Below are 57671 nucleotides of genomic sequence, written 5' to 3'. Positions count from 1 at the left end.
CCCGAGCAGGTCATCGCCGGGGGTGGTGCGGATGTCATCACCACATGGATGGCCGCCGGTCTGGCGGCGCGGGAGCGCGGGGTGCCGCTGGTCAACATCGCGCAGCCCTTCAAAACCGGCGGGTTGCAGGTGAACTGCCTGAAATCGACCGGCGTTGAATCGCCCGAGGATTTTCCGGGGCGCACAATGGGGGTCTGGTTCTTTGGCAACGAATACCCGTTCTATGCCTGGATGGCGTCTTTGGGGATCGAAACCGATGGCGCGGATGAAAACGGGGTCACGGTTCTGAAACAGGCGTTTTCGGCCGATCCGCTGATTCAGGGGCAGGCGGATTGCATTTCGACCATGACCTACAACGAATACCGGCAGATTTTGCAGGCGGGAATTGCGCCGGAAGAACTGGTGACGTTCAACTACCTGCAGATGGGTTTCGGCATGTTGGAAGACGGCCTGTATGTGCTGGAAGAAAACCTGCAGGATCCGGAGTTCGCTGACAAAATGGTCCGATTCGTTCGCGCCTCGATGAAAGGTTGGCAATACGCCGCCGAGCATCAGGAAGAGGCGGCTGAAATCGTGCTGGAATTTGACGAGACGGGCGCGCAGGAACTGGATCATCAGGTCTATATGATGGGTGAAGTTGCCAAGCTGATCGCGGGGTCCAACGGCACTCTGGACCCGGCCGACTATGATCAGACAGTTCAGACGCTTCTGTCTGCCGTTTCGACTGAAAACCCGGCAATCACCACACAGCCAGAGGGCGCGTGGACGCATCAAATCACCGATGCTGCGTTGAACTGATCCAGGCGATCATATGCACTGGCATTGGCGCGGTCCCGTTTGGGGCCGCGTTTCTTGTTTCTGATGTCGGATTTGTGTCTGTACTTGGCAGCCAAATGGCCTAGTATTTTCCTGTAAAACAACGCTTTTTGATACCATTCGGCGTGAAACAGGAAGATTATGCAGGGATTTGCATCAGAATTCAGTGGCGCCCTCTCTCTGATCCTTGACGGGGATGCAGAGTTGTGGGGGATTGTGCTGTTGTCCCTGCGGGTTTCGGTGTTCGCGGTGCTAATTTCGGCGCTGATCGGCATGCCGGTTGGTGCCGCTTTGGCGGTCGCGCGGTTTCCCGGGCGTCGGATGCTGATCGTGCTGATGAACGCGCTGATGGGGTTCCCTCCGGTCGTTGTCGGCCTGCTGGTTTATCTGATGCTGTCGCGATCCGGGCCTTTGGGGGTTCTGGAACTGCTCTATACGCCCACCGCGATGATCATCGCGCAGGTGGTGCTGGTCACGCCCATCGTCGCGGCGCTGACCCGGCAGGTGGTCGAAATGCTGGCCGAGGAGTATTCGGAACAGCTGCGTTCGCTGGGCGTGTCCCGGTTGGCGTCGGTTCCGGTGCTTTTGTGGGACGCGCGGCTGGCGCTGGTCACGGCGTTGCTGGCGGGGTTTGGGCGCGCCATTGCCGAGGTCGGCGCGGTGATCATCGTCGGCGGCAATATCAACCACGTAACGCGGGTGATGACCACGACCATCGCGCTTGAGACCTCGAAGGGCAATCTGGCGCTGGCGCTGGCATTGGGCGCGATCCTGATCGGTATCGCCATCGCCGTGAACGCGATGGTCAGCGCGCTGAGCCTGCGGGCCGAGCAGGAGGGGTTGCGCCATGCGTGATCTGGTCTGCGAAGAAGCCAATTGTCTGCAGGTCAGGCGTCTGCGGATTCGGCGCAAGGGCAAGGCGCTGCTGGATGTGCCCAGTCTGACACTGGACGGGCCGGGGCCAACCCTGATCCTTGGGCCGAACGGCGCGGGCAAAAGCCTGTTGCTGCGGTGCCTGCACGGGCTCATTACGCCGGATGAAGGGCAGGTTGTGCAGGGGGACGTTCCCCTGAACGCCGATCACAAGGCCCGGCAGGCCATGGTGTTCCAGCAACCGGTATTGCTGCGCCGGTCGGTGGCAAGCAATCTGGACTTTGTGCTGAAACGGCAGCGGCTGAACCGCGCCACGCGCAAAGCGCGGATTGCCGAGTTGCTGGCTGAGGGTGGGCTGGAGGACAAGTCTCGCCAAGCCGCGCGATCCTTGTCGGGTGGTGAGGCGCAAAGGCTGGCAATCCTGCGTGCGCTTGCCCTGAACCCCGAGACGCTGTTCCTTGACGAGCCCACCAGCGCGCTGGACCCCAGTGCCACGCAGATGATCGAACGGATGATCCTGCGCGCCTCGGCCCGCGGGGTGCGGATCGTGATGGTGACCCATGACATCGGACAGGCGCGGCGGCTGGCAGCGGATGTGGTCATGATGCATGGCGGGCATGTCGTGGAACACGGTCCGGCCAAACAGGTGCTGGACGTCCCCACAGCCGAGGCATCGCGCCGCTATCTGGCAGGCGGGCTGGTGACCTGACAAACCAAACGGAGAGTTGGATGTTGCGAAATCTCATTCGGGCGGCGTTGATAACGCTTGGGTTAACAGCTGCCCCGGCGGTGGCGGAAGAGCCCTTTATCGTGGTGCAATCCACGACCTCGACCCAGAATTCAGGCCTGTTTGATTTCATCCTGCCGGGGTTCGAGGCGGAGACGGGAATTGACGTCCGTGTCGTCGCGGTCGGCACAGGTCAGGCGATCCGAAATGCGATCAACGGGGACGGGGACGTTCTGCTTGTGCATGCCAAGCCTGCGGAAGAGCAGTTCGTGGCAGATGGCTGGGGCGTCGAGCGCAAAGACCTGATGTACAACGATTTCATTCTTGTCGGTCCGAAATCCGACCCCGCCGGAATTAAGGGCGGTGACGATATTCTGGCGGCCTTTGCGGCGATCGAGGCATCCGAGGCCCCATTTGTTTCGCGCGGAGACGACAGCGGAACCCACAAGGCCGAGATGGGCCATTGGGCTGCGACCGGCCTTGATCCGACCGGGGTCTCGGGCACTTGGTATCGGGAAACCGGCTCGGGCATGGGGGCGACGCTGAATGTTGCCAGTGGCATGGGGGCCTATACGCTGACCGACCGGGCGACCTGGCTGTCCTTTGGGAACAGGGGCAATCTTGGGGTTCTGGTCGAGGGTGATCCGCGTTTGTTCAACCAATATGGCGTAATTCTGGTGAACCCGGAAAAGCATCCCCGCGTGCGGACCAATGCCGGGCGGCGGTTTATCGACTGGCTGACGGGGCCGGACGGGCAGGCAGCCATTGAGGCCTATAAGCTGGACGGGCAACAGGTGTTCTTTCCGAATGCGCGGTGAATTGGCCTGCGGCCAATGCCTTCGGCGAGAGTATTTGGGAAAAGATGAAGCGCGTCAGCCGCTGGCACCGTTGTGATGAACCTGCCCGAGGTTTGACAGGTTGTACCCGCCGAATTCGGCTGCCCGCCTAGCGAAGGGTTCCGACCGCATGAAGGTTAGAAGCTTCTGCATCGGTGTGTCGAAATAGGCGCGCCGCCAGATGGCGAGGTCCAGCCGTTCGGAATGGGTTGGTGTGAAGCCGAGGTTGTACAGCCCGGCCAGCGCGCCTAGCCCAAAGCCCACTTCGGCTTTGGAATCGTGCAGGGCGATTGCAAGCTCTTCTTCGGTGCGCGCGCAGGTGGGCAGGGTGTCGAGGTCGTCTCGTGCCAGGCCATGCGCCATGAGCTGTGCATCGAACAGGCGCTGGCTGGCGGCGCTGTTTTGGCGAAGGATCACGTGGCGGCCTTTGAGGTCGCCGAACCCCGCGATGTCCGAAACGCCGGGGGCCAGAAGCAAACCACGCTCTCGTTGCGCGATTTCATACAGGACAACCGGGGCCTCACCCAGCGCGTCGCGCAGAGCGCCTGTATTGAACCCGTCCTCTTCGTGGATATGCAGCGCCGCGGCCTGTGCGCTGCGGTCGGCGAGGCGGCTTAGACCGTCGAAGGAGCCGTCATAATATGTGGCAAGGCCCGAGCCGCTTTCCCGCAGTGCCCAGTCGAGCAGGGGATCGTGGCTGCCGGCAACAATCGGGGGCAGGGGCGGTTCTGCCACCTGCGGGCCCGAGCGTGAGGCGTTGAGCCAGGCAATGACCTCGGCCCGCGGGAACAGCAGTTTACCCATGGCGCGGACGCAGGGAACCTCGCCTGACGAGGCGAGATCATAGGCCTTGCGCTCACCAATGCGCAGCAGGTCGGCCAGTTCGCGGGTGGTCAGGTATTCGGACATTCAATCCAGACGCACGGCTGAACCCGCCCCCGCATCCGCCGCGCTGAACCCGATCTGATCCAGCGCATAGGGCGCGGCAACTGTGATGACGACCATCGCGGCGACGGCGGCGAGAAAGGCTTTCATAATCTCCTCCGGTTCAGTTCTGGTCGGCCGTTGCGCGGCGCAGAAAGGCGATCAGATCGGTTCTGTCCTGCGCTTGCGCTATGCGTTGCATCGGCATCTTCGATCCCGGAATGTAGTGGTCGGGCCCTTCGTCGAAAAGGGCATTTATCGTCTCTTCATTCCAAATGATATCAGAGTCTTGCAGCGTATCCGAGTATAAATACCCCGGCAGCGTTCCGGCGGGGCGACCAAAGATGCCGTGCAGGGTCGGCCCGGCGCGTCGTTCACCGTCGGGTGTCAGGCTGTGGCAGATCGAACATTTCCGGGCGAACTGACGTTCGCCGTTCTCCATCTCATCGGGGTCTTTAAGGAATGCCGGTTCCGACGCTGCCATCTTTTCCGCATCGGACAGGGCGCTGACAGGCCAGCTGTACATTGCTTCGTCAATGCCGCCCGCATGGATGTTGCTGCCGTCGGTCGAGAATGCCAGCGCCCAGACAGGCCCGCGCAGCGTGGCGCGGAAATCCTGAGAGATGCGCCATTCAGCCGTGTCGATCACCATGATATACCCTTCGCCGTCCCCGACAGCCAGCAGGCTGCGATCCGGGCTGAGGGCCAGCGCAAGGATCGGGCGGCGGCCCAGGGTGAAATCGCGCTCTTCCCCGGTTGTCAGGTCCAGAATTCGCGTCACGCCATCAACGGCGCCGTAGCCGATCCAGTTGTCCTGCGGGTTCAACACCAGTTCGTTGATGCCGAACCCATGTTCGACCAGTCGGGTTTTTTCCTCGCCGCTCGCAACATGCCAGATGCGCAGTGACCCATCCATGCCCGCCGAGTAGAGCTGCGTTCCATCCGGTGAAAACACCACGGAATTCACGCCGCTGCCGGTGGGGCCAATTATCATGGGTTGGGAACCGTCCACAGGCCAGAGGCCAATAGTCCCGTCCCAGCTTGCTGTTGCGACGTGGGTTTTTGATGCGGCCAGACCGACGATCTTGCCCTGATGCCGCCCAACGATCTCGCCACCCGGCCAGCGGCGCAACGTGAAATCGTCACCCGCCGAATAAACGGCGGTTCCGTTGAACGCGACCGAGTTGACTGCGGCCTCGTGCCCCTCCAGCCATTCCGGCACCTGTTCGGTCCACAGGCCCACCGAATTGTCGAAGCTTGCGGTGGCGATACGCCCGTCCGGCGCGGTCGCGATCCCCATGATCGGCCCGCCATGACCCTTGAGCGTAAAGAACTCGGCCCCTGCAGGCAGGGGCAAAAGGGCCAGCGCCAGCGCCAGTCCCCGCATCTATTCGGCGGGCGAGGCCGCCCCTTTGCTGGCCTCTTTGTCCTGAACCTCTTCCAGCCACAGCGAGTGATGCTCGCGCGCCCATTGCTCTTCGACTTCACCGGTGCCCATGGCGTCAAACGCGCCCTCCATCCCGACCGAGCCGAGGTAGATATGCGCGATGATGATGGCGATGAAGACATAGGCGACCATCACGTGCCAGACCTGTGCATATTGCATTTCTTCCTGCGGCGACATCTGCACGGGCAGGTTCAGGCCCAGCATCTGCGGCAGGCCGGTTGCATTGGCGATCTGGAAGGTCTTGGCAAACATCGGCAGCTCGAACGGGAACAGCAGCGACAGGCCCGACAGGCTGATTGATATGCCCAGAAGGATGCAGGCCCAAAAGATGACCTTCTGTCCCGCGTTGAATTTTCTGGCGGGCGGGTGGCTGCCTTTGGTGAAGAGACCGCCGCCAGCGGCCAGCCATCTGAGGTCGGTCCGGTTCGGGATGTTATGGGCGATCCAGTTCACCGTGACGATGATCAGCCCCAGCATGAAGGCCCAGGCCAGATTGTTGTGCAGCCATTTGCAGGCCTGCGCGATGGTCGCGAACCCTTCTTTGCCGAACACAGGGATCAGAAAATCGCGGCCATAAAGCGTGAGCAGCCCGGTGATACCAAGAACCAGAAAGGACCCGGCGAAAAGCCAGTGGCCGAACCGCTCGAAGCTGTTGAACCGCGTCACCGTCCGGCCGGTTTTCTCGCCATCAATCCTGATCTTTCCTCGGATCAGGAAGAACAGCACGATGATGGCAATCATGCCGCCCAGAATATACGTTCCGTATTCGCGCAGCGGGCCGGTGCGGAAGTTCAGCCACCACATGCCGCCATCCTGTATCAGCACACTGTCAGCCGGTCCGCGCGACGAAACAGTGACATCTGCCGAGCCATATCGAAGCGCGCGATACACATCGCTGTCCGAGGCGACACCGCGCGTGCCGAACTGGCCAAGCAGGCCTTCCACATTACCCTGACCGGTGTTTTCGGAACGGAACGTGTTATCGACCTGCTCGCCGCGTTGCCGGGCGAGGATATCCTCTAGCGTCGTTGCCCCGCCGGTCTCGGCACGGTCCGGTGCGGAGGATGTGTCATCCGCCGTTTGGGCCAAGGTGGCTTGAGCAACCCCCAAGGCAAGCAGAAATGCGATGAGTAAGCGGAACATCTGAACCTCGGTCAAAATTCCCTGTCAGGCGACCCACGGATGCGGGTCGCCTGTTTGGTTCACACAGACGGTTTCTTAGCCGTCTTTCTGGTCGTAGGCCGTGCCCCAACCCCAGGCGCCCGAACCGAAACCGCGCGCCACGACGCGTTCGCGGTAAACGGCGGACACAACGTCGCCGTCTCCAGCAAGCAGGGCCTTGGTGGAACACATCTCGGCGCAGATGGGCAGTTTGCCCTCGGCGATCCGGTTGCGACCGTATTTGGCGAACTCTGCGGTCGAGTGCGTCTCCTCGGGGCCGCCGGCGCAGAAGGTACATTTGTCCATCTTGCCACGCGATCCGAAATTGCCCGCCTGCGGGTATTGCGGCGCGCCGAACGGGCACGCGTAGAAGCAATAGCCGCAACCGATGCACAGGTCCTTGGAATGCAGGACGACCCCTTCTTCGTTCTGATAGAAGCAGTCGACCGGGCACACCGCCATGCAGGGCGCATCCGAGCAATGCATACAGGCCACCGAGATCGAGCGTTCGCCCGGGTTGCCGTCATTGATCGTCACCACCCTGCGGCGGTTGATGCCCCAGGGCACCTCGTGCTCGTTCTTGCACGCGGTCACGCAGGCGTTGCATTCGATGCAGCGTTCAGCGTCGCAGAGAAACTTTGCTCTAGCCATTATCGTCCTCCTTACGCTGCCCAGATTTTGCAGAGAGTCGCTTTGGTCTCTTGCATCTGGGTCACTGAATCATAGCCATAGGTCTGGGCGGTGTTGGTACTTTCACCCAGCACATAGGGGTCGGCCCCGGCGGGGTATTTGTGCCGCTGGTCCTCGCCCTGGAAATGGCCGCCAAAGTGGAACGGCATGAAGGCAACGCCGGCACCGACCCTGTTGGTCAGCATCGCCATCACCTTGACCTTGCCGCCCTCGGGACCTTCGACCCAGACCTGCGATCCGTCGCGAATACCAAGGTTGTTGGCGTCGCGCGGATTGATCTCGACGAACATGTCCTGCTGCAGCTCGGCCAGCCACGGGTTCGACCGTGTCTCATCCCCGCCGCCTTCATATTCGACCAGACGACCTGACGTTAGGATTATCGGGTAATCCTTTGAAAAGTCGTTCTTCTGGATCGAAGCATAAAGGGTGGGCAGGCGATAGGCCTGACGGTCTTCATAGGTCGGATAGTCCTCGACCAGATCGCGCCGGTTTGTGTAAAGCGGCTCGCGATGCAGTGGGATCGGATCCGGGAAGGTCCAGACAACCGCGCGGGCTTTGGCGTTCCCGAAGGGCGCACAGCCATGCTCGATCGCGACCCGCTGGATGCCGCCGGACAGGTCGGTTTTCCAGTTGGTCTCTGGTCCCGCAACGGCGTCGATGGCTGCGCGTTCCTCAGCCGTCAGATCACCGTCCCAGCCAAGATCCATCAGCATTTGCATCGTGAATTCAGGGTATCCATCCTGAATTTCCGATCCAACGCTATAGACGCCTTCGGCCAGCAGATTGTCGCCATCGCGTTCCACGCCAAAGCGCGCGCGGAAGGTCAGGCCACCTTCGGCCACCGGTTTGGACATGTCATAGAGGTTCGGTGTCCCCGTATGACCCATCTCCGGTGTTCCCCAGCAGGGCCACGGCAGACCGTAATATTCGCCGTCGTTGGGTCCACCAATGGCTTGCAGCGTGGTCCTGTCGAACGTGTGCTGGTTGGCCATATGGCTTTTCAAACGCTCTGGCGACTGACCGGTATATCCGATGGTCCAGAGACCCGCGTTGAACTCACGTGTGATGCTTTCAACATTGGGGGTTTCCGGATCGTCCATCTCGATATTGCGGAACAACCGATCCGCCCAGCCAAACTTGTTGGCGAACTTGGCCATGATGACCTCGTCCGGCAGGCTTTCGAACAGTGGTTCTACCACTTTGTCGCGCCATTGTAGCGACCGGTTCGACGCCGTGACCGAGCCACGGGTTTCGAACTGCGTACAGGCGGGCAGCAGGTAGACGCCATCAGTACGGTCATGCAGAACGGCGGAAACGGTGGGATACGGGTCGATCACGACCAGCATGTCCAGCTTTTCCATCGCCGTCTTCATTTCCGTCATCCGGGTCTGAGAGTTGGGCGCGTGGCCCCACAGAACCATGGCGCGGACGTTGTTGTCCTGATCCATGTTGGCCGGGTCTTCCAGAACACCGTCGATCCAGCGGGACACCGGGATGCCGCGTTCGTTCTGAAGCGGTTTGTCCTTGCCGTCCTTGTCCTTGATCGTTGCGAACTGACCGGCGAGCCATTCGGGTTCCTCACCCCAGACACGCGCCCAGTGACCCCACGCACCCTTCGACAGGCCATAGTAGCCGGGCAGGGTGTGGGACAGAACGCCAAGGTCCGTCGCGCCCTGCACGTTGTCATGGCCGCGGAAGATGTTGGTGCCACCCCCCGAAGTGCCCATGTTGCCAAGCGCCAGCTGCAACACGCAATAGGCACGGGTGTTGTTGTTACCATTGGTGTGCTGCGTCCCACCCATGCACCATATCACGGTGCCCGGGCGGTTGTTGGCCATGGTCCGCGCAACGCGCTTAAGCTGCGAGCCGGGAGTGCCGGTGACGCGCTCGACCTCATCCGGGTTCCACTTGGCAACTTCTTCACGGATCTGGTCCATGCCCCAGACACGGGTGCGGATGAACTCTTTGTCCTCCCAGCCGTTGTCGAAGATGTGCCACAGGATACCCCAGATCAAAGCGACGTCCGTGCCGGGGCGGAACCGCACATATTCATCCGCATGCGCCGCCGTGCGCGTAAAGCGCGGGTCGCAGACGATAAGCGGGGCGTTGTTCTGCTCTTTCGCGCGCAGAACGTGCAGCAGCGAGACGGGGTGCGCCTCGGCCGGGTTGCCGCCGATGATGAAGATGGCCCGCGAGTTGTGGATGTCGTTATACGAATTGGTCATGGCGCCGTAGCCCCATGTATTCGCAACGCCCGCAACGGTGGTCGAGTGGCAGATACGCGCCTGATGGTCCACGTTGTTCGTGCCCCAATATGCGGCGAACTTGCGGAACAGATAGGCCTGTTCGTTGTTGTGTTTCGCAGAACCCAGCCAGTACACGCTGTCCGGCCCGGATTCTTCGCGGATGTTCATCATGCCGTCGCCGATCTCGTTGATCGCCTCTTCCCAGCTGATGCGCTTCCACTCGCCGCCTTCCTTTTTCATCGGATATTTCAGGCGGCGTTCGCCATGGGCATGCTCGCGGACCGAGGCCCCCTTGGCGCAGTGTGCCCCCAGATTGAACGGGCTGTCCCAACCGGGTTCCTGCCCGATCCAGACGCCGTTCTGCACTTCGGCGACGACGGTACAGCCGACCGAGCAATGGGTGCATACGGATTTGATGTTTTCGACGGCCTGATTGGCCGCTGTCTGGGCGCTGGCAGGCGTCACGGTTCCACCCGTGGCGCTGATTGCGGCAAGGCCGCCGATCGTCAGGCCCGAGCCACGCAGAAATGCGCGGCGATCGACGGTTTTTTCGCCGACCTGGGACAGGATACTTGTCCGCTGGGGGCGTTTCGCAACCCCGTTGGTCTTTTTCCTAAGCATTGGTTTCCTCCCTTGCGCGCCGTGTAAGCCACGGCTGGCTTGGTACTCTTGGTGCCGACGTCAGGGCCAATCGCAACCGTCAGTCGGGGGGAAAGCGTCCGGTTAGAGCCGGGTGCTTTCATCGTGGCTCAAAAGCGCGTGCTTTCGATGTAGGCGCGGGTATGCGCGGTGTCCTGCATCCGGGTTTCATCCGTTGGCAGCTCGGCTGCTTCGGCTTTTCCGGTCAGGCTGGCGGCGGCAACGGCAGCGGGCGCTGCGGTTCCGGCCAGTTTCAGGAAGTCGCGGCGGGTTGCGCCTTCTTCCTTGGTCTTGCTCATGGGAGTCCTCCTTTCCCATTTGCGACATAGCGCCGATTTCGGCGCTGGCGAGTGGCAGCCTAGGCTGCCGTCATTCGGAAGGCCTCACGCTCGATCTCCATGAAGGTCCGGCCAGCGGTGCCGACCGAGGCATAGAGAACCGAGTTTTCAGCGGCTTCCAAATCCGAATAGAAATGCACGGCCCACGGGCCGATATGCTTGTTCCAGAACGCTTTTTGATCGTCCAGCGAGGCTGGCGTGCCAAACCGGCCGACGATCATGCCCGCCATCATCTCCATCAGCGAGGCGATGTTGTCTTCGGGTTCGAACACGTTCTGCGCGCGGGTAATGCCCCGTGACGCCATATCGTTGCGCAACTGCGCCAAGGGCTTTTCGTTCAGGAATCCGGTCAGGTAGAAACTGGCATATGGCAGCAACTCGCCCCGCCCCAGACCGATGAACAGCGCGTTGAACTCGCGCTCGGCGGCGGCGGGTTTGGTGACTTTGGCCACCCGCGCCATGGCTTGTATGGCTTGCCCAAGATCGGTGTCGTCACCGCTCAGGCCCGAGACCTGATCCAACAGCATCTGATCCGGCGGGGCTGACAGTATCAGACCCAGAAAGTTGTAGAAATCCGCGCGCAGGCGATCCTCGGCCGAGACATCCATCTGTTGCGCTTCGCTTGCGGTCATTGCGTTATCCTTCGAACTCGAATGTCATGCGACGCGGGGCGGGCGGCAGGTCCGCATCTTCGGTGTCATCGACCTGCGCCACATCGACCGGAACGGGGGTGTCCTGCGGTTCTTCGTCGGCGATCATAGGCTCGGGGGCTGCGTCTTCTTCCTCTTCGCCAATGTCCTCATCCGCGGCCAGAGCTTCGACATGCGCCAGCATGCCTTTGCCGACCTGATAGGCGGTCTGAAGGTTTTCGATCACGCAGGCCGCGTCGGTATAGTCCTCGCCGTAATCCACCAGCCCATCGACATTGGCCAGCACCGGGTTCAGCCGCCACAACCGCCGCAGCGCGCGGCGGCGCAGCCGGTCGGGTACCGCTTTGGCCATGAAACCTGATACGTCATCGCCGGGTTGCAGGTCGTCCGGGTCGGGAAGGTTGAACTCGGCCAGTATCTCGGCGTCAGACTTTTCTTCCAGTTCGGCGCGCTGATCTGCGAGGGCCTGTTCCTCCACGGCGGTCCGTTCGGCCTGGACTTCAGCCTGCACCGCCGCCTTGCGACGGGACCAGAAATCGCGCGCTTCGGTCAATGCACGGCCCTCCGAGGTGCGCGATACACGTCCGAGGTCTGCCGGATACGCGCATCCCCCTTACCGTCCTCGACCAGATCGGTGCGTTTCTTGTCGCGGCGGCGTTTGACGAAAACCTCGTCCTGGTGATGCTGCAGGGTGAAATCGCGAACCCAGGCGATCAGCCCTTCGGTCATCGGTATCTTTTCGACGATCTCTTCGCCCGTATCGGCATAATCCTGACCCTCGTAAGGTGAGGCCGTGATCAGAACCGCCGTCAGGGGATGGTCGCCGCTGGGCTCGTTGCGCATCACAAGGTAGACCGAGGGCTGCCCGTCCGACAGGTTGGCCATATACGCCTCGGTCTCATCCGACCAGAGTTTCAGGGGCAGGGTGGCGGCGTGGTATTCAACCGCGTCGCCTTCGCGGCGCAGTTCAACCCAGTCCGCCGGACCTGCGCCGGGAAGGGCTGCAACGGCGCGCCAGTTCCACTTCGCCCACCGGGTCACCCCGGGGGTTTTGCGCACGATGACGCCAACCGGCATCTCTGTCTGGTTTGCGGCCTTGGCCACGTACTCCTCCCCGGAAGGCTCTCCCCTGCCTTCCCCAAGGTCTACTATGGTACACAAAACTGTCACCTGCCAAGCCTGTATTGATCGGAAACGGGGCTCATCACCGTTTGTTTATGCTGTTAACGACGCGGACGAACCGTGAGACAGCAACTCTGTCCTTTTTTTGCGGGTTTACATTGCCTCCGCCCCGCTGCGGCCTAAAGTGGTGGGGATGTTGGGGAGGAATTTGCATGAAACTACTGCTCTGTGATTGCGCAGGGTCGCAAGCCGTGGGCGCCGACGGGATCGCTGCAGCTTGCGATGTTGAATGTTCCAAGGTGCATACCGCGCTCTGCACCAAAGAACTGGGCGCTGCGGCAGAGCATTTGAAGGATGGCGGCGCGGCGCTGATAGCCTGCGGGCAGGAACAGGCGGTGTTTCGGGATTTGGCCGAGGATATGGGCGTTGAGACGCCGGGCTTTGTCGATCTGCGCGACCGGGCGGGCTGGTCCGATCAGGGCCGGAACGCCACCGCCAAGATGGCGGCGCTGACCGCCGAGGCGATGGTGCCGCAGCCCGTCACCTCAAGCGTGGATGTCATAAGCGAGGGCACGTGTTTCATCGTCGGAGCGGGCGAGGTCGCTTTCCCATTGGCCGAACGCTTGTCGGAAACGCTGGCCGTGACGGTGCTGGTGACGGACAAGGCGCAGCCGGTCTCGCGCGCGTTCGATGCCATTCGCGGGCGGGTGAAATCCCTGAACGGTGCGCTGGGTGGCTTTTCCCTGAAACTGGATGCGCTGCAACAGCTCGAACCCGGCGGGCGCGGAGAATTCAGGTGGTCGGAACCGCGCGACGGCGCGCGCTCGGCCTGCGATATCGTCATCGATCTGGCCGGAAGATCGCCGTTCGTTCAGGCCCCCGCCAAGCGCGAGGGGTATTTGCGCGCCGATCCGAAAGACACCGTTGCGATTGAACGGCTGGCCTTTGACGCGGCGCAGCTTGTGGGCACTTTCGAAAAGCCGCTTTACGTGAGGTTGGAGGAAACCCTGTGCGCGCATTCCCGCGCCGAACAGGTGGCCTGCACGAACTGTCTGGATATCTGTCCGACAGGGGCGATAACGCCCGCGGGTGAGCATGTCACCATCGATCCGATGATCTGCGCTGGTTGCGGTGAATGTTCTGCCCTGTGCCCCTCGACCGCGATCACATACGAAGACCCGCCGGTTTCGGCCCTTCTGTCCCGGCTCCATATTCTGGCGCGCACTTATCGTCGCGCCGGGGGCACTGCGCCCCGACTGTTGGTGCATGATGCCTTCGGGGCCGAGATGATCCGGCTTTCCGCCCGCTTTGGGCGGGGCGTGCCTGCGGATGTCATTCCATTGGAGCTATCCGTGATTTCCGGGTTCGGCCATGCCGAGATGCTGGCCGCGCTGGCGCATGGCTTTGCGCGAGTCGATATCCTGCTGGCCCCGACAACCGAGCGGGATGCGCTGAAATCGGAACTTGCTTTGGCGCAGGCAATCGCGCCCAAGGCCGGGTTGGGGCTGATTGATCAGAGCGATCCCGACGCCTTGTCCGATCTTCTGTATTCACAGGAAGTTTCCGCGCCTTTGGCCGATCCGGTTCTGCCACTGGGCAACCGCAGGCAGATCGCCCGCCTTGCGGCGCAGTCGCTGAACCCGGGCCTCGATACGCCTTTGCCCCTGCCGGAAAACGCGCCGTATGGGGCGGTTGCCGTGGACACCGACGCCTGCACCCTTTGTCTCAGCTGTGTGTCGCTCTGCCCCTCTGGCGCGCTGATCGACAACCCGGACAAACCGCAACTGAACTTCCAGCAAGATGCCTGCCTGCAATGCGGCCTGTGTCGCGGCATCTGCCCCGAAAACGCGATCACGCTGGTTCCGCAGCTTGACCTGAGCGACGCGGCTTTGTCCCAACAAGTTCTGAACGAGGAAGAACCCTTTGCCTGCGTCGAATGCGGCGCGTTGTTCGGGGTGAAATCCACGGTCGAGCGCATTATGGACAAGCTGTCGGGCACGCATCCGATGTTTGCCACCTCGGACAAGGCGCGGATGATCCAGATGTGCGACAATTGCCGGGTGAACGCGCAGTTCCAGCAGAAGGACAACCCGTTCCAGTCAAACCCGAAGCCGCGTGTTGTGACCACGGATGACTATTTCTCAAAACGGAAGGATCACTGATGCTTCAGCGGCGCGCCAAGGTCGGCTGCGTTGATGACCGAGACGAAGGCGAGGATCGCCTCGAGATCGTCCAGCGTCATTTCGACCGGAACTATGGGCGAGGGGCGCGTGGGGTCGAAAGGCGGCGTCACCCCGTCGATTTGCGTGAAGGCGGGGTGGGGGTTGAGGGCAAAGAAAGCCTCGAACCGTTCGGACCAGTCGGGCAGGGATCGCAGCACGGCGAAAGACGGGGTCGAGCCAAGACCGTTCATCCGGTTCTTCGGCCCAATGACATGGCAGCGCCCGCAATGGGTCATCGACAGTTCTTCGCCCAGCACCGTGTCGCCGTCCACGGCGGAGTCATCAACCGCTGCCGCGATTTCGAACGTGGCGCTGAACGGGGCACCGTCAGGTGGGGCGAAGCTTTCGACCGTGCGTTTGCCGATGTCAGACAACAGCCAGTCGCGGAACCGGGTCTGGCGGGCGTTCTCTTCGGTTTGCAGGAAGAAAACCGTATCGCCTCGGGCAAAAACCGGCTCACCCGGCGGGGTGGTTGTCAAGGTCATGACACCGGTTTCGTCCGCAATCACGCGTATCCCGGTCTTGAGTGAGAAGCGCGGAAGAATATGTTGCAACAGGCCCGTGTCTGATACCTCGGCCGGGGCGGCAAGGCCAATGGCCTCCTGCGACCAAGAGGGGGTGGCGGTGAGCGTCAGGCTCAGGCACAAGAGGACAACGCGCATGCCGCAGCCTAACGGCGCAGTGCGGGATGCGTCAAATGAACAGAATGAGACGGAGACACATGCAATGAATGGCAGCCACGCGGTTGGGCAAATCAATGAGGCAAAGGCATGACTGTCCGTGACGCGGTTCTTGCGAACCTGAAAAAGATCACCGACCCGGTTTCCGGTCAGGACATTGTCAGCGCCGGTGTCGTACGCGCGCTGAACGTCGAAGGCGACACCGTGCGGTTCGTGCTGGAGATCGATCCGAAACACGCCGAGAAGATGGAACCGGTGCGCGAGACCGCTGAAAAGGCGGCACAGATGGTGGATGGGGTCGCCAAGGTTTCGGCCATGTTGACCGCGCATTCAGACAAGGCCCCGCCGGATCTGAAGCCCAAGCCGAAGCCCTCGCAAACCGGGCCGCAGGCGGTGCCGGGGGTGGACCGGATCATTGCGGTTGCCTCGGGCAAGGGGGGCGTGGGTAAGTCTACGGTTTCGGCCAACCTCGCCTGTGCGCTGGCGGCTGAGGGTCGCCGCGTGGGTCTGCTGGACGCGGATGTTTATGGCCCGTCGCAACCCCGCATGCTGGGCGTCTCGGGCCGACCGGCCAGCCCCGATGGAAAGACTATTCTGCCGCTGCGCAATCACGGTGTCACCATGATGTCGATGGGGCTGATGACCAATGAAGGGCAGGCCGTTGTCTGGCGCGGGCCGATGCTGATGGGCGCGCTGCAACAGATGATGAGCCAGGTGCAATGGGGGGCGCTGGACGTGCTGATCGTCGACCTGCCGCCGGGCACCGGCGATGTGCAATTGACGCTGAGCCAGAAGTTTCAGGTGGACGGCGCAATCGTTGTCTCCACCCCGCAGGATGTGGCGCTGATCGATGCCCGCAAGGGGATCGACATGTTCAACCAGCTCAAGACCCCCATCGTCGGGATGATCGAGAACATGTCCACCCATATCTGTTCGAATTGCGGGCACGAGGAGCATGTGTTCGGCCACGGCGGCGTCGCGTCCGAGGCCGAGGCCATGGGCGTGCCATTGCTGGGTGAAATCCCGCTGCATCTGGACATCCGCGTTGCGGCGGACGGGGGCGCACCCATTGTGGTCAGCAAGCCGGACAGCCCGCAGGCCGAGGCCTTCCGAAAAATCGCGCGGGACATGATCGCCAAAGGCAAAGCATGACCGAGCCGGTCTTTCCCCCGCTGCTGTCAGGGCAACCCGTAAAGGGTGGGGAAGACCCGTTTGAACGCGCGCAGGCCGTGGCAACGCTTGGTTGCGATGCAGGAACGGTGATCTACAACATTCAGGCCGACCGCCTGCGCGTCGCCATCGTGTTCGCGCCCGAGGTTGCGTTGCAAGACGCAATGGCGATGCTGCCGCTCTGCGCCGTGGGCTTTCAGAACGCGCTGGGGGCGCTGGCCCCGCCCGAAGTCGCCGTGCATCTGGGCTGGGACGGGCTGATTTGCGTGAACGGTGCCAAATGCGGTTCGTTTCACGTGGCCGCTTCGACCCATGCGCCCGGGGATCAGCCCGATTGGCTGGTTGTCGGATGGGAACTGGCCTTGCTGCAAACCAGCGACGCGCCGGGGGAAACGCCTGACGTGACCGCGCTCTATGATGAGGGATGCGCCGACGTTTCGCCAACCCAGTTGGTCGAAAGCTGGTCGCGCCACATGCTGACATGGCTCAACCGGTGGCAAGAGGACGGCAACGCGCCGCTGCACGCCGAATGGATGGGTCTGCTGCGCGGGGTCGGAGAACCGGTGGACGGCGGAGTATTCCTTGGCACAGACGAACGCTTTGGCATGCTGATCCGCGACGGCGCGGACACCCATCTGCGCCCGTTGACGCAATTGTTGGAGACCGCCTGATGAAACTGGCCCGTGCAATCCATTTCGACGAAAGCGACATGAACGTCTTTCATTCTCCGGCGCGTACCGGCGAATGGTGCATCTCGGGCGGATTCGAGTTTTCGAACTGGGGTGAGGGCGATCTTGAAGGCAAAGCACGTCAGGCTTTTGCCAATGGATGGCTGGGGTTAGAAACCTTTGGCCGCGTGACATTTGTTGCCGTGACGCAGATCGAACCTGCGGAACGGGATCAGGTCGCGCGCAATCTGGCGGAACATTTCGTGCAACTCTACGGCGCGCCTTCCCTTGAGGCCGCGCTGGACGTGGCCCAAGCCGAAATCGATCATATGTCAGAGCTATGCGAAGAGCATGGGCCCAACACACTGCTGACCGTCGCCCGCGAGTTGTCTGATGCAGGGGTGCACGAAGCATTTCGTGTCATCACCCCGCAAGAGGCCGAGCTTGAGGCTCTGGCCGTGCATGGGTCGCTGGACGAATGAGCCCGGCTTAGTCACCGGAAAAGCAGGGAATTACTAGTACGCCAGCAGTTTCGGATGCGGCTCCAACTGCATCGGGGTCACTTCGGTGCAGTTCGGATCAAGGCTGTAACCCAACTGCTCAAAATCAATTCGGAACACGCGGGCGACAAGATCGATCGTCTCGTCGTCGTAATGCTGCAGGTAACTACCACGCTTCGATTTGTTCAGATGCGGCAGTTCAGCGTTGATCCCAAGATGCCGCGTGATCTCTGAAAAGCTGTCCGAGACCGTTTCGACACGCCCGATTTTCTGAACGAGATTGCGCCCTTCATCATCCACAAGATAACGCACCTGCCAGCTTTCCGGGTGATCGGGGTCGTAGGTCTTTAGAATGTAATCCCGAAAACTCAGCCCCTGCACCTTTTCATGGTCATGATGTTGCGGCGCCTGTTGCATGTAATAGAAAAACGAAACCATCAAATCGTATGGGTTTCGCACAAAGCTGAAGCTTTTCATCGACCAGTAACGATCTCCGAAATAGGCAAGATATTCAGCCGCCGTGGCGTGGTTTGGCAGAGGTTGGAACTGCGTGATCTCATAGATTTTCCGGCCCGAGACACGTTTCGAAATGCTGTTTACAAAGCGCTGCACCCTGTTCTCGCGGTCGAAATCGTGCCGCAGGCAATAGGTGACCGAGCTTCCGGCGGTCTTCGGGATGTGCACGAAGACAAAGTTCTTTTTGCTGCTGATCATCTTCTCTCCGAGCGCACTGCCTGTGGTGATTGCGGGCCGGATAGCAATTTAGCAGGCCACTCACCATAGATGAAGAGAAACGAGTATTCAGATGTTGTCGAGAAACTTCCCGAACTGACCGCGCTTGAAAATAAGGCCCTGACCGGGGCGGTGCATGACCGTTTCCACGTGACCGATCAGGATCAGATGATCCCCGGCCTCGTACCGGGCATGCAGGCGGCAATCGAACCGGGCCAGGCAATTGGCCAGACGCGGGCCGCCTGACGTGTCTGCGGCCCAGTCGGCATGCGAGAAATCGGCCCCGTCGCGGGCGAATTTCAGCGCCTGATCCTGCTGTTCCTGCGCCATGACATGGATGGAGTAGTGCTGGCAGTCGCTGAACGCGTCGAAGCGGTTCGACTCTTTGGCCAGACACCACAGCACCAGCGGCGGGTCCAGCGACACGGACGCGAAAGAGTTCACGGTGATTGCCCGTGGCCCCAGTGCAGTCTCCGTGGTGATGACGGTTACACCCGTGCCATAACAGCCCAATGCCTCGCGAAAGGCATTTCTTTGATCGGGGCTGGGGGTAAAGGTCTTCTCGGTCATCGCGCTTGTTCCTTGGCCGCGCATCAGGTGCCACGGCCCGCCGGATTTGTCCATCGAAAGCTGACTTTGACCCGCATATTACGGCAGGTCAGTTCAGGTCCTCGAGCAGACGGCCGTGTTTGCGCGTCTCGACGATGACGGCCCCGAACGTGTTCATACCCCGGGCCTGCAGCATCGGCAGCATCTTGACCAGCGCCTCGGCGGTTGCAACGGCGTCCCCCAAGGCGGTGTGGCGCAGCGCTTCGGGGATGTCGATGTCCAGCCGTTCGCATAGCGCGTCCAGCGTGTGGGTGTCGCTGGCCCCGAACAGGACCGCCGACAGCAGGACGGTGTCCAGGATCGGGTGATCCCATTCGACATTCATTCGTTTTGCATGGCGGCGCAGAAAGGCCATGTCGAACGGCGCATTATGGGCCACGATCACCGCATCACGGGCAAACTGGTGAAAGAGCCGTCCGGCTTCGGAAATATCCGGCGCGCCCTGAACCATGTGGTCGCTGACCTTGTGAACCCGGGTCGAGGCGGGCGGAATCGGAATGCCGGGATTGACCAGCGTGTCGATGCGCTCACCCTCGACGATCCGCCCTTTCAGAACCCGAACCGCGCCGATCTGAACGATTTCGTCCTTGTGGGGCAGCAGGCCGGTCGTTTCGGTGTCAAAGACCACAAAGCACAGATCGGACAGGGACAGGCTTTCAAATTCGCCTTCCGTGTTCGAGGTGAGCAGGTCGAAATCATAGACCAGCGGGCGCTCGGCATCGGGTGAGATCTGGACGGCGCTGTCGTCGAAGATCAGCATATAGCCGGGCGCGTCGCCCAGCGGCTTCATCCGGGCCGAATAGGTCTGATTTCCATCGATGCTGCGCAACGTGCAGGTCACGTCCAGACCTGTTTTCGTCAGCTTCGCATAGGCGCCTTCCAGATGCGTCGGGTCGAGGTATTCAAAAAGCGAGGCGTTTAGCCGGGGATGGGCGATCTGGGCCAGAACCTCGGCCGCCTGCGCGTCATATAGAACGATCTTATGCGTCGGTCCCGCCAGCAGCATGGCGACGGGAATTTCGGTCAACAGCGCCGTAAGCCGCTGTTTTTCCGCAGCGAGATTTGCGGTTTCGGCGGCAATGACCTCGGCGATGTTCATCGTTTTGTCGGACAATTGATCGGCAAGCCCGGCGGCGGCTGGCGCAAGATCGCCAAGGTACTTTGCCGCGTCCAGATCCATGTCGGTACTGACGCCCGCGTGCGCCCGCGCGCGCAACTCGGCGGACAGGCGCTCGATCGGTTTGGCGACATTGTCGTCGAACAGCAGCCAAATCCCGGCGATCATGGCGAGAAACCCAAACGCGATCAGGATTTCGGCGAAGATGAATGAGTCCAACAGGTCCGGATCGTTGGACCGTGCATAGCTGATCCAAAGCGCAACCGAACTGACGGCCAGCCCGCCCACGGCCAGAAGGCAGAAGAACAGAAAGACACGAAGGCGCAGGCTCAGCTTGGTCAGCATGATCAGACTCCGCAGGTTGCCTCGATAATCGGGTCACCTGAACCGGGGGCGATCCAGTCTGCATTCAGCACGCGCCCGTCGTCGCCGAACTCGACCCCGTCAGCCAGACTGGCGCGGCGGTTTTCGGCGCAGTTGACGGCGACCGGCAGTTTGGACACCGGAGCCCAGCGTCCGAAGAAATACAGATCGACAAGGCGCTGGTCCGGGACCTCGTCATTCTTGCGCACCGATACCGTATCGATGGCCGCGAACCGGTCGACAAAGGGCACTGCGTAAGTCCACGGGCGATAGAACGCGCGGCTTTCAACCTCTTCGACAATCTCAAGACTGCCGGGCAGGGTGCCGCGCGTGCGGTCATACCAGGAATATTCGCTGGCGATGGTCATGCCGATCATCCCCAACCCGGCGGCGACAGGGGCCGCCCAACGGGGCAAGCGCCCACCCGACAACTTGTTCAGCACCATCACGACGCCCGCAAAGGCAAAGCCCGCAAAAATCGTGCCGATCAATTCCAGAAACATGTGTCTCTCCGTTCTTCCGGCTTGTCAGCCTTTTATTCTTGGGCCGGGATCAGCCCAGCATTCCTTTGCCATGACCCACTGCGGACTGCATGGTTTTGACCACCACAAACGCATCCCGAAGATGGCTTCGCTCAAAATCCGAAAGGTTCGAGGGCGGCAGGTAATTGTCTGGTGTGTCGCCGGATTTTACCAGCCCGACCTGATGCTCCAGCCGCGTTTCGGCGATCAGGTCGTAGGCGTCCAGCAAATCCCGTGCGCCCGAGGGGCTAAGCACGCCAGCGCCTTCACCGGCTTTCAGGCGGGCGCGGGTGTTGGCCTCGGGCAGTTGGCCCTGCAAGCTGTAGATGCGCGCCAGATCGACCACCGGGACAACGCCGTTGTGTTTCAGGTCCAGCGTGTTGCGATGCTCGCCCGAGCGGATGGTCGCAAACCCCCGCAACAGGCCCAAAGGCGGTGTGTGTTTCAGCGAGTTCGAGATCATATGCGCGACAAAGATCGAATTCGCGCTGGCGGCCCTCAGCGTTTCCGATTGCAGGTCGGCGAACAAGTCAAACGCTCCGCCGATCGGGCGCAGGTCGAACATGACCGAGGCTAGCATCTGCGCCTCGGGGTTGGGTTTGGCGATCCAGCCGCTGAAATACTCGCGCCAGACCCGCACCGGCTGGCACCAGCGCGGATTGGTCGCCATCATATCGCCGGGACAGTAGAAATATCCGCAAACGTCCAGCCCGTCCGACACGAATTTCGCAAGCGCTGCGAAATAGGGCATGTCGGCCTCGGTCACGCTGTCATCCAGCATCAGGCAATTGTCCTGATCGGACACACCCGTCTGTTCCTGCCGGCCTTGCGAGCCGCAGGCCAGCCACAGGTAAGGGACGGGCGGGGGGCCAAGCTTTTCTTCGGCCAGAGCCAGCAATCGCCGCGTGACCGTATCCGCAACATCGGTGATCAGCCGGGTGACGATTTCATGCCGGTTGCCGCTGGCCACAAGCTGAACCAGAAGCTGAGGGATCTCGGCCGTGACCTGTGCCATATCCTGGGCCGCATTTGCCTGCGCAATCTGGCGCACCAGTTCGGCCGAGTTCACGGCCTGATAATGGGTCAGGTCCGTTTGGGTCACGATACCGACCAGTTGCCCGCCTTCGCAGATCGGGATGTGGCCGATCCCGCGCTCCATCATCACGTGCAGCACGTCCGACCCGATATCAGAGGGGGACAGCGTGACCGGATCGGGCGTCATGATCGCCGAGACAGGCGTATCCGGTGCCATCGCATCCGCCACGTATTTGCCCGAGATATCCCGCAAGGTCGCAATGCCCAGCAGCTTGGCTTCATCGCTGACACACAGCGAAGATATCCGCTTGTCGCGCATGATCTGTGCAGCATCCCGAACCGGCGTGCCGGGGGGACAGGTGGCCGGGTTCCGGGCCATCAGCACGTCGATGGCGCTGGTGGCAAGGCTTTGGGGGCCGGTGCGCCCGCCGCGTGTCCGGTTGAAAAACTTTGAGACGACATCATGCCCGTCGATCAGCTCTCGCACCAGATCAGGGGGCAGGACGATCAGGACCGAAGGCGAGTTCGCCCGCGCCTTGGTCGAGGCTTTGCCGCCCTTCAAAAGCCCGCGTTCGCCAAATGAATTGCGCAGACCCAGATGAGATACAACCTCGCCATTCTCATCGGTGATTTCGACCTGTCCTTCGTAGATCACGAAAACGCCGGGCAGAGTGTGGCCCAGATCGTAGACGCTGCTGTCTTCGTCCACCTCCCACACCTCGATCTGCTTGGCGATGTCGTCAAGAACCGTGTCCGGCAGGGCGTCATAGGGGTGTACGGATTTCAGAAACCGGGTGATCTGATCATGGGACAGGGGCATTATTTGTCTCCGGTTGTCTGATTGAAAAATCCCGCCCGGTGATATGCCGGGCGGGACAAGTAAGTCGAAAGACGCGGCATATGGAAGTTAACCATATGCCGCATCATGCTCATTTATTCTGAGCTGCGCCAGCACCACGGGGAATGCGAACGCTTTCGACCAGATCCTTGATCTCCTGCGGAGTTTCTTTGGTCATGCCTGCAACAACGTAGGCAGTCGCAAAGTTGATCATCGCACCGATTGCACCGAACGAGGTCGACTTGATCGGACCCAGCAGCGGATCAGCATCGGTGAACGAGTTGGTGCCCGGAATGAACAGCCAGCCCTTGTGCAGGAAGATGTAGACCAGGGTCACGACCAGACCTGCCAGCATACCTGCAACCGCGCCGGTGTTGTTGATGCGGGTCGAGAAGATCCCCATCATCAGCGCCGGGAAGATCGAGGCAGCCGCCAGACCGAACGCCAAGGCCACCGTCTGCGCCGCGAAGCCCGGAGGATTCAGACCCAGATAGGTTGCCACGACGATGGCCACGGCCATTGCAATCCGCGCCGCCAGCAGTTCACCCTTTTCAGAGATCGACGGGTTGATCGCACCTTTGACAAGGTCGTGGGACACCGCCGACGAGATCGCCAGCAACAGACCCGCAGCGGTCGACAGAGCAGCCGCAAGACCACCGGCAGCGACCAGACCGATCACCCAACCCGGCAGGTTGGCGATTTCGGGGTTGGCCAGAACCAGAATGTCACGGTTGAACTTGGTCAGCTCGTTTCCGACCCAGCCTTTTTCTTCCGCGATGACAGTCATGGCTTCGGACTTGTCGTTGTAGTACTGGATTTTGCCGTCGCCGTTCTTGTCTTCCCAATCCAGAAGACCGGTTTTCTGCCAGGTTTTCATCCAGTCATAACGCGGATCGGTGTCGATTTCCTCGACCGAGACAGCGCCACCTTCGATGCCACCATTGGGCCACATCATGTCGGTGATGTTCAGACGGGCCATTGCGCCAACCGCGGGTGCGGTCAGGTACAGCAGCGCGATGAAGACCAGCGTCCAGCCGGCGGACCAGCGGGCGTCAGACACTTTCGGCACGGTGAAGAAGCGCATGATCACGTGCGGCAAACCGGCGGTACCGATCATCAGCGACAGCGTGAACAGCACCATGTTCAGCGTGTTCGAGTGGTGCGCCGTGTAGTCGGCAAAGCCCAGCTCGGTCACGATCGCATCCAGCTTGGTCAGCAGGGGCTCACCGCTGGCGGTGTCACCAAACAGACCCAGCGCCGGAATCGGCGTGCCGGTCAGCTGCAGCGAGATGAAGATCGCCGGGATGGTGTAGGCGGTGATCAGCACGCAGTACTGAGCGACCTGCGTATAGGTCACGCCTTTCATCCCGCCGAACACCGCGTAAGCAAACACGACGCAGGCACCGATCAGCAGACCGGAGGTGTTCGACACCTCGAGGAAGCGGCCAAAGGCCACGCCCACGCCGGTCATCTGACCGATCACGTAGGTCACCGACGCAACGATCAGACAGACCACGGCCACAACACGTGCGGTCTGGCTGTAGAAACGGTCGCCGATGAACTCGGATACGGTGTATTTTCCGAACTTACGCAGGTAGGGCGCAAGCAGCAGAGCCAGCAGCACGTAGCCACCGGTCCAACCCATCAGGAAGGTCGAGTTGTCATAGCCGGTAAAGGCAATCAGGCCCGCCATCGAGATGAACGAGGCCGCGGACATCCAGTCCGCCGCTGTCGCCATACCGTTGGTGACCGGGTGAACGCCGCGACCGGCGGCGTAGAATTCCGATGTGGACCCCGCCCGGGCCCAGATCGCGATGCCGATGTATAGCGCGAAGGATGCGCCAACAAACAGCAGGTTGATGGTAAACTGATCCATTGTCCCCGCTCTCCCTTACTCTTCGTCCACGCCGAACTCGGCGTCCAGCTTGTTCATGCGCCAGGCGTAGTTGAAGATCAGCACCAGAAAGACCAGGATCGATCCCTGCTGAGCGAACCAAAAGCCCAGATCGGTTCCGCCGACGGAGATGCCCGACAGCAGCGGACGCAGCAGAATGCCGAATCCAAATGACACCAGCGCCCAGATCGCGAGGCTGATGTAGATGAGACGCAGGTTGGCCTGCCAATAGCCCTTGTCGGCCTCGGCAGTCTGCGCGGAGTTTGTTGATTGATCCGCCATTGCGGGGTCCTCCTTCGCTTCCTCGTTGGGCGGCCCGTTGCCCAACTCCTCCAGTGCGTTGGGCCGCTTCTCACTTGTGCCGGATACCAGATGGCATCAGGCAAGACTTCCCGGTTCCGCCAAGGCGGGTCCTTGAAGTATTCTGATTTAGGATCAAAGCCTTACGGCCTCTCTCCTCCCCTTAACTCATCGCGTCGCCGACGATTGCCTCAAGATCGCTGGCGATGTCTTCGATTTTGCCCATGGCGTCCGTGCGCTGCAGGACACCATGCGTTTCGTAATACGTGATCAGCGGCGCGGTTTGCGCGTGATAGGCCTGCAGGCGCGAAGCCACGGTTTCCGCGTTGTCATCAGCCCGGCGCTTGAACTCGGTATGGCCGCACTTGTCGCATTCGCCTTCGACGGCGGGCTGCTTGAACGTGTCGTGATAGCCTTCACCGCAACCGGCGCAGGTGTAGCGGCCCGAGATTCGGATCACCATCTCGGCATCCTCAACCTCGAGGCTGATGGCGGCGCTGATCTTCTGGTCGTTTTCCGACAGCAGGCCGTCCAGCGCCTCGGCCTGAACTGTGGTGCGCGGGAAGCCGTCCAGAATGACGCCCTTGGCGCAATCCGGTTCCGCCATGCGGTCGCGCAGGATGGCAATGACGATCTCGTCGCTGACCAGATCGCCGGCTTCCATGACAGCCTTGGCGGCTTTCCCCGCCTCGGTCCCGGCGGCGACTGCCGCGCGCAACAGATCACCGGTGCTGAGTTGCACAAGCCCGAATTTGTCCTCAAGCATACGGGCCTGCGTTCCCTTCCCGGCACCCGGAGGGCCGAGAAGGATAAGAACGGCGGGTGTGGTGATCGTGTCAGCGTCCATCACATCCTCACTTGTTCGCGCGGTTTTCGATCAGGTCTTCGACCACCGACGGATCGGCCAGCGTTGACGTGTCACCCAAGCTGCCAAAGTCGTTCTCGGCAATCTTGCGCAGGATACGGCGCATGATCTTGCCGGACCGCGTTTTCGGCAGGCCGGGGGCCCACTGGATCACATCCGGGCTGGCAATCGGGCCGATTTCTGTCCGGACCCAGGTGCGCAACTCTTTCAGCAACTCATCCGACGGCTCGCGGTCATTCATCAAAGTGACATAGCAGTAGATGCCTTGTCCTTTGATTTCATGCGGATAGCCGACCACGGCGGCCTCGGCCACGGCGGCATGCGCAACCAGCGCGCTTTCGACCTCGGCCGTGCCCATACGGTGACCCGAAACGTTGATCACGTCATCGACACGTCCGGTGATCCAGTAATCGCCATCCTCATCGCGGCGGCATCCGTCACCGGTGAAGTAGTAGCCTTTGTAGTCCGAGAAATAGGTCTTCTCGAACCGCTCGTGATCGCCCCAGACGGTGCGCATCTGGCCGGGCCAGCTGTCCTTGATGCACAGCACGCCCTCGACCCCGTTGCCCTCGATCTCGACCCCGGATTGCGGGTCCAGAACCACCGGTTCGATGCCAAAGAACGGTTTCATGGCCGAGCCGGGCTTCAGCGCGTGGGCCCCGGCCAGTGGAGTCATCAGATGCCCGCCGGTCTCGGTCTGCCACCAGGTATCAACAATCGGGCAGCGCCCGCCGCCGATGACGTTGTAATACCAGTTCCAGGCTTCGGGGTTGATCGGTTCGCCCACGGTGCCCAGAATCTTCAGATCGCTCAGATCGTGCTTTTCGACCCATTCGTCGCCCTGACCCATCAGCGCGCGGATCGCGGTGGGGGCGGTGTAGAACTGGTTGACCTTGTGCTTGGCGCAGACCTCCCAGAAGCGGCCGGCATCCGGATAGGTCGGCACGCCTTCGAACATCAGCGAAGTCGCGCCATTGGCCAGCGGGCCATAGACGATATAGCTGTGCCCGGTGACCCAGCCCACATCCGCCGTACACCAATAGATATCGCCGTCATGGTAATCGAAGCTGATCTGATGCGTCATCGACGCATAGACCAGATAGCCGCCGGTGGTGTGGACCACGCCCTTGGGCTGGCCGGTCGAGCCGGAGGTATAGAGGATGAACAGAGGGTCTTCAGCACCCATCTCGGCAGGGGCGCAGTAATCGTCCGCCTCAAGGGCCATCTCGTTATAGTCATAGTCGCGCCCGTCGATCCACGTGGTCTGACCACCGGTGCGCTTGACGACCAGACATTTGACGGTGTCCTTGCAGTGCAGCAGGGCGGCATCGGCGTTGGATTTCAACGGCGTTTTGCGGCCACCGCGCGGGGCCTCATCGGCGGTGATCACGACCTTGGCGTCGCACCCGTTGATCCGGGCGGAGAGCGCGTCCGGAGAGAACCCAGCAAAAACGATCGAATGAATCGCGCCGATCCGCGCGCAGGCCAGCATGGCATAGGCGGCCTCGGGGATCATCGGCAGATAGATCACAACCCGGTCGCCCTTGCGCACGCCCATCGATTCCAGAATGTTGGCCATCCGGCAGGTGCGGCGGTGCAACTCGGCATAGGTGATGTGCTGTGCCGGGTCGTTCGGATCGTCCGGCTCCCAGATGATCGCCGTCTGATCACCGCGTTTCTCTAGATGGCGGTCCAGGCAGTTGGCCGACACGTTCAGCGTACCATCGGCATACCAGTTGATTTTGACGGAACCGAAATCGTAATTCGTGTCCTTGACCGTCGAGAAGGGCTTGATCCAGTCGATACGCTTGCCTTGCTCACCCCAGAATGCGTCCGGATCATCGATCGAGGCGGCATACATCTCGGTGTATTTCGCGGCATCTATATGTGCACGCGCAACAGTTTCTGCGGATGGCGGATATGTCTTGGCATCTGCCTGGGCAGCGGTGGTCATATGAGGCTCCTCCCTCTAGGACTGGATTGCTTTGGATCGTTTTTCGCCGGGTGTTCCGGCGAAGTCGATCCTTTTCCTCCCCATGCTGAATATTACCGTGCTTTGAAAATAAATAAATAAATTGCGGTAATATCAGGATTAGTTTGTAAATAAGTTTCTGAAATCGGCGTATTTCTGTAAACGTTCTGCGTAAAATCAGAAAAGTAACTTATTAAACAACAGGGTAAGTGTAACATCTGCCAAGACGAAATCTCGCCCCTGTCTGGCTTCGCCTCCCTGCACATCCGGGCGCTGATGGGCGTGCGGTCTTTGGTTCGGCCCAAACGCCTGCTTTGGCTGTCTGCTGCTTGGGGTTGGCACAAAGCTATGTTGGCGCTAGCTTCGTTCCAAGCGCTCCGAAACAGGGGCGCACCAACGGGAGAGATCACTATGAAAAGAATGTTGAGCGGCGCTGCCGTCGCCGCCTTGGGCGTTGCCTTCGTCACCGAAGCCGCAGCCACCGAATGGAATGCGTCCGTGTGGGGCAAACGCCGCGCCTTTACCGAGCATGTGGAAAAACTGGCCGAGCTTGTCAGCGAAAAAACCGGCGGAGACTTCACCATCAACGTCAGCTACGGCGGTCTGTCGAAACCGCGTGAGAATCTGGACGGGATCGAGATTGGCGCGTTCGAGATGGCCCAGTTCTGCGCCGGGTATCACCGGGACAAGAATCGCGCGATCACCGTTCTTGAACTGCCGTTTCTGGGCGTGAACAACCTGGACGAAGAGGTGGCCGTCAGCCACGCCGTCTATGACCATCCCGCGGTCAAGGATGAGATGGCGCAGTGGAATGCGCGCATCATCATGACCTCGCCCATGCCGCAGTACAACATTGTAGGCACCGGTGAGCCGCGCGACGAGCTTTCGGAATTTGACGGTATGCGTGTCCGCGCCACCGGCGGTCTTGGAAAGGCCTTTGAAGCGGTCGGCGGAGTGCCGACATCCGTTCCCGCGACCGAGGCGTTTAATGCAATGGAATCCGGTGTGGTCGACACGGTCGCCTTTGCCCAGCACGCGCATCTGTCCTTTGGCACCATCAACGAGGCTGACTGGTGGACGGCAAACCTGAACCCCGGCACCGTGAACTGCCCGGTTGTGGTAAACATCGACGCCTACGAGGCGCTGTCGCCCGAACATCGCGAGGCACTGGACAGTTCCATCGACGAAGCCATCGATCACTACCTTGCCAACTATGGCGGGCTGCTCGAACAGTGGGACAGCGTGCTTGAAGAAAAGGGCGTTCAGAAGGTCGAGATTGACGATGTGGTGATCGAGGAATTCCGCAAGACCGCAGCCGATCCGATCCGTGAGCAGTGGATTGCGGATATGTCCGCTCAGGGTCTGCCGGCGCAGGATCTCTACGATCTGGTCCAGGCGACGCTGCAACAACAGCGCGGTGGCAACTGATTGCTGTGACCGGGTGCCTGCAAGGGCACCCGCTTTTTTCTGAACATAAGGGAAATGCGGCATGGCAGGACAAGCCACCGTGCTGGAGGATGGCAGCCGCCTCAGCCAGTTGGACCAGCGTTTGCTGGGGTTGGAACGGTTTCTGGCACTGATCAGCGGCCTGGCGGTGTTCAGCCTTATGGTGCTGGCGGTGGTGTCCGTCAGCGGGCGCAACGCCTTCAACGCGCCGTTACCGGGCTATGTCGACTGGATCGAACAGGCGATGCCGCTGATCGCGTTTCTGGGCATCGCTTACGTTCAGCGGGACGGCGGGCATATCCGCATGGACATCGTAATCTCCCGCCTGCACGGGCGGGCGCTGTGGCTGTTCGAGCTGATCTCAGTCATTCTGATCCTTGTGCTGATGCTGGCGCTGGTCTGGGGCAGCTGGTCGCATTTCGACCGATCCTTCGATTTCGGCGCACCGCTGTGGAGCAGGGATAGCTCTATCGACATCGGCATTCCCTTGTGGCCCGCCAAACTGTTGGCCCCGGTCGCATTTTCCGTTCTGTGCCTGCGGTTGGTTCTGCAGGTGTGGGGCTATGGGCGGGCGCTGGTTCTTGGGCTTGAGGCCCCGGTTGCGGTTCCCCTGATACAGGACGCCGCAGCGCAGGCAGCGGCCGAGGCCGAGCAGTTCGAAGGGCAGGACTAGGCCATGGACACGATTGAAATCGGCCTGTGGGTGACGGGCGGTCTGCTGGTTCTGGTCGTTACCGGCATGAGGGTGGCCTTTGCGGCGGGTCTGGCGGGCCTGTTCGGGCTGGTTTGGATTTTCTGGGCCAAGTTTGGCTACGACCCCGACCGGTTCGGCAAGGCCCTGACTGTTGCGGTGAAAACGGCGGGGCAGGTGCCCCATTCCAAGGTCGCCGCACACACGCTCAGCCTGATCCCCACCTTCATCCTGATCGGCTATCTGGCCTATTACGCCGGCCTGACCCGTGCCTTGTTCGAGGCCGCCAAGCGCTGGATCGCCTGGGTTCCCGGAGGATTGGCGGTGTCCACCGTCTTTGCAACCGCCGGGTTTGCAGCGGTATCGGGCGCCTCGGTGGCGACCTCGGCCGTTTTTGCACGCATCGCCATCCCCGAAATGTTAAGCGTCGGTTACAACAAGCGCTTTGCGGCGGGCGTTGTGGCGGCCGGGGGCACGTTGGCCTCGCTGATCCCACCATCGGCGATCCTTGTGATCTACGCCATCATCGTCGAACAGGATGTGGGCAAACTGCTGCTGGCCGGGTTCATTCCCGGCGCATTCTCGGCGCTGGTCTACGGCCTATTGATTGTCGGCATCGCGGTAGTGTTCAAATCCGTCGGCCCGCCGGTGACCGGGTTCAACTGGAAGCAACGCTTCGCCGCGCTGCCCGGTGCGATCCCGATTGTCGCGGTGATCCTGATCATCATCTGCTTCGTCTACAACCCGTTCGGCGACAAAGCCTGGGGCACACCAACCGAAGGCGGCGCTATCGGCGCGTTCATCGTCTTCTGTTTCGCCCTGTTCCACGGCATGCGCTGGCCCGAGTTCAAATCCGCGCTGCTGGAAACCGCGAAGCTGACCGCCATGATCTTCTCGATCATCTGGGGCGTCCTGATCTACGTGCGCTTTCTGGGCTTCGCGGACCTGCCCGGCGCGTTTTCGGACTGGATCACATCGCTAGAAATGTCGCCGATGCTGATCCTGATCTGCATCCTTCTGGCCTATGCGGTGCTGGGTATGTTCATGGACGCCATCGGCATGCTGCTGCTGACTTTGCCCGTGGTCTACCCGGCGGTGATGGCCTTGAACGGAGGCGAAACCGTCAGCGCCGCAGACAGCGCGTTCGGCATGTCCGGCCCCATGTGCGCGATCTGGTTTGGGATACTGGTGGTGAAAATGGCCGAGTTCTGCCTGATCACGCCGCCCATCGGCCTGAACTGCTTTGTCGTCGCCGGGGTGCGCCCGGACCTGAGTGTTCAGGACGTGTTCAAAGGCGTCACCCCGTTCTTCATCGCAGATGCAGTCACGATTGCGCTGCTTGTCGCGTTTCCGGGGATTGTGCTCTATCTGCCGTCCTTGGCAGGTTAGTGCGAAGGTTTTTGCGAGGCTCTGCCTCGCGCCCCGGGATATTTGGGGCCAGATGAATAAAGGATCCCATGCTTCATCTGGCTAAAAATATCCCGGGGGAGGCGCCCGCAGGGCGACGGGGGCAGCGCCCCCATTCGTGCGCCTTATCCGGCCCGCATCAACATACCATATAGATCGCGCGGATCATCAGGGTCGGCCAGCATGTCGAGGGGTTCGAAGAAATCCGTACCCTCAATGGCGCGCTTTATGAAGCGCAGGGCCGAGAAATCCTCGATGGCAAAGCCAACACTGTCGAACAGGGTAATCTGCCGGTCATCCGTTCTGCCCTTGGCTTGTCCGGTCATGACCTGCCACATCTCGGTGACCGGGTGATCAGCCTCAAGCGCCTGAATCTCGCCTTCGACACGGGTCTGTTCGGGATATTCGACAAAAATCTCGGAACGCAGCAGGATGTCGCGGTGCAGTTCGGTCTTGCCCGGGCAGTCGCCGCCGATTGCGTTGATGTGGACACCGGGGCCGACCATGTTGTCGGTCAGGATGGTGGCGTATTTCTTGTCGGCGGTGCAGGTTGTGATGATCTGCGCGCCTTCGATAGCGTCCTCGGGCGTTTTGCACGCGATAACCGTCAACCCTTTACCCTGTAGGTTCGCCGCGCATTTGGCGGTGGCATTCGGGTCGGTGTCATAAAGGCGCACCGTGTCGATCCCGCACATCGCTTTGAAGGCAAGGCACTGGAACTCGGACTGCGCGCCGTTGCCGATCATCGCCATTGTGGTGGCCGATTTCGGAGCCAGGTAGCTGCCGACCAGGGCCGAGGTCGCCGCTGTGCGCAGCGCCGTCAGCATTGTCATCTCGGTCAGCAACGTGGGGTAGCCGGTGTAAACGTCTGCCAGCAGGCCAAAGGCGGTCACGGTTTGCAGCCCTTCGGACGTGTTCTTGGGGTGGCCGTTCACGTATTTGAACCCATAGGCCTCACCATCCGATGTTGGCATCAGTTCGATGACGCCGTGGGGCGAGTGGGCCGGGATACGTGGGGTTTTGTCGAAACTCTCCCACCGTTTAAAATCGGCTTCGATCTGCGCGGCGATCCGGGTGATCATCTGCTCGAGACCGATATGGTGAACCAGCCGCATCATGTTGTCGACGGACACAAAGGGCACGAGGGCTTTGTCAGAAGGTAGGGTCATCAGAAACTCCGGGTCGGGCGATCGAAGATGCGGCGGCCAAGCAGGGACGCGGCCAGATCGACCATCAGTTTTGCGGTGCGGCCGCGCTCGTCTAGGAACGGGTTCAGTTCGACCAGATCGAGCGAGCAAACCAGCCCGCTTTCGTGCAAAAGCTCCATCACCAGATGCGCTTCGCGTTCGGTTGCTCCGCCGGGAACGGTGGTGCCGACGGCAGGTGCGATGGCGGGGTCGAGGAAATCGACATCCAGCGAGACATGCAGGATACCGTTTTCTGTCCTGACACGCTCCAGAAACGCCATCAAAGGGGCTTTGATGCCGTGTTCATCAATGCTGCGCATGTCTGCCAGCATCGCGTGATCATGCTCAAGCCGGGCGCGTTCGGCGGGGTCGACAGACCGCAGCCCGATCATGCCCACCTGATTGGTCGGGACTGTCGCGGGCAGGGGCGGGAAGGCGCCAAACCCGGGTTGCCCGGTGAAATAGGCAACCGGCGTTCCGTGCAGGTTGCCGCTGCCGGTGCTGTCCGGCGTGTGGAAATCGCTGTGGGCATCGAGCCAGAGAACGAAGAGAGGGCGATTCAGCCGACCCGCATGCGCGGCCATGCCAGCGACTGTGCCCATCGACAGGGCGTGATCCCCGCCCATGAAGATCGGCAGGCTTTGTCCCGCGACCTCCTGCGCCGTCTGGCTCAGTGCCTGCGTCCAGCCCACGCAAGCGGGCAGGGCAAACAGGTGCGGGTGATCCGGGGTGTCTGTCAGTTGGGGGCGCACATCGCCATAGTCGGTGACTGTGTGGCCCAGATCGGTCAGTGCTTGCTGAAGCCCGGCCACGCGATAGGCGTCAGGGCCCATGCGGCACCCCTGACGCCGTTTGCCAGCGTCCATCGGCGCGCCGACGAGTGTTATGTTCTTGGTGTCCATATGCTGATTTAGCCTGACGTTATGCCTTGCCGGAAGGCCACAAATTGTTCAAAAGGAAACCCAACGATCCAAAATGGAAATTGGTTGTGGACGATTTGGATAACAGGCTGCTCAGCGCGCTGCATCGGGATGCCCGTGCCTCTCTGTCCGAGCTTGCCGAGACGCTCGGCGTCACCCGCACGACGGTTCGCAGCCGGTTGCAGCGGCTAAAGGACTCGGGGGAGATTGTAGGCTTTACCGTTCTGACCCGCCGCGACGTGGCGCAAAGCCCGGTGCGCGGGCTTATGATGCTTGAGATTGAGGGGCGCGGGACCGAACGGACCATGGCGCGGATCGCCGCAATGCCGCAGGTGCGGGCAGTACATTCAACCAACGGCACCTGGGATCTGATCGCCGAGATCGGGACGGAAACGCTGGCCGAACTCGATGAGGTTCTGTTTCAGATCCGCCGCATGGACGGGATCACCCGGTCCGAGACGAACCTGCTGCTGTCCACGCGCAAGGGACGGCTTTAGCTCACAGCGGTCAGGCCACCGCGTAGTGCTTTGAGTTGCAACAAGATTGTGTCAATGTCAGCGGGCAGGCATCGCCGGTGTATCCGGTTCAGACAACAGGGACCTTCACAATGACCAGTCACGAGCAAGGCAGAGAACCCCGCGCCGTGCAATGGGCCGAGAAGGTCACGGCCACGCTTGAAAAACCCTGGGTCCGGATCGCGATTCCCGTGCTGATCACGCTGATCGCGTTGATCGTTCTGCATGAACTCTCGGGTCACGTTAAATGGTCGGATGTGCAGATGGACATCCGGAACACGTCCTGGACGCTGATGTTTTTCGCCCTGTGCTGGACGGCGTTCAGCTTTTTGTCGCTTTCAATGTACGATGTCTTCTCGGTCAAAAGCGTGGCCGATGGCCAGGTTCCCTTGCCGGTGGCGGGAATGGCGGGGGCCTGCGGATACGCAGTATCAAACTGTCTGGGCTTTTCCTACATCACGGGGACGGCGATCCGGTATCGAATCTATGCCTCGCTGGGCCTTGACCTTGGGCGCGTGGCCGGGGTGATCGCAACCTCGTGGATCGCGTTCTGGACCGGATTGGTTCTGACGCTGGGAATGCTGCTGACTTTTCACCCTGATGGCGTGTCCAAGGTTGTCCCGATCAGCGAAACGACGGAAACGATTATCGGGCTTTGCCTTCTGGCCCTGCTTATCGCCGTGTTTGTCTGGCTGTCCAAGGGCGGGCGCAAGCTGTCCTTTGCGGGCGTCGGGTTCAACCTGCCAAGCAGCAAACTGGCGGGGCTGCTGACGCTGGCCGCCTTGGGCGACCTGTTTGGCGCGTCCATGACGCTGTACATCCTGCTGCCTGACGATCTGGGTGTCGGCTTTCCGTTCTTCTTCACCGTCTACGTAGCGGCCATCGCGGTCGGTATCCTGAGCCACGCCCCGGGCGGGATTGGCGCGTTCGAGGCCACTCTGATCGCCGGTCTCGGCGCGTCCGGCCGGTCGGATGTCATTGCCGCTTTGGTGCTGTACAGGGTTGTCTACACCTTCCTGCCGTTTGGAATTGCCACCTTGTCCATCGCCGTTGCCTCGGCCCTGACGCAACGCCATCGGATCGGGGGGGCGGCAACGTGGGTGTATCGGGTTGTCCGCCCGATCGTGCCAATGGTCGCTGCCGGTGTGGCTGCTGTGGCGGGCGTAATCCTTCTGGTCTCGGGTGCGTTGCCGTCGAACAGCCAAAGCCTGGGCGTATTGCGAGAGTTTCTGCCCCTGTCCTTTGTCGAGGCATCGCATTTGCTGGGCAGCGCGGTGGGAGTGCTGTTGCTGCTGGTCTCACGCGGGTTGTTCCGCAAGCTTTACCGGGCGTGGGTTGTTGCGATGTTGTTGATGGTGGCAGGGTTTGTGGCCTCGCTCACCAAGGGGCTGGATACGCATGAGGCGGTCGGTATTCTGGCAACGATTGGTTTGCTGGCGACGTTCCGGGGGGCGTTCTATCGCGTCAGCGGCGCGTCGATCTTCCGGCTGAACATTCCATGGCTGGTCAGCGTTGTGGCGCTGCTGGCGGTGATCTTCTGGATCGGCCTGTTTGCCTATTCCCATGTGGAATACCAGAACGCGCTTTGGTGGGAATTCGCATGGAACGGTGACGCTTCGCGGTTCCTGCGCTCCAGCCTCGTGGTGGCGGTGATCCTTGGAGTGGTCGCAGTGAACTCGCTGTTCGGGCGCGAGATCCCCACGCCGGTCCGCACCGAGATTCCCGAAGTTGTCGAGCGCCTTGTGATGGAATCCGAGGATACTGAATCGCAAATCTCACTGACCGGAGACAAGCAGTTCCTGATCTCGCCGGACGAAACCGCGTTCATCGCTTATGCGGACACGGGCAACGCCATCATATCGAAAGGCGAACCGGTCGGGGATGAGACCGCAGGGAAACAACTGATCTGGCAAATGCGCGAGATGGCGGATCGTGAAGGCAAGCTTTGTGCCTTCTACAGCGTCTCGACCAAGTACCTGCCGACCTTTCTGGACCTTGGCCTGTCGATCCTGAAAATTGGTGAGGTCGCGCGTGTCCCGCTCGAAGGCTTCTCGCTGGACGGAAAGTCGCGCAAACGGTTCCGTCAGGCCAAGAACCGGGCCGAGCGCGAGGGTTATGTTTTCGAGATCATCCCGAAGGAAAACCTGGCCCCGGTGCTGCCGGAATTGCGCCAGATTTCAGACGATTGGCTGGCGCGCAAGGCGGGCGAAGAGAAAGGCTTTGCGCTGGGTGGCTTCGATGACGACTACCTGTCTTATTTCGATCATGCCGTCCTGCGGAATGAGGAAGGCAAGATCATGGCCTTTGCCAACCTGTTTCAGGGCGGCAACAAGTCCGAACTATCGCTGGATTTGATGCGCTACGAACCCGACAGCCCCAGCTTTGTGATGGACGCGCTGTTTGCCGAGATGATGGTGTGGGGGTCCGAGCAGGGGTTCCACTGGTTCTCGCTTGGGGCCGCGCCGTTTTCAGGGATCGAAAACCGGCAATTGGCCTCGCTCTGGAACCGGATCGGCGGGTTTGTCTATGAACATGGCGAGCAGTTCTATCATTTCGAGGGTCTGCGCTCGTTCAAGCAAAAATTCGAACCGGAATGGAGCCCGAACTATCTGGCCAGCCCCGGTGGGTTTGCGGCCCCGCGCATTTTGTACGAGGTGAATATCCTGATCTCGGGCGGGCTGCGCGGGCTGACGAAGTAACCTTCAGTTCAGGCTGGCACGTGCTGGGGTTTCCTGCAGCAGGTCGCCCCAATCGGTGCGATACGCCATCTCGGCCAGTACGGTTTCGGGCAGGAACTCCTGATTTTGCCGAATCTGCCAGCCGCCGCCGAGACCCTTGTAGACCGCGACCAGATTGCTGGACACCTGCTGCCGTGCTTCGATCAGGTTGGCTTGGGACTGCAGCAACGCCGTCTGCGTGTTCAGAATCCGCGAATAGCTGGCGATGCCGTCGGTGTACTGGCTGATGGCGATATCAGCGGCCTTGCGCGAGGCCTCGACGCTTTGCTGATAGAACCCGACCTGCTTGCGCGCCTGCGCATAGGCGACCATGGCGCTTTCAACCTCGGAATAGGCGGTCAGAACGGTGTTCTGGTAATTCGCGATCAACTCCTGATAGGCCGCGTCCTGCGCGCGGACGTTGTTCTTGATCCGGCCATAGTTCAGCACGTTCCAGACGACGCCCGCGCTGGCCAGCCCGGTGTTGCTGTTGGAACTGAACAGATCGCGCCCGCCCGAGGCCTGCAATCCGATCGAGCCCGACAGAATGAACTGCGGGTAGAGATCGGCCATCGCAATGCCAACCTGCGCCGATTGCGTGGCTGCCGCGAGTTCCGCGGCACGCACATCCGGGCGGCGCCGCAGCAGTTCGGCCGGAACGCCAACCGCGACATTGGACCGCGCAGACGGAATACGGCCCGAGTTACCAAGCTGGCTGGTCATGCGCGACGGCGTCGTGCCCAGCAGAACGGCCAAAGCGTTCTTTGTCTGCTGCAGATCGCTTTCCAGTTCCGGCACCAGCGCCTTGGTGTTGTTGAGCAGCGCCTTGGATTCCTGCACGTCCAACTCGGTCGTGACGCCGTTGTCGAAACGCAACTGGGTCAGGTCTGCCGATTGCTGTTGCAGGGCGATGTTTTCACGCGCCACGGCCAGCGATTCCTGCAGGGCGCGGATATTCACATAAAGCGCCGCCACATCCCCGGTCAGCGTCACCAGCGCGTCGTCGTAATTGGCCACCTGCAGCGCCAGATTTGACCGCGCCGCCTGAACCCCGCGCCGCTGCGCACCCCACACATCCAACTCCCACTGCGCGTCGAACCCGACCTGTGAGGTCGAGAACTCGGTATCCAGCGGGATGATGCGGTTGATGTCCGAGATCGGTCCAAGGTTTTCGCTGATCTGACGACGCTCAAGCGATCCGCCGATGGCCTGCGATTGCGGGTACAACTCGCCGAACGCGATGCCAAGCTGCGCGCGGGCCTGCAGCACGCGAGCTCCGGCAACCTGCAGCGTCAGGTTCTGGGCATAAGCCTCGGCGATCAGCCTGTTCAGGGTCGGGTCGTTAAACGTCTCCCACCATTTCACCACCGGCGCGCTGCGCGAGGTCAGCCCGCTGCTCTGGCTGGCTTGGGGCGAGTTGGTTTCGATCCACTGTTTCACGACCGGAGAGTTCGGGCGCACGAAATCCGGCCCGACAGGGGTGCAGGCCGCCAGCACGGCGGCGCACAGGGCTGTTCCCATCAATCTGCGAAAGGATGTGGCCCGTGTCATGATGTGCGTCCTCAAATATCCAGCGGTCGGATGAAGTTGGCGAAAGAGTAGAGACGGATGTTGATCCGCCGCAGAAACTCGAAACTTTTGCCCTGACCGGTATAAATCGCCACGGCGGCGTGACCACCGGCGGGAAAGGTATGGCCTTCGGGCAGGTCGACGGTGATCTGAACCGCGATCCGGCCCGGCAGTTTCGGCAGTTCGAAACCGGGCAGACGGCCCGAGGGCAGGTACTGGCCCTGACGCGTGGCCCACCAGATCGCCTCGACCTTGCCAGGCAGAATCTCTCCGGGATAGAGGTCCAGCGCGACTTCGACATCCTGACCCGGTTTGACGAATTTCAGGTTCTGCTGGCGGAAGGTGGCCAGAATGTAGGGGTTATCCTCGGTGACAAAGCTGGCGATGGCACCAAGGCGGATATCCCCGACAACAAGCCCGGGGCGGGCCTGTTGCGAGACGATCATGCCGTTTTCGGGGGCATAGATCGTTGTGTTGTCCAGAAAATACTGCGCTTCGGCCAGTTGCGCCTGCGCTTGCAGAACGCCGGTGTTAACCCCGTCGATCTGCGATTCCAGCGCCAGTTCCGATTTGTGCAGGTTGGCTTCGGCCTGCTTGACCGATGCCTGGTCTTCGGCGACCTGCTCGTTCCAGCGATCCAACTCGTCCTGCCGTGCGCCGCCGGCAGGTACAAGGTTTTCGTACCGCGCCTGCTCGGTCAGCGCATAGGCCAATTGCGCGTTGGCCCGTTCGACGGCCTCGGTCTTGGCGATCACGTCCTGCTCCAGAATTTTGGCATTCTGTTCCGCCGCAACCAGCTGAGCCTCGGCGTTATCGACCGCCAGCGAAAACACCGTATCGTCAAAGCGGTACAGCGGATCGCCCTTGGTGACCTTTGTGTTGGGTTCGACCAGAACCTCGGCCAGGATGGTCGGCTGCGTCAGCTTCGGCACGATCTGAATGGTCGAGCGCACCACGTGGCTGTCGACCGAGAAGGGCTGGAAGAACCGCAGGGCGACCAGAAAAATCAACAGCAGATGCGCGCCCACCCAGAAGGACACGATCCCCCACATGATGTTGAATTTCAGCCATTGAGCCTTGAAGAAAATGAACCAGACAAAGATGAGATAGAAAAGGGTAATGCCAAGGGCGACGAACATAGTGAGTTGATTCCTTTGGCCTTAGCTCTTCTGCGTCTCGTCTGACGCCTGGTATTCTTCTTTGACCGTGCCGCCCAAACGCTCGATATCCTTGCGGATAGCGTCTTTTTCCTCGTCCGGGCCGCGGCGGATGTCGACGGTCACGCCGTCATGGAAGGCCCACATAAAGGCGTGGACCCATGGAACAACGGCCAGAAAGCCCATCCAGCCCATGATTTTGACCGCTTCGGCATGTGGGTGATTACGCTTGATCGCGATCCGTCCGGGCAAGCCCATGAGGAACAGGAACAGCGCCATCACCGCCGCCAGAAGCAGGATCAATGCAACGAATGTCAGATAGTCGTAGTAGCCGAGTGGCTGCCCCAGTAGTCCCATGCTCGCGCCTCCTTGCGGGAAGGTTGCCCCATCCTCAGATGTTGGTCCCACCTCGTCAATCTATTTGTAGACGGTTGCGGGATTTGCGCAAATTGTGATCCGGATCGGTGGGGATTGTGCGGCCAAAGTAAAGGGGTCAGGGGCTGATTTGAACGGCGGTGTTCCAGTCTGCACAGGCCCGGTTCAGACGGTCTGGCAGCGCCTGGTCCGTAAAAAACACGTCCACGTCGCTGAGCGAGGCGATCCGGGCGGGGGCCGAGCGCTGGAACTTCGAATGATCGGCGACAAGGAAAGTCTGCCGCGCCTGGGCGATGATCGTCTGGCTGACCAGAACCTCCTGAAAATCGAAATCCAGCAGGTCGCCGTCGGTGTCCAGCGCAGAACAGCCGATAACTGCATAGTCGAATTTGAATTGGTTGATGGTTGAAACGGTCAGATTACCGATCAGCCCGCCGTCCGAGCGGCGCAGGATCCCTCCGGCGACAACAATCTCGCAGTCGGGGTTTTCGACCAGAATATTGGCGACGTTCATATTGTTGGTCACCACCATCAGGTTCTTATGGGCCAGCATCTGCCGCGCGACGGCTTCGGTCGAGGTGCCGATATTCATGAAAACCGACGCGCCATCGGGAATCGCGGCGGCGCAGGCGCTGGCAATCCCGGCTTTGGCGTCTTCGTTCAGGGCGCGGCGGTCCTCGTAGCCGATATTCGACACGCCGGACCGCAACACCGCGCCGCCGTGAACCCGGTCCAGCTTGCCCATATCCGACAGCTCGGACAGGTCGCGGCGGATGGTCTGAACCGTGACATCGAACCGAGCGGCCAGATCATCGACCGCAACGCGGCCGTTCTGTTTTGCGATCTCCAGAATGTCGGACTGGCGAAAGGAGAGGGACATTGTGGCTCCGATTCTCTGCTGTGTATTCGTTTTTGTTCCTTTTTGAGGGTATTGCAAGGAATTGATCCAATAGGGGTGCACCAGTTACTTGATCTGTTGCACATCTTATGGGTGCATACGCACAAGAACGAAAAAAAACGAATAAAAGAATTGACGAACCGAGCGTCCAGCAGGTTAATGCGCGCGAGTTTCGAAGCTTGGGGAATCATCCGGAAATGGATCAACAGGACAATCAGATCACCGATCTGTTCATCATCGGCGGCGGGATCAACGGATGTGGCATCGCGCGCGATGCCGCCGGGCGCGGCTTGTCGGTGACGCTGGCCGAGATGAACGATCTGGCGTCGGCCACGTCCTCGGCCTCGACCAAGCTGTTTCATGGCGGGCTGCGGTATCTTGAGTTCTTCGAGGTCCGTCTGGTCCGCGAGGCGCTGATCGAGCGGGAAACCCTGCTGCGCGCCATGCCGCATATCAGTTGGCCGATGCGGTTCGTTCTGCCCTATCACCCAGACATGCGGTTTGATGCGGAAACGCCGACCTCGAAACTGTTAAGCACGGTCATGCCCTGGATGCGCGGGCGGCGTCCGGCGTGGCTGATCCGGCTAGGGTTGTTCCTGTACGATAACCTTGGTGGTCGGAAGATTTTGCCGGGAACCTCGTCCTTGAACCTGCGTACCGCCCCCGAAGGCGCACCGCTGCAGGACAAGTTCGAAACGGCCTATGAATACTCCGACTGCTGGGTTGAGGATTCGCGGCTGGTCGTGCTGAACGCCCGAGATGCCGAGGCGCGTGGGGCGGAAATTCTGGTGCGGACCGAGGTGATCCGGGCTGAACGTGTCGATGACCTGTGGCAGATCACACTCACGGACCGAAACAGTGGCGAGACCCGCGAGGTCAAGGCGCGGATGCTTGTAAATGCCGGCGGGCCGTGGGTTGGCGACATCATTCAAAGCAAGATCCACGTGAACTCGCGCGAGGGGGTTCGTCTGGTCCGGGGCAGCCATATCGTGACGCGTAAGCTCTACGACCACGACAAATGCTACTTCTTTCAGGGCGAGGATGGGCGCATCATCTTTGCCATCCCGTATGAGCAGGATTTCACCCTGATTGGCACCACGGATCAGGATCATTCCGACCCTTCAATCCCGCCAATCTGTACCGAGGCCGAACAGGATTACCTTTGTGCCTTTGCGACGAAATATTTCGCTAAACCCGTGACGCGAGACGACATTGTCTGGACCTATTCGGGTGTGCGTCCGCTCTATGATGACGGGGCCAGCAGCGCGACGGCTGCGACGCGGGACTATACGCTGAAAGTGGACGCACAAGGCGGGGCGCCGGTGCTAAACGTCTTTGGCGGCAAGATCACCACCTACCGTCGGTTGGCCGAGAGTGCTTTGGAAAAAGTGGCCGGGCATTTCCCAGACCTGCCCGGACCATGGACCGCGGGCGTGGCATTGCCGGGAGGGGATTTCCCGGTGGATGGTGTGCAAAAGCTGATCGACCACCTGATGGCGGACTATCCGTTCCTGGATAAACGATGGGCAGCGCGATTGGTGCGCGCCTACGGGACCGAGGCGCGTTCGGTTCTGGGCGATGCAAAGGAAGCCGCTGATTTGGGCGAGGATTTCGGGGCCACTCTGACCGCTCGCGAAGTGGCTTGGCTGATGGACAAGGAATTCGCGCGTAGGGCCGAAGATGTGGTCTGGCGGCGCAACAAACTGGGCCTGCGTCTGGATAAGGCCCAGATCGATCGATTGCAGACGTGGATGGAACAGCGCTTGCAATTGGAACAGGTTGCCTAAGAAAAAAGCCCCGCGTTTCGGCGGGGCTTTCTGTTTCGAGTATCGCCAACCTCACGTGGCGCCTTCGGACGTATCCGGGCCTTTCCTGTTGGTGCCCTTGATCCACTCGCGCAGGCCCTGCATCAGCGCATAAAGCACTGGTACAAGGATCACACCAATCAGCGTCGCCGCCAGCATGCCGCCAAACACGGCAACACCGATGGCTTTCTGGCTGGCCGCGCCCGCGCCGCTTGCGGCCAGCAGCGGTACAACGCCCAAGAGGAAGGATAGGGCGGTCATCATCACCGCGCGGAAACGCTGAAAGGCGGCCTCGGCAGCGGCGTCTTTGATCGACAGGCCCTTGGCGCGTTGCTCCATCGCGAATTCGACAATCAGGATGCCGTTCTTGGAGGCAAGCCCCACAAGCATGATCATCCCGATCTGCGTATAAAGGTTGATGTCACTGCCCACGATGGCCACAGCCGCCACCGCGCCGAACAAGGCAACTGTCACCGACAGCAGGATCGCCACCGGCATCGACCAGCTTTCATATTGGCCGACAAGGAACAGGTAGCCGAACAGGATCGCCAGCCCGAGGATCACGATGACCAGACCGCCCGCCGCCAACTGCTGCTGCGCAGTCCCGGTCCATTCGAACGCATAGCCGGGGGGCAGGGCGGTTGCGGATTCCTCGGTCATCACGGTGATCGCGTCGCCGCTGGAAAGACCCGGAGCCGGAACCGCCGTGACTGTCGCCGACCGGAACAGGTTGTGGCGTTTCAGCAGGACGGGGCCCAGAACATTCTCGACATCGATCAGGGTGCCCAGCGGCACCATCTCACCCTTGGTCGAGCGGACATAGAGGTTCGAGATGTCCTCGACATTATCACGGTACGAGCCATCGGCCTGAATCATCACGCGGTAGACGCGCCCGAACAGGTTGAAGTCGTTCACGTAATAGGACCCAAGCTGTGCCTGCATGGTCTGGAAAATCTCGGCCACCGACACCTGCAGGGTCTTGGCCTTTTCCCGATCCAGATCGACAAACAATTGGGGCACGTTGGCCCGGAAGGTCGTGTAGGCCTGACCGATCTCGGGCCTCTGGTTCGCCGCGTAGACAAACGAGCCGACGGCTGAGGCGAGATCCTGCGGTGATCCACCGCCGGTCTGCTGAACCTCCATTTCCACACCGGCTGACATGCCCAGACCCTGAATGGGCGGCGGGTTGAAGGCCACGATGGAAGCCGCCGATTCACCATTGGCAATAGCAAGTACTTTGCCCAGGATGGCATTGGCGCTCAGGTCATCCTCTTGCCGTTCCCCCCAATTGGTGAGGTTCACAAAGATCGCAGCCCCGTTTGTCGTGGTCCCGTTCAACAGCGAATAGCCGTTGACTAGAACGGTGCTGGCAACGCCCGGTATCTGTTGGATCTGCTCGTCGACGCGGGCGGAAATCGTTTCGGTCCGTTCCAGGGTGGCCGCGTCGGGCAGCTGAATGTCCACGAACAGATAGCCGTTATCCTCAAGCGGGATAAAGCCGCTTGAGGTGTTGGACATGATCGTGCCCGTTCCCATCGCCAGCGCCACGATCATACCCAGCGCAATGACCGGCAGGATCAGCAGCTTGCGCACGATCGAGACATAGCCGTTGCGCACCGTTCCGATGAAACCTTCAAACAGTGCCAGAACCCCTTTGGGCGGACCGCTTCGTGGCCGCAGCACCAACCCGCACAGGGCCGGGGACAGGGTAAGCGCGTTGATGGATGAGATCACAACCGCCGTTGAGATTGTCACGGCAAACTGAGAATAGAGCCGCCCGGAAATGCCGGGCATGAACGTCACCGGCACGAACACGGCCAGCAGAACCAGCGTGGTTGCAATGACCGGGCCGGTGATCTGACCCATCGCCTTGCGGGTCGCCTCGGCCGGGTCAAGCCCTTCATCCGCGATGATCCGCTCGACGTTTTCGACCACAACGATGGCGTCATCCACAACGATCCCGATGGCCAGAACCAGCGCGAACAGCGAGATCGTGTTGAGCGACATGCCAAAGGCCAAAAGGAACGCAAATGTCCCGATCAGCGAGACCGGGATCGCCACCGCAGGAATGATCGTCGCCCGCCAACTGCCAAGGAAGACGAACACGACCGAGATCACCAGAATGAAGGTCAGGATCAGGGTCGAAACCACATCGTTCAGGGATTGCTCGACGAAGTCCGTGGTGTTGAAGGGCACCTGGTATTCTACATCCGTGGGGAAGGACCGGGACAGACGCTCAAGCTCGGCCTCGACCCGATCCGATACCGCAAGCGCGTTTGCGCCGGGGGCCTGATAGATGCCGATCACCGTGGCCGGAACGCTTTGGAAATAGCCCGAGGCCGAATAGAACTGCGCCCCAAGCTCGACCCGCGCGATGTCTTTCACACGTACGATTGCACCCGCTTCGCCGGTGCGGATGACGATATCGCCGAACTCGGAGGCCGAAGTCAGGCGGCCTTTGGTCTTGATCGTGTATTGAAAGGTCTGCCCTTCGGGTACCGGGGGGGCACCAATCGATCCCGCCGACACTTCGATATTCTGTTCCCGAATGGCGTTGATCACGTCGCCCGGCGTGATCGACAGGGCGGCCATCTTGTCCGGGTCCATCCAGATGCGCATCGCGTATTCCAGATTGGTCAGAACATCCGCTTTACCAACCCCCTGAACCCGCGCCAGCGCGTCTTTCAGGTTGATCGACGCATAGTTGGACAGGAAAACGCTGTCATACGTGCCGTTAGGCGAAGTCAGCGTCACCAGCAGCAGCATGTTCGTCGATGCCTTTTGCGTGACCACGCCCGAAGACGTCACCTCGGTCGGCAGCGAAGACATGGCCTGCGCCACGCGGTTCTGCACGTTGACCGAGGCGATGTCGGGGTCGGTGCCGACCTCGAAGGTGATGTTCAGCGAATACGAGCCGTTATCCGACGAGGTGGACGTCATGTAGATCATGTCGTCCACACCGTTCACCTGCGCCTCGATCGGGGCGGCGACGGTGTTTTCCACGGTCTCGGCATTTGCACCGGTATAGGTGGTGGTCACGCTGACCACCGGCGGCGTGATGTCCGGGAACTGGGCGACCGGCAGAACCAGATAGCCGATGCCGCCCATGATCGTCAGGACAAGCGAGATGACAAGCGCCAGCTTGGGCCGGCTGATGAACAGGGCAGAGAACATCCGTTATTCTCCCGGCTGCTCGGACGCGACGACCGCGTCCACGGCAACACCGGGGCGGACGCGCTGCAGGCCCTCGACAATCACGCTTTCACCTTCCCGCAACCCTTCCGTCACGATGATGGCCGAGTCGACCGTGTCTCCGGTGGTGATATAGCGCTGCTCAACCATTTGCTTGTCGTTCACGACCAGAACGAACTCGCCACGCTGATCGCGCTGCAGTGCTGCTTGTGGGACCAGCACCTCTAGCGTAGGTTCAAGGGCCTCGATCTGCACGTTCAGGAACGCGCCGTCGATGATCAGCCGGTCGGTATTGTCGAACTCTGCCCGGACAGTGATGGCCCCTGTCAGAGGGTCGATCCGGTTGTCGACAAACACGATCTCACCGGTTTCGTCCAACTCGGTTCCGTTGGGCAGCGTCACGTGCACATTGGGGCTTTTGTCGCTTTCGGCCAGCGTGCTGGCATTCTCTCCAACCTGTTGAAGAACTGATGTAAATTGCTTTTCGTTCAGCGAGAAATTCACATAGATCGGCGCTTCGCTGACCAGATTGACCAAAGGCGGGTTTGTCGGGCCGACAACATCCCCCACGCTGGTCGTCACGCGCCCGATGCGACCAGTGAAGGGGGCGCTGATTTTGGTGTAGCTCAGGTCCAGCTGGGCTTGCTGGATGGCGGCATTGGCGGCCTTTACCTCGGCTTCGGCCACCAGTTCGTTCGCGCGGGCGATGTCGCGTTCGGATTCCGGGGTGGCCTCGCGTTTGAACAGTTCTTCCTTTCGGGCCAGATCCACCTTGGCCAGTTCCAGATTGGCCTCGGCCCGGTCCAGGTCGGCTTTGCGGGCTTCCAGCGTGGCCTCGTACAGGTCCGGCTCGATGGTAAACAGCAGATCGCCCTCGTTCACCAACGCGCCATCTTCGACCTCCTGACTGTCAAGGAAACCGCTGACGCGGGCGACGATATCGACCTTGTCGATAGCCTCGGCGCGGCCAATGAAGACGGCCTCGGCGGTGATTTCCTGAGTATAAGCGGCTGCGATTGACACTTTCGGAGGCGGCGCGTCGCTTTGGTCCTGCGCCAAGGCATTATGTGCTAGCCCCAGACATGCCACCATGGCAATCGCCCCGGCGGGTCCGGCTGTGCGGAAAATTGATTTCATCAGTGCAAGGGACATGGCGCGTGCCTCATTCGGACTAAGGATTAAGCGACGGGGCAGGCGGATTGCGCCGGCGAGTCGATTGAATTCCCGGTCAGGATGGCGGTTTTGCGATCATATCTCAAGCTTCTTGAATACGATGCGCGAATGGCCCGCGCGGGAATTTTCGCCATAGGTCGGCTTACTTAGGCAGGACGATTGGCGCTGACACCTGTCCGTTCGCGGGTTGAACATGAAAAAGCGGAGGCCCGGCGGCCTCCGCTTTCCATACCCGTCTTGGGGAGTGCTTAGCTGCGCGCTCCCGCGAAGCGTGTCTGCCAGTCTTCGCGCTGTTCGTCGGTGATCTTGGCGAACAGAACATCCGGCACCGAAAACGCGTGCCCGGCGGGCAGGGCGTTCAGCGCGGCCTCGACATCGTCGGGCCAGCTTGTGTCCAGCGTATTCATCGCGCTCAGCATCCGGGCTGAGGTTTCGGGAATGAACGGCGCGCTGAGCACGGCATAAAGCCGGATCAGGTTCAGACCCAGACGCACCTGTGCAGCGGCCTGTTCGGGGTCTTCCTTAAAGGTCGACCACGGCGCGGCAGACTGCAGGTATTCGTTGCCCGCAACCCAAATGGCCCGCAACTCCTGTGCGGATTTGCGAACTTCCATTGCCTCCATATGCCCTTCATAAGCGCGGACGCGCTGGGTGAGTTCTTCGATCAATGCCTGTTCGCGTTCGCCATAGCTGCCGCCTTGGGGCACGGCCTCGCCGAACTTGGAACGGCAGAACTTGGTGATCCGGCTGACGAAGTTGCCCAGAACATCCGCCAAATCCTTGTTCACCGATTGCTGGAAGTTCTCCCATGTGAACTCGCTGTCGCTGCTTTCGGGCGCATGGCTCAGCAGCCACCAGCGCCAGTAATCGGCGGGCAGGATATCCAGCGCCTGATCCATGAACACGCCGCGGCCCTGGCTGGTCGAGAACTGGCCGCCGTCATAATTCAGGTAGTTGAAGGATTTCAGGTGATCGACCATCTTCCACGGCTCGCCCGAGCCCAGAATAGTGGCCGGGAAAGACAGAGTGTGGAAGGGCACGTTGTCCTTGCCCATGAACTGTACGTAACGCACATCGTCGGCACCCTTGTCGGTGCGCCACCAGCGCTCCCAATCCGCATCTGTCTTGCCGGTGGCATCGGCCCATTCCTTGGCGCAGGCGATGTATTCGATGGGGGCGTCGAACCAGACATAGAACACCTTGCCCTCCATCCCCGGCCAGTCCTGATCGCCTTTCTTGACCGGAACCCCCCAGTCCAGATCGCGGGTGATGCCGCGGTCTTGCAGGCCGTCGCCATCGTGCAGCCACTTCTTGGCAATCGATGTGGTCAGGATCGGCCAGTCCGTCTTGCTGTCGATCCACGCATCCAGTTGATCCTTCATCGCCGACTGGCGCAGATACAGGTGCTTGGTCTCGCGCACTTCCAGATCGGTCGAGCTGGAAATCGCGCTGCGCGGCTCGATCAAATCGGTCGGGTCCAGCTGCTTGGTGCAGTTTTCACACTGGTCGCCGCGCGCCCGCTCATAGCCGCAATTGGGGCAGGTGCCCTCGATATAGCGGTCGGGCAGGAAGCGGCCATCGGCGTTGGAATAGACCTGCTTCTCGCTGACCTCGCGGATCAGGCCGGCTTCATCCAGCTTGCCCGCGAAATGCTGGGTCAGGTGCCGGTTCTGCGCGCTGGAGGAACGGCCGAAATGATCAAAGCTCAGCCCAAAGCGCTGCGCGATATCGGCCTGTACCGCGTACATATCGGCGCAATACTCAGCCACCGGCTTGCCCGCCTTGGCTGCGGCCAGTTCCGCCGGGGTGCCGTGTTCATCGGTGGCGCACAGGAACATGACCTCATTCCCCCGGCCACGCTGATAGCGCGCGTACAGATCGGCGGGCAATTGCGAGCCGATCAGGTTGCCGAGGTGCTTGATCCCGTTGATGTAAGGGATCGCCGAGGTGATGAGAATCCGAGCCATGTTCCGTATCCGCGTGTCTGTCTGCGCGCCCGTCTACATGAAGTGACGGGGCAGCAAAAGCCCGGCTTTTGGCAAGGGGCTATTTTTCAGACCTTTAATCCTCGCCCGACCGTTTCAGAAGCCGCCCGATCGTGAACGAGGTGCGTGGCGCATAGACGTAGTTGGTCCGCGCATCCGGCGTCGGGCGCGACCGCATCCGGGCAAGGCCAAACAGGATCAACCCCAGATGACCAACGGCCACAAACGCAAACAGGGCCCCCGGACCGAACTGCTGTATCAATGTGGATGAGGCATAGGGCGAGGCAATCGCCCCCAGCGCGTACCAGAACATCAGCGCGGCGGCCAGTTCGACACGTTGTTCGGTGGTGGCAAAGTCGTTGGCGTGGGCCGATGAGACCGAAAAGATCGGAAAGGTGGTCAGGCCAAAGAACCCGGCGGCCAGCATCACGCCCAAGGTGCCGGACCCGCTGGCGGCCATGGTGATTCCACAGCTCAGCACGGCGGCGGCGGACAGCCAGATCAGAACCCATCGCCGGTCATATTTGTCCGCCAGCCATCCCAATGGGTACTGCGCCAGCGCGCCGCCCAGAACGAATGAGGCAAGGAAGAAGGCGATCTGATCCACTCCCAGCCCGACCTCTTGCCCGTAGATGGGACCGACCATCCGGAAAGACGCGGAACTGAGCGCCGCAACGATCACTCCGGCGACGGCCAGCGGTGAACTGGTCCAGGCCAGTTTGGGCCGCAGCCGGGGCGCATCCGGTGTGGCAGGCTGGCTGGCGCGGGTCAGAGTCAGCGGCAGCAATGAGGCGCAGCACAGGATCGCCAGCAAGTTATAGGACACGTATGAGGCGGGCGGCAGCACCGCGATGATCAGCTGCGCGCAGAGCGAAGCCCCCATATCCGCGATACGATAGGTGCCCATGGCGCGTCCGCGCGTCTCATTTGTGACCTTGGCGTTCAGCCAGGCCTCGATCACCGTGTAACTCCCGGCGACACAGGTGCCCGAGGCGATGCGCAAAGCGGCCCAGATATAGGGGTTTTCGGTCAACGTATGCCCCAGCAGGCCCATCGCCCCCAAGGCGGTGCAGACCGCAAAGGCGCGGGAATGGCCGACGGTGCCCATCAGCCGTGGGGCCCACCAGCACCCGATGAAAAACCCAAGGAAATGCGCCGAACCCAGCATACCGATCTGCTCGGTCGAGAAGTCCAGCGTCAGGCCCGAAATTGCGTCCAGCGGCCCCACACCCCCGGTCGAAAGCTGCAGCAGAATGACGGAAAGAAAAAGGGCGGCAAAGGAAATGATCGTGCGCATGGGGTCAGGCTGACGATATCGCCGCGCGGTGCACGCGACTATTCGACTTTATCTGGTCGTTTTTCGTCAATCGCGGTCTAACCCGCCAAAAGGATTTCAGCGTGGATGTCCAGACCGACTGTCTCGCGCACCAGATCGTCATAGCCCGAGGCCCCAAAGTCGTGCCGGTTCAACGCGCCGGTCAATCTTATGCTCAACTGATCCAGATCATGGGCGGCGGTTCCCGGTGGGCGGTACAGGCTGGCGTCGAGCGTGATTGGCCGTGTCACGCCGCGAACCGTCAGATCGCCGGTGATCCGGGCCCCGTCCGAAATCCGCCCTCCGGGGCCCAGTTGCACATCGGTTGAGGCAAAGCGGATTGTCGGATGGCTTTCCGCGTCCAGCACCGTCTGGCCGAGCATCGGCGCCCGGGCAAAGGGCAGTTTGGTTTGCGCGTTGCGGACGTCCAGAACCACTTCGACCTGACTGTTTTGCAGGCGGCGGGCGTCGATCCGGATGTCCGCCGACCGGACCGGCATGTACCCGGTCTGAGGGATGCCGGACAGAACAAAGGTAAAGCCGACCTTCGTGCCATCGGTCGAAAGGACATAAGGTTTCACCGCCGCCTTAGCTGGGCCGGACAAGGGAAGCGCGGCGAGCGCTGCCATGATAGTGCGCCTGTTCAGTGAGCTCATGCGAGAACCTCCTGCCGTTTGGGGCGCGACCGTTTCAGCAGGGTTAGAACGATGGCGATGTCCAGGCCGTTCCAGAGGATGCCGTTCACGAAGGCCAGTTGGTAGCTGCCGGTGATGTCGTAGATCCAACCCGACATCCAGCCGCCCAGAGCCATGCCGAGAATGGTCATCATCATGACAAAGCCGACCCGCGCGCCGGCCTCTTGCGGCGGCATGTATTCCCGAACCACAAGGGCATAGCTGGGGACGATACCGCCCTGCGCCAGGCCGAACAGCAGGCTGATGATGTAAAGCGGCACCATCCCGTCATAGGGCAGGAACAAAAACAGCGCGATGCATTGCAGGATCGACCCGATCAGAAGCGTCAGGACACCTCCAAGACGATCTGCGACAAGGCCCGAGATGATACGGCTGACCACGCCGCCCAGCAGCATCAGCGACAGCATCTCGGCCCCGACCGCCGGTCCGTATCCCAGCCCCACGCAGTATGACACGATATGGACCTGCGGCATCGACATCGCAACGCAGCAGCCGATCCCGGCAATTCCAAGGATGTACTGAAGTGCGCGTGGCGAAATCCCGACGCTGCGGGCATTGATCTGTGCGGTTGCTGCGGCGGTGCTGTGCGCCTCGGCCGGGACCTGACGGCGCAGCAGCAGGGACAGGGGGATGACGACGATCAGCGTCAGCGCGGCCAGTGTAAGATAGACCTGCTGCCAGCCGTCGCGCGCCAGAATGTCCGACAACATCGTGGGCCAGATCGCCCCGGACAGGTAGTTGCCGCTGGCCACCAGCGCCACGGCAATCCCGCGTCGGCGCAGGAACCAGTGCGAGATGTCGGCGATCAGGGGGGCGAAACCCACTGCTGTTCCCAGACCCAACAGCAGATGTGCCGCAGACAGCAAGGCGATGTTCGGGGCCAGCGTGGCCAGCAGGTAGCTGACAGCGATCAGAATCGCGGCACCGATCAGGGCCCTGGTCACGCCCAGCCGGTCCACCAGTTGCCCCAGCCACATGTTGCCCAGCGCGAAGCCGATCATGGCGAGGGTGTACGGCATCGAGACCTCGGCGCGCCCGGCGTCAAACTCGGCCTCGACCGCAGGCATCACCACGATCACCGCCCATATGCCCGCATTTGCCACCGTTGCGATGGCGAGCGTGATCAGAAGGCGTAGCCAGGAATAGCGGCTGTCATGGATCGGATGGCTCATGCGGTGACGCTAGGGTGAGGGTGGGGCGTTGGCCAGTCACTTCTTACGTGATCGGGCGTAGGGATCAGGCCAAAACATCCTCGGCCCCGGCCCGTTGCAGGTTCAGCCCGGCGCGCGGTCTGGTCTGGGTGGCGTGCCATGTGACCGGGGGCAGGGCGCGGGCGCGGCGGCGGGTCAGGGTCCAGCGCCGGGCCTCGGCCCGATGGGCGGCGGCCATGTGCCAGCGCGTCTCAACCCCCTGCGCGCCGCCCTCGCCGGGGGTCAGCAGCAACCCCAGCGGAGGCCGCCTCATCGCGCCGCCCTGTTCGGCGGCCAGATGCATCCGGCGCACCGGCGTCAGCCTCGGCGCGTCGGGCAGGTCGCCGATGATCAGCGGGATCGCCCCGCTGCGCAGCGCCTCTTCCATGCACCACAGCAGGTCTTCGGCGCGGGTGGGGCGGACAAAGATAAACCGGGCCGGATCGGCAAAGGGCATCATCCCGTCAGGGTTCAACTGGCCGGGCTCCCACGCGGGGGAAATCCACAGAACCGGCCCCTGCGCCTGACTGGCCAGCCACATCGCAAAGCTGCGCCGGGCAGGGCCGCAGGCCTCGTGCACGCGGCCCAGTTGCAGGGTGATCCCGTTATGAAGCGTCACCCCCGGCGCGGCGCGCGCGGGCTTTTGACCAAGAAGCTGAGCAGACATGGCCCAACGCTATCATGTTCTCATTTTGTTCTCAAGTCGCGACCGCGCTTAGCGGGACAAAATCAAACGGCCATCGGCGAACTGAACATTGGAAAACCGGTGCAGGTAATCCATGCCCAGCAGAGATTTGTCGAGCTCACCTTCGTTGATCCAGGCCGAAACGCCGGTGTCCCGGATCGGGCCCAATGCAAGACTGTCCAAGCGTACCGGCGCCGTGCGTACAATGCCGTTTGCCGTCGAGGCGCGGCCGATATAGTTCAACTGGTCGGGGTCGATCCCGACGCGCTCGGCGTCCTGCGCGCTCAGCACGATCTGGCTGGCACCGGTGTCGACCAGAAAGGTGATCGGCTCTCCGTTCACCAGTAGGGGCAGATAATAATGCCCGTCAAAGGCGCGCGGAACCTCGATGGTGTTTCCCGTCACCGCCATCTGAGGCGTGGTGCTAACGGTCGAGCGGATATCGTCCCACAGCCCCACGACCGCGATCACACCGATGAAGATGAACACCCAGGCCAGAACCTGCTGCAGGGTCTTGCCCAGCGATTGCCGGTTGTGGGTGAAGAACCACATCAGCAGCACCGCACCCAGCACAACCAGATAGGTCAAACGCCCGATTTCATAACCATCCATACCGTCACCCGGAAAAAGCTCTCATGCCCCGATATGGGACTTCACGACGCAAAACCAAAGGCCTTGAGGCCATCCAGAATGAACTGAACCGACAGCGCGGCCAGCAGCATGCCCAAAAGGCGCGTCAGCACGTTCAGCCCGGTCTTGCCCAGCAGCCGCGCCACCGCGCCCGAGGTCAGGTAGGTCACGAAAACCATCGCCACAACGATCAGCATCATGCCGATGACGATGGCCAGCCCTTCGATCCCCGGCGTCTGCCCGGCCAGCAGGATCATCGTGGCAATCGCGCCCGGACCGGCAATCAGCGGTATGCCAAGGGGGAAGACCGACGGGTCAGGGTGCTCTTCCTCTTCGGCGCTGTTTTCGCGCCGCTTGGTGCGACGCTCGAACAGCATGTCGAGCGCTGTCAAAAACAGCAGCACGCCACCTGCGACGCGGAATGCCTCCATCGAGATGCCGATGAAGCTGAGCACTGCCTCGCCGAAGGCGGCGAACATGGCGAGAATCCCGGCGGCAGTCAGACAGGCGCGGATCGCGATCACGCGGCGCATCTGCCGGTCCATGCCTTGAGTCAGCGCCACAAAGATCGGCGCCTGTGCCGGAGGGTCGATCACCACCACCAGCGTGGTGAACGAGGTTATCAGGAAGGCGGTGTCGTTCATGCAGCGCTCTCTGCTTGTTCCAGCCGTTCGGCTGCGGCGACCCACAGCGCCTCGGCCTTTTGCATCGCCTCGGTTACTTCGGCGAATTTGCGGTTCCAGGTTTCCAGATCGTTGATCTTTTCGTCTTCGTACAGCGTCGGGTCCGCCAGTTTGGCCGAGAGTTTCTCGTGCATATCCATCAGCTTTTCGATCCGGTCCTCGCATTTGCGCAGATCGGCACGCAGTGCCAGCATCGCGTCGCGCGACGGGCGCTTGGGCCTGGCTGATGGTTTTGCCTTGACCGGTTTGTCGCGCGCCAGCAGCAGGGACCGGTAGGCTTCCAGATCACCGTCAAAGGGTTTCACAGTGCCGTCCGAGACCAGCCACAGCCGATCTGCGACCAGCGACAGCAGATGCATGTCGTGGCTGACCAGAACAACCGCGCCGGAATAGGCGGTCAGCGCCTCGACCAGCGCCTCTCGGCTTTCGATGTCCAGATGGTTTGTGGGTTCGTCGAGGATCAGCATATGCGGGGCGTCGATGGTGGCAATCAGCAGCGACAGGCGCGCTTTCTGACCTCCCGAAAGGCGGCCCACAACGGTTTCCGCCTGATCCGCGTTCAACCCGAACCCGGCCAGACGCGAGCGCCATTTGCCCGGTGCCTCTTCCGGGCGCAGGCGGCGCAGATGGTCTAACGGCGTTTCGTCCACATAAAGCTCATCCACCTGATGCTGCGCAAAATATCCGATGCGCAGCTTGTTGCTGCAGGTCATTTTGCCCGCCATCAGTGGCAACCGGTCCGAGAGCAGCTTGGAAAGCGTCGATTTGCCCTGACCGTTCTTGCCCAGCAGGGCGATGCGGTCGTCCTGATCGATGCGCAGGTTCAGGCGGCGCAGCACCTCGGTCTCACCATACCCGGTCACGCCGCCTTCGATCTGGATGATCGGAGGGGACAGTTCCTCGGGCTTGGGGAACGAGAACGCACGCAAAGCGGCTTCTTGCGGGGTTGAGACCAGTTGGATGCGTTCGATCATCTTCAGGCGCGACTGGGCCTGAACGGCCTTCGACGCCTTGTAGCGGAACCGATCCACATAGCTTTGCAGATGCGCGATGCGGGCCTTGGCTTTGGCGTTCTCGGACTCGGCTTGCGCCAAACGCTCGGCGCGGCGTTCGGCAAACTTGTCGTACGGCACCGCGTAATACGTGAGTTTGCGATCTTCCAGGTGCAGGATCGACCCCACCGCGCGGTTCAGCAACCCGCGATCATGGCTGATGATAATGACCGTATGCGGGTATTTCGCCAAATAGCTTTCCAGCCACAGCGCGCCTTCGAGGTCCAGATAGTTGGTCGGCTCGTCCAGCAGCAACAGATCGGGCTGGGCGAACAGCACCGCCGCCAGCGCCACGCGCATCCGCCAGCCGCCCGAGAAATCGGAGCAGGGTTTCACCTGATCGTCGTCATCAAAGCCCAACCCTTTGAGGATCGAGGCCGCCCGCGCCTCGGCCGACCAGGCGTCGATATCGGCCAGCCGGGTCTGGATTTCGGCGATCCGTGCGGGGTCGGTGGCGCTGTCAGCCTCGGTCATGAGCGCGCTGCGCTCGGTATCGGCGGCCAGAACGGTGTTGATCAGCGAGACATCGGACGACGGCACCTCTTGAGCGACTCCGCCAATCCGCGCACGTTTCGGGACCGAGATATTGCCTGATTCCAGCGCCAGTTCCCCCCGGATCAGGCGGAACAGGGTCGTCTTGCCAGTTCCGTTGCGGCCAACCAAACCAACCTTGTGGCCATCAGGAATGGTCGCGCTGGCCCCGTCGAACAAGGGGCGGCCTTCAACGGCATAAGTGATGTCTTCGATCCGTAGCATGGGCCGCTCTTAGCAGAGGGTTGATGCCGCCGCCAGCGGCTTGGCATGTTCAAGCGCCGGGTGATGTGATAGCGCTGATCCGGTTGGATTTCAGACGGTTTTGACCCATGCGCGCGGCCCGGACGCCCCCATCTTTGGCAACATTGATTTTTGCAACGGCGCTGTCGGTGCTGTCGCTGAACATGTTCCTGCCATCGCTGGCGCGGATGGCCGAGGATTTTCAGGTCGATTACGCGCTGGTAAATCTGTCCATCGCCGCCTATCTGGCCGTGTCCGCCGTACTGCAGTTGATCCTCGGGCCTCTGTCCGACCGTTTTGGGCGCAGGCCCATCCTGCTGATCGGGATGGGGATATTCGCCTTCGCCTCGCTGGGCTGTGTGCTGGCCGAGTCAATCTGGGTCTTCCTCGGGTTCCGGCTGCTGCAGGCGGCGGTGGTGGCCGGGCCGGTGCTGTCGAGCGCGTCGATCCGCGACAGGTACCCGCCGAATGAGGCCGCCAGCAAGCTGGGCTATGTCGCGATGGCAATGGCGCTGGCTCCGATGCTGGGGCCGATGCTGGGCGGGGCGCTGGACATGTTGTTCGGCTGGCGCGCCGGGTTTGTGCTGTATCTGGTCTTTGGGGCAGGGATGTTTGCTCTGCTTTGGATGGATATGGGCGAGACGAACGTAAACCGATCTTCGACCTTTGCCGCGCAGCTTGGCGAATATCCGCATCTGTTCCGCGCCCGCAGGTTCTGGGGATACGCGCTGTGCGCCGCCTTTTCGATTGGAGCTTTCTTCAGCTTCATAACCGGCGCGCCGCTGGTGGCTGCGGCTTGGTTTGACCTGAGCCCCGCGATGCTGGGTCTGGGCATCGGGATCATCACCGGCGGCTTCATGGTCGGCAACTTCATCACCGGGCGCATCGCGGCACGCACCCAATTGTCGACGATGATCCTGATCGGGCGGATCGTGGCCTCGACCGGGCCGTTCTGCGGATTGCTGTTGTTTCTGGCGGATATGGGCTCGGTCTGGGTGTTCTTCGGGTCGGCCATCTGTGTGGGCTTCGGAAATGGCCTGACCAACGCCAATGCCTCGGCAGGTGTGATGTCGGTGCGCCCGAAGCTGGCGGGCAGCGCGGCGGGGCTGTCAGGCGCTATGATCGTGGCCCTGGGGGCGGTTCTGACCACGATGACCGGGGCGCTGGTCAACCCGCAGAACGGGCCATATCTGGTGTTGGGCATGATGTGCGCCAGCAGTTTCGTGGGCCTTCTGGCGATCCTCTATGTGCGCTGGGTCGATCTGCACGACCCGTTGCCCGACACGATCTGAGCGTCACGCCACATAGTGCTTTTCATAATGCAAATACCATGCTAGGCGGCGCGCGATGGATTTCGGCGCGCTCCCGCGCCACATTGTAAGGAGAGGCCGATATGGCACTGGAACGCACATTCTCGATCATCAAACCCGATGCAACCCGCCGCAACCTGACTGGCAAAATCAACGCCAAGTTCGAAGAGGCTGGCCTGCGCATCGTGGCGCAAAAGCGCATCCATATGACCAAAGCTCAGGCGGGCAAGTTCTATGACGTGCATGCCGAGCGTCCGTTCTATGACGAACTGTGCGAATTCATGTCGTCGGCTCCGGTCGTTGTGCAGGTTCTGGAAGGCGAAGGCGCCATTGCCAAGAACCGCG

At 61.2% G+C, this 57671-nt stretch carries 52 protein-coding genes (2 of these 52 only partly in view); 16 read left to right on the top strand and 36 right to left on the bottom strand.

Annotation, left to right across the window (positions count from 1 at the left end; all coding sequences use genetic code 11):
* The 4 genes from ACR0K1_RS06820 to ACR0K1_RS06805 form a co-directional block, all read left to right on the top strand.
* On the top strand, positions 1-798 hold the 3' portion of the coding sequence (locus tag ACR0K1_RS06820) for an ABC transporter substrate-binding protein (protein WP_480610263.1). 198 nt of this gene lie to the left of the window's left edge; the window shows 798 of its 996 coding nt (coding positions 199-996); its start codon lies off the left edge, out of view; it ends in the stop codon at positions 796-798.
* A gap of 159 nt (positions 799-957) precedes the next feature.
* Positions 958-1671: an ABC transporter permease gene (locus ACR0K1_RS06815; protein WP_480610265.1), complete on the top strand. Its 714-nt coding sequence runs from the start codon at positions 958-960 to the stop codon at positions 1669-1671.
* Positions 1664-2398, top strand: a complete 735-nt coding sequence (locus ACR0K1_RS06810; protein ID WP_480849373.1) for an ATP-binding cassette domain-containing protein — start codon at positions 1664-1666, stop codon at positions 2396-2398. Before ACR0K1_RS06815 ends, ACR0K1_RS06810 begins: the two co-directional genes overlap by 8 nt.
* A 20-nt stretch (positions 2399-2418) precedes the next feature.
* On the top strand, positions 2419-3234 hold the full coding sequence (locus ACR0K1_RS06805; RefSeq protein ID WP_480610268.1) for an ABC transporter substrate-binding protein: 816 nt from the start codon (positions 2419-2421) through the stop codon (positions 3232-3234).
* Positions 3235-3288: 54 nt separating this feature from the next.
* Here ACR0K1_RS06805 and ACR0K1_RS06800 read toward each other — a convergent pair whose 3' ends face one another.
* The 10 genes from ACR0K1_RS06800 to ACR0K1_RS06755 all read right to left on the bottom strand — a co-directional run bounded on the left by ACR0K1_RS06800 (position 3289) and on the right by ACR0K1_RS06755 (position 12451).
* Positions 3289-4161: a substrate-binding domain-containing protein gene (locus ACR0K1_RS06800; RefSeq protein WP_480610270.1), complete on the bottom strand. Its 873-nt coding sequence runs from the start codon at positions 4159-4161 to the stop codon at positions 3289-3291.
* Positions 4162-4287 carry a hypothetical protein gene (locus ACR0K1_RS06795; RefSeq protein WP_480610272.1) on the bottom strand — a complete coding sequence of 42 codons (126 nt, stop codon included), beginning with the start codon at positions 4285-4287 and terminating at the stop codon, positions 4162-4164.
* Positions 4288-4300: 13 nt separating this feature from the next.
* The gene (locus tag ACR0K1_RS06790; protein WP_480849370.1) at positions 4301-5563 is read right to left on the bottom strand and encodes a c-type cytochrome; all 1263 of its coding nucleotides are present in this window, start codon (positions 5561-5563) and stop codon (positions 4301-4303) included.
* Entirely contained in the window at positions 5564-6766 is a 1203-nt protein-coding gene (locus ACR0K1_RS06785) for a formate dehydrogenase subunit gamma (protein WP_480849368.1), read from the bottom strand.
* Positions 6767-6841: 75 nt separating this feature from the next.
* Entirely contained in the window at positions 6842-7435 is a 594-nt protein-coding gene (fdh3B, locus tag ACR0K1_RS06780; RefSeq protein ID WP_010439472.1) for a formate dehydrogenase FDH3 subunit beta, read from the bottom strand.
* 11 nt (positions 7436-7446) lie between these two features.
* Positions 7447-10341, bottom strand: coding sequence for a formate dehydrogenase subunit alpha (locus tag ACR0K1_RS06775; RefSeq protein WP_480610276.1), 2895 nt, complete (start codon positions 10339-10341; stop codon positions 7447-7449).
* Between the two features lie 128 nt (positions 10342-10469).
* On the bottom strand, positions 10470-10658 hold the full coding sequence (locus ACR0K1_RS06770) for a ubiquinol-cytochrome c reductase iron-sulfur subunit N-terminal domain-containing protein (RefSeq protein ID WP_039535039.1): 189 nt from the start codon (positions 10656-10658) through the stop codon (positions 10470-10472).
* 59 nt (positions 10659-10717) lie between these two features.
* Complete coding sequence (locus tag ACR0K1_RS06765; RefSeq protein WP_480610278.1) at positions 10718-11329, bottom strand: TorD/DmsD family molecular chaperone; 612 nt, start codon at positions 11327-11329, stop codon at positions 10718-10720.
* Positions 11330-11333: 4 nt separating this feature from the next.
* Positions 11334-11900, bottom strand: a complete 567-nt coding sequence (locus tag ACR0K1_RS06760) for a DUF3306 domain-containing protein (RefSeq protein WP_480849365.1) — start codon at positions 11898-11900, stop codon at positions 11334-11336.
* Entirely contained in the window at positions 11897-12451 is a 555-nt protein-coding gene (locus ACR0K1_RS06755) for a DUF3305 domain-containing protein (protein ID WP_480610282.1), read from the bottom strand. Before ACR0K1_RS06755 ends, ACR0K1_RS06760 begins: the two co-directional genes overlap by 4 nt.
* Positions 12452-12681: 230 nt before the next feature.
* On the opposite strand from ACR0K1_RS06755, the gene ACR0K1_RS06750 reads away from it, so the two are divergent.
* Positions 12682-14631 (top strand): 4Fe-4S binding protein, encoded by a 1950-nt coding sequence (locus ACR0K1_RS06750; RefSeq protein ID WP_480849362.1) that lies wholly within the window; start codon positions 12682-12684, stop codon positions 14629-14631.
* Here the strand turns inward: ACR0K1_RS06750 and ACR0K1_RS06745 are convergent.
* On the bottom strand, positions 14625-15353 hold the full coding sequence (locus ACR0K1_RS06745) for a hypothetical protein (RefSeq protein WP_480610285.1): 729 nt from the start codon (positions 15351-15353) through the stop codon (positions 14625-14627). The genes ACR0K1_RS06750 and ACR0K1_RS06745 overlap by 7 nt on opposite strands.
* A 108-nt stretch (positions 15354-15461) precedes the next feature.
* On the opposite strand from ACR0K1_RS06745, the gene ACR0K1_RS06740 reads away from it, so the two are divergent.
* From ACR0K1_RS06740 to ACR0K1_RS06730, 3 genes are read left to right on the top strand one after another with little or no spacing between them, the layout of a single operon-like run.
* On the top strand, positions 15462-16523 hold the full coding sequence (locus ACR0K1_RS06740) for an Mrp/NBP35 family ATP-binding protein (protein WP_480610287.1): 1062 nt from the start codon (positions 15462-15464) through the stop codon (positions 16521-16523).
* Positions 16520-17212 carry a biotin/lipoate--protein ligase family protein gene (locus tag ACR0K1_RS06735; RefSeq protein ID WP_480610289.1) on the top strand — a complete coding sequence of 231 codons (693 nt, stop codon included), beginning with the start codon at positions 16520-16522 and terminating at the stop codon, positions 17210-17212. The genes ACR0K1_RS06740 and ACR0K1_RS06735 overlap by 4 nt, the downstream gene beginning before the upstream one ends.
* Positions 17212-17691, top strand: a complete 480-nt coding sequence (locus tag ACR0K1_RS06730) for a DUF6505 family protein (protein ID WP_480610291.1) — start codon at positions 17212-17214, stop codon at positions 17689-17691. Before ACR0K1_RS06735 ends, ACR0K1_RS06730 begins: the two co-directional genes overlap by 1 nt.
* A gap of 33 nt (positions 17692-17724) precedes the next feature.
* On the opposite strand, the gene ACR0K1_RS06725 is transcribed toward ACR0K1_RS06730, so the two are convergent.
* From ACR0K1_RS06725 to acs, 9 genes are all read right to left on the bottom strand, one after another.
* Complete coding sequence (locus ACR0K1_RS06725; RefSeq protein ID WP_480610292.1) at positions 17725-18423, bottom strand: sulfotransferase family 2 domain-containing protein; 699 nt, start codon at positions 18421-18423, stop codon at positions 17725-17727.
* Between the two features lie 87 nt (positions 18424-18510).
* Complete coding sequence (locus ACR0K1_RS06720; RefSeq protein WP_480610294.1) at positions 18511-19011, bottom strand: flavin reductase family protein; 501 nt, start codon at positions 19009-19011, stop codon at positions 18511-18513.
* A gap of 88 nt (positions 19012-19099) precedes the next feature.
* Positions 19100-20512 carry a 3'-5' exonuclease gene (locus ACR0K1_RS06715; protein WP_480849359.1) on the bottom strand — a complete coding sequence of 471 codons (1413 nt, stop codon included), beginning with the start codon at positions 20510-20512 and terminating at the stop codon, positions 19100-19102.
* A gap of 2 nt (positions 20513-20514) precedes the next feature.
* Positions 20515-21033 (bottom strand): hypothetical protein, encoded by a 519-nt coding sequence (locus ACR0K1_RS06710; protein WP_480610297.1) that lies wholly within the window; start codon positions 21031-21033, stop codon positions 20515-20517.
* 49 nt (positions 21034-21082) lie between these two features.
* Entirely contained in the window at positions 21083-22906 is a 1824-nt protein-coding gene (locus tag ACR0K1_RS06705; protein ID WP_480610299.1) for a DUF294 nucleotidyltransferase-like domain-containing protein, read from the bottom strand.
* Between the two features lie 109 nt (positions 22907-23015).
* Positions 23016-24800 (bottom strand): sodium:solute symporter family protein, encoded by a 1785-nt coding sequence (locus ACR0K1_RS06700; RefSeq protein WP_480610300.1) that lies wholly within the window; start codon positions 24798-24800, stop codon positions 23016-23018.
* A 15-nt stretch (positions 24801-24815) separates the two neighbouring features.
* The gene (locus tag ACR0K1_RS06695) at positions 24816-25100 is read right to left on the bottom strand and encodes a DUF4212 domain-containing protein (RefSeq protein ID WP_480610301.1); all 285 of its coding nucleotides are present in this window, start codon (positions 25098-25100) and stop codon (positions 24816-24818) included.
* A 181-nt stretch (positions 25101-25281) separates the two neighbouring features.
* The gene (locus ACR0K1_RS06690) at positions 25282-25965 is read right to left on the bottom strand and encodes an adenylate kinase (protein WP_480610303.1); all 684 of its coding nucleotides are present in this window, start codon (positions 25963-25965) and stop codon (positions 25282-25284) included.
* 7 nt (positions 25966-25972) lie between these two features.
* The gene (acs, locus tag ACR0K1_RS06685) at positions 25973-27937 is read right to left on the bottom strand and encodes an acetate--CoA ligase (RefSeq protein ID WP_480849356.1); all 1965 of its coding nucleotides are present in this window, start codon (positions 27935-27937) and stop codon (positions 25973-25975) included.
* Positions 27938-28366: 429 nt separating this feature from the next.
* Here acs and ACR0K1_RS06680 point away from each other — a divergent pair, with 429 nt between their 5' ends.
* The 3 genes from ACR0K1_RS06680 (at position 28367) to ACR0K1_RS06670 (ending at position 31481) form a co-directional block, all read left to right on the top strand.
* Positions 28367-29383 (top strand): C4-dicarboxylate TRAP transporter substrate-binding protein, encoded by a 1017-nt coding sequence (locus ACR0K1_RS06680; protein WP_480610306.1) that lies wholly within the window; start codon positions 28367-28369, stop codon positions 29381-29383.
* 61 nt (positions 29384-29444) lie between these two features.
* On the top strand, positions 29445-30074 hold the full coding sequence (locus tag ACR0K1_RS06675) for a TRAP transporter small permease subunit (protein WP_480610308.1): 630 nt from the start codon (positions 29445-29447) through the stop codon (positions 30072-30074).
* Between the two features lie 3 nt (positions 30075-30077).
* Complete coding sequence (locus ACR0K1_RS06670; protein ID WP_480610310.1) at positions 30078-31481, top strand: TRAP transporter large permease; 1404 nt, start codon at positions 30078-30080, stop codon at positions 31479-31481.
* A 143-nt stretch (positions 31482-31624) separates the two neighbouring features.
* Here the strand turns inward: ACR0K1_RS06670 and ACR0K1_RS06665 are convergent, their stop codons facing one another.
* Positions 31625-32668 carry an ornithine cyclodeaminase gene (locus tag ACR0K1_RS06665; RefSeq protein WP_480610311.1) on the bottom strand — a complete coding sequence of 348 codons (1044 nt, stop codon included), beginning with the start codon at positions 32666-32668 and terminating at the stop codon, positions 31625-31627.
* Positions 32668-33588: an arginase gene (rocF, locus tag ACR0K1_RS06660; RefSeq protein WP_480610313.1), complete on the bottom strand. Its 921-nt coding sequence runs from the start codon at positions 33586-33588 to the stop codon at positions 32668-32670. Before rocF ends, ACR0K1_RS06665 begins: the two co-directional genes overlap by 1 nt.
* A gap of 86 nt (positions 33589-33674) precedes the next feature.
* Here rocF and ACR0K1_RS06655 point away from each other — a divergent pair, with 86 nt between their 5' ends.
* The gene (locus tag ACR0K1_RS06655; RefSeq protein WP_480610315.1) at positions 33675-34103 is read left to right on the top strand and encodes an Lrp/AsnC family transcriptional regulator; all 429 of its coding nucleotides are present in this window, start codon (positions 33675-33677) and stop codon (positions 34101-34103) included.
* A 110-nt stretch (positions 34104-34213) separates the two neighbouring features.
* The gene (mprF, locus tag ACR0K1_RS06650; RefSeq protein WP_480610317.1) at positions 34214-36820 is read left to right on the top strand and encodes a bifunctional lysylphosphatidylglycerol flippase/synthetase MprF; all 2607 of its coding nucleotides are present in this window, start codon (positions 34214-34216) and stop codon (positions 36818-36820) included.
* Positions 36821-36823: 3 nt separating this feature from the next.
* Here mprF and ACR0K1_RS06645 read toward each other — a convergent pair whose 3' ends face one another.
* The 4 genes from ACR0K1_RS06645 to ACR0K1_RS06630 form a co-directional block, all read right to left on the bottom strand.
* A complete protein-coding gene (locus ACR0K1_RS06645; RefSeq protein ID WP_480610319.1) occupies positions 36824-38389 on the bottom strand; it encodes an efflux transporter outer membrane subunit in 1566 nt (521 codons plus the stop codon).
* Between the two features lie 11 nt (positions 38390-38400).
* On the bottom strand, positions 38401-39546 hold the full coding sequence (locus ACR0K1_RS06640; RefSeq protein ID WP_480610321.1) for an HlyD family secretion protein: 1146 nt from the start codon (positions 39544-39546) through the stop codon (positions 38401-38403).
* Positions 39547-39567: 21 nt separating this feature from the next.
* On the bottom strand, positions 39568-39921 hold the full coding sequence (locus tag ACR0K1_RS06635) for a DUF3302 domain-containing protein (RefSeq protein ID WP_480610323.1): 354 nt from the start codon (positions 39919-39921) through the stop codon (positions 39568-39570).
* 136 nt (positions 39922-40057) lie between these two features.
* Positions 40058-40819 carry a DeoR/GlpR family DNA-binding transcription regulator gene (locus ACR0K1_RS06630; protein ID WP_480610324.1) on the bottom strand — a complete coding sequence of 254 codons (762 nt, stop codon included), beginning with the start codon at positions 40817-40819 and terminating at the stop codon, positions 40058-40060.
* A 215-nt stretch (positions 40820-41034) separates the two neighbouring features.
* On the opposite strand from ACR0K1_RS06630, the gene glpD reads away from it, so the two are divergent.
* On the top strand, positions 41035-42624 hold the full coding sequence (gene glpD / locus ACR0K1_RS06625) for a glycerol-3-phosphate dehydrogenase (RefSeq protein WP_480610326.1): 1590 nt from the start codon (positions 41035-41037) through the stop codon (positions 42622-42624).
* Positions 42625-42675: 51 nt separating this feature from the next.
* Here the strand turns inward: glpD and ACR0K1_RS06620 are convergent, their stop codons facing one another.
* The 10 genes from ACR0K1_RS06620 to ACR0K1_RS06575 all read right to left on the bottom strand — a co-directional run bounded on the left by ACR0K1_RS06620 (position 42676) and on the right by ACR0K1_RS06575 (position 55998).
* A complete protein-coding gene (locus ACR0K1_RS06620) occupies positions 42676-45816 on the bottom strand; it encodes an efflux RND transporter permease subunit (RefSeq protein ID WP_480610327.1) in 3141 nt (1046 codons plus the stop codon).
* 3 nt (positions 45817-45819) lie between these two features.
* Positions 45820-46986, bottom strand: a complete 1167-nt coding sequence (locus ACR0K1_RS06615) for an efflux RND transporter periplasmic adaptor subunit (RefSeq protein WP_480849350.1) — start codon at positions 46984-46986, stop codon at positions 45820-45822.
* A 269-nt stretch (positions 46987-47255) separates the two neighbouring features.
* A complete protein-coding gene (gene metG / locus ACR0K1_RS06610) occupies positions 47256-48974 on the bottom strand; it encodes a methionine--tRNA ligase (RefSeq protein ID WP_480849348.1) in 1719 nt (572 codons plus the stop codon).
* Between the two features lie 94 nt (positions 48975-49068).
* A complete protein-coding gene (locus tag ACR0K1_RS06605) occupies positions 49069-50289 on the bottom strand; it encodes an MFS transporter (RefSeq protein WP_480849345.1) in 1221 nt (406 codons plus the stop codon).
* Positions 50290-50366: 77 nt separating this feature from the next.
* Entirely contained in the window at positions 50367-50963 is a 597-nt protein-coding gene (locus tag ACR0K1_RS06600; RefSeq protein WP_480849342.1) for a YceI family protein, read from the bottom strand.
* Positions 50960-52174: an MFS transporter gene (locus ACR0K1_RS06595; RefSeq protein WP_480849340.1), complete on the bottom strand. Its 1215-nt coding sequence runs from the start codon at positions 52172-52174 to the stop codon at positions 50960-50962. Before ACR0K1_RS06595 ends, ACR0K1_RS06600 begins: the two co-directional genes overlap by 4 nt.
* Before the next feature lie 64 nt (positions 52175-52238).
* Positions 52239-52859: an ImuA family protein gene (locus ACR0K1_RS06590; protein WP_480849338.1), complete on the bottom strand. Its 621-nt coding sequence runs from the start codon at positions 52857-52859 to the stop codon at positions 52239-52241.
* Positions 52860-52907: 48 nt separating this feature from the next.
* A complete protein-coding gene (locus ACR0K1_RS06585; RefSeq protein ID WP_480610339.1) occupies positions 52908-53489 on the bottom strand; it encodes a retropepsin-like aspartic protease family protein in 582 nt (193 codons plus the stop codon).
* Positions 53490-53530: 41 nt separating this feature from the next.
* A complete protein-coding gene (locus ACR0K1_RS06580; protein WP_480610341.1) occupies positions 53531-54151 on the bottom strand; it encodes a MarC family protein in 621 nt (206 codons plus the stop codon).
* Positions 54148-55998, bottom strand: a complete 1851-nt coding sequence (locus ACR0K1_RS06575; protein WP_480610343.1) for an ABC-F family ATP-binding cassette domain-containing protein — start codon at positions 55996-55998, stop codon at positions 54148-54150. The genes ACR0K1_RS06580 and ACR0K1_RS06575 overlap by 4 nt, the downstream gene beginning before the upstream one ends.
* A gap of 107 nt (positions 55999-56105) precedes the next feature.
* Between ACR0K1_RS06575 and ACR0K1_RS06570 the strand changes: the two genes are divergently transcribed.
* Together ACR0K1_RS06570 and ndk are read left to right on the top strand one after the other, a co-directional pair.
* Positions 56106-57308 (top strand): multidrug effflux MFS transporter, encoded by a 1203-nt coding sequence (locus tag ACR0K1_RS06570; RefSeq protein WP_480610345.1) that lies wholly within the window; start codon positions 56106-56108, stop codon positions 57306-57308.
* Between the two features lie 101 nt (positions 57309-57409).
* Positions 57410-57671, top strand: the 5' portion of a protein-coding gene (ndk, locus tag ACR0K1_RS06565) for a nucleoside-diphosphate kinase (protein WP_008757405.1). 161 nt of this gene lie beyond the right edge of the window; 262 of the gene's 423 nt are visible here — the first part of the coding sequence; it begins with the start codon at positions 57410-57412; the stop codon falls past the right edge of the window.

This window comes from Ruegeria sp. F5, from assembly GCF_056533845.1.
This window is presented reverse-complemented; position numbering and strand designations above follow the sequence as displayed.

Coding starts and splice junctions, on each gene's coding strand:
- rocF (WP_480610313.1), bottom strand. CDS start 33,588: ATGGACACCAAGAACATAACACTCGTCGGCGCGCCGATGGACGCTGGC.
- ACR0K1_RS06620 (WP_480610327.1), bottom strand. CDS start 45,816: ATGTTCTCTGCCCTGTTCATCAGCCGGCCCAAGCTGGCGCTTGTCATC.
- ACR0K1_RS06745 (WP_480610285.1), bottom strand. CDS start 15,353: ATGCGCGTTGTCCTCTTGTGCCTGAGCCTGACGCTCACCGCCACCCCC.
- ACR0K1_RS06805 (WP_480610268.1), top strand. CDS start 2,419: ATGTTGCGAAATCTCATTCGGGCGGCGTTGATAACGCTTGGGTTAACA.
- ACR0K1_RS06635 (WP_480610323.1), bottom strand. CDS start 39,921: ATGGGACTACTGGGGCAGCCACTCGGCTACTACGACTATCTGACATTC.
- ACR0K1_RS06785 (WP_480849368.1), bottom strand. CDS start 6,766: ATGTTCCGCTTACTCATCGCATTTCTGCTTGCCTTGGGGGTTGCTCAA.
- metG (WP_480849348.1), bottom strand. CDS start 48,974: ATGGCTCGGATTCTCATCACCTCGGCGATCCCTTACATCAACGGGATC.
- ACR0K1_RS06615 (WP_480849350.1), bottom strand. CDS start 46,986: ATGTCCCTTGCACTGATGAAATCAATTTTCCGCACAGCCGGACCCGCC.
- ACR0K1_RS06645 (WP_480610319.1), bottom strand. CDS start 38,389: ATGACACGGGCCACATCCTTTCGCAGATTGATGGGAACAGCCCTGTGC.
- ACR0K1_RS06700 (WP_480610300.1), bottom strand. CDS start 24,800: ATGGATCAGTTTACCATCAACCTGCTGTTTGTTGGCGCATCCTTCGCG.
- ACR0K1_RS06695 (WP_480610301.1), bottom strand. CDS start 25,100: ATGGCGGATCAATCAACAAACTCCGCGCAGACTGCCGAGGCCGACAAG.
- ACR0K1_RS06705 (WP_480610299.1), bottom strand. CDS start 22,906: ATGCCCCTGTCCCATGATCAGATCACCCGGTTTCTGAAATCCGTACAC.
- ACR0K1_RS06580 (WP_480610341.1), bottom strand. CDS start 54,151: ATGAACGACACCGCCTTCCTGATAACCTCGTTCACCACGCTGGTGGTG.
- ACR0K1_RS06790 (WP_480849370.1), bottom strand. CDS start 5,563: ATGCGGGGACTGGCGCTGGCGCTGGCCCTTTTGCCCCTGCCTGCAGGG.
- ACR0K1_RS06720 (WP_480610294.1), bottom strand. CDS start 19,011: ATGACCGAGAAGACCTTTACCCCCAGCCCCGATCAAAGAAATGCCTTT.
- ACR0K1_RS06640 (WP_480610321.1), bottom strand. CDS start 39,546: ATGTTCGTCGCCCTTGGCATTACCCTTTTCTATCTCATCTTTGTCTGG.
- ACR0K1_RS06590 (WP_480849338.1), bottom strand. CDS start 52,859: ATGTCTGCTCAGCTTCTTGGTCAAAAGCCCGCGCGCGCCGCGCCGGGG.
- ACR0K1_RS06800 (WP_480610270.1), bottom strand. CDS start 4,161: ATGTCCGAATACCTGACCACCCGCGAACTGGCCGACCTGCTGCGCATT.
- ACR0K1_RS06710 (WP_480610297.1), bottom strand. CDS start 21,033: ATGTTTCTGGAATTGATCGGCACGATTTTTGCGGGCTTTGCCTTTGCG.
- ACR0K1_RS06750 (WP_480849362.1), top strand. CDS start 12,682: ATGAAACTACTGCTCTGTGATTGCGCAGGGTCGCAAGCCGTGGGCGCC.
- fdh3B (WP_010439472.1), bottom strand. CDS start 7,435: ATGGCTAGAGCAAAGTTTCTCTGCGACGCTGAACGCTGCATCGAATGC.
- ACR0K1_RS06675 (WP_480610308.1), top strand. CDS start 29,445: ATGGCAGGACAAGCCACCGTGCTGGAGGATGGCAGCCGCCTCAGCCAG.
- mprF (WP_480610317.1), top strand. CDS start 34,214: ATGACCAGTCACGAGCAAGGCAGAGAACCCCGCGCCGTGCAATGGGCC.
- ACR0K1_RS06795 (WP_480610272.1), bottom strand. CDS start 4,287: ATGAAAGCCTTTCTCGCCGCCGTCGCCGCGATGGTCGTCATCACAGTT.
- ACR0K1_RS06770 (WP_039535039.1), bottom strand. CDS start 10,658: ATGAGCAAGACCAAGGAAGAAGGCGCAACCCGCCGCGACTTCCTGAAA.
- ACR0K1_RS06680 (WP_480610306.1), top strand. CDS start 28,367: ATGAAAAGAATGTTGAGCGGCGCTGCCGTCGCCGCCTTGGGCGTTGCC.
- ACR0K1_RS06690 (WP_480610303.1), bottom strand. CDS start 25,965: ATGGACGCTGACACGATCACCACACCCGCCGTTCTTATCCTTCTCGGC.
- glpD (WP_480610326.1), top strand. CDS start 41,035: ATGGATCAACAGGACAATCAGATCACCGATCTGTTCATCATCGGCGGC.
- ACR0K1_RS06670 (WP_480610310.1), top strand. CDS start 30,078: ATGGACACGATTGAAATCGGCCTGTGGGTGACGGGCGGTCTGCTGGTT.
- ACR0K1_RS06665 (WP_480610311.1), bottom strand. CDS start 32,668: ATGACCCTACCTTCTGACAAAGCCCTCGTGCCCTTTGTGTCCGTCGAC.
- ACR0K1_RS06810 (WP_480849373.1), top strand. CDS start 1,664: ATGCGTGATCTGGTCTGCGAAGAAGCCAATTGTCTGCAGGTCAGGCGT.
- ACR0K1_RS06595 (WP_480849340.1), bottom strand. CDS start 52,174: ATGAGCCATCCGATCCATGACAGCCGCTATTCCTGGCTACGCCTTCTG.
- ACR0K1_RS06765 (WP_480610278.1), bottom strand. CDS start 11,329: ATGACCGCAAGCGAAGCGCAACAGATGGATGTCTCGGCCGAGGATCGC.
- ACR0K1_RS06735 (WP_480610289.1), top strand. CDS start 16,520: ATGACCGAGCCGGTCTTTCCCCCGCTGCTGTCAGGGCAACCCGTAAAG.
- ACR0K1_RS06725 (WP_480610292.1), bottom strand. CDS start 18,423: ATGATCAGCAGCAAAAAGAACTTTGTCTTCGTGCACATCCCGAAGACC.
- ACR0K1_RS06775 (WP_480610276.1), bottom strand. CDS start 10,341: ATGCTTAGGAAAAAGACCAACGGGGTTGCGAAACGCCCCCAGCGGACA.
- acs (WP_480849356.1), bottom strand. CDS start 27,937: ATGACCACCGCTGCCCAGGCAGATGCCAAGACATATCCGCCATCCGCA.
- ACR0K1_RS06630 (WP_480610324.1), bottom strand. CDS start 40,819: ATGTCCCTCTCCTTTCGCCAGTCCGACATTCTGGAGATCGCAAAACAG.
- ACR0K1_RS06600 (WP_480849342.1), bottom strand. CDS start 50,963: ATGAGCTCACTGAACAGGCGCACTATCATGGCAGCGCTCGCCGCGCTT.
- ACR0K1_RS06715 (WP_480849359.1), bottom strand. CDS start 20,512: ATGCTGACCAAGCTGAGCCTGCGCCTTCGTGTCTTTCTGTTCTTCTGC.
- ACR0K1_RS06730 (WP_480610291.1), top strand. CDS start 17,212: ATGAAACTGGCCCGTGCAATCCATTTCGACGAAAGCGACATGAACGTC.
- ACR0K1_RS06605 (WP_480849345.1), bottom strand. CDS start 50,289: ATGCGCACGATCATTTCCTTTGCCGCCCTTTTTCTTTCCGTCATTCTG.
- ACR0K1_RS06585 (WP_480610339.1), bottom strand. CDS start 53,489: ATGGATGGTTATGAAATCGGGCGTTTGACCTATCTGGTTGTGCTGGGT.
- ACR0K1_RS06740 (WP_480610287.1), top strand. CDS start 15,462: ATGACTGTCCGTGACGCGGTTCTTGCGAACCTGAAAAAGATCACCGAC.
- ACR0K1_RS06570 (WP_480610345.1), top strand. CDS start 56,106: ATGCGCGCGGCCCGGACGCCCCCATCTTTGGCAACATTGATTTTTGCA.
- ACR0K1_RS06815 (WP_480610265.1), top strand. CDS start 958: ATGCAGGGATTTGCATCAGAATTCAGTGGCGCCCTCTCTCTGATCCTT.
- ACR0K1_RS06575 (WP_480610343.1), bottom strand. CDS start 55,998: ATGCTACGGATCGAAGACATCACTTATGCCGTTGAAGGCCGCCCCTTG.